Annotated in this window: 53 protein-coding genes; 23 read left to right on the top strand and 30 right to left on the bottom strand. The window is 47.9% G+C overall.

Going from position 1 to position 57671, the window contains the following annotated elements:
- Nucleotides 1–111 precede the first annotated feature (111 nt).
- Nucleotides 112–1074, top strand: a complete 963-nt coding sequence (gene trxB, locus EOO50_RS07230; RefSeq protein ID WP_290838925.1) for a thioredoxin-disulfide reductase — start codon at nucleotides 112–114, stop codon at nucleotides 1072–1074.
- Nucleotides 1075–1252: 178 nt separating this feature from the next.
- On the opposite strand, the gene EOO50_RS07225 is transcribed toward trxB, so the two are convergent.
- The 9 genes from EOO50_RS07225 to EOO50_RS07185 all read right to left on the bottom strand — a co-directional run bounded on the left by EOO50_RS07225 (nucleotide 1253) and on the right by EOO50_RS07185 (nucleotide 12183).
- Complete coding sequence (locus tag EOO50_RS07225; protein WP_290838924.1) at nucleotides 1253–2086, bottom strand: DUF2807 domain-containing protein; 834 nt, start codon at nucleotides 2084–2086, stop codon at nucleotides 1253–1255.
- A gap of 61 nt (nucleotides 2087–2147) precedes the next feature.
- Nucleotides 2148–5729, bottom strand: a complete 3582-nt coding sequence (locus EOO50_RS07220; protein WP_290838922.1) for a M1 family aminopeptidase — start codon at nucleotides 5727–5729, stop codon at nucleotides 2148–2150.
- Nucleotides 5730–5732: 3 nt separating this feature from the next.
- Nucleotides 5733–6605, bottom strand: a complete 873-nt coding sequence (locus EOO50_RS07215) for an ABC transporter ATP-binding protein (protein WP_290838921.1) — start codon at nucleotides 6603–6605, stop codon at nucleotides 5733–5735.
- A 114-nt stretch (nucleotides 6606–6719) separates the two neighbouring features.
- A complete protein-coding gene (locus tag EOO50_RS07210) occupies nucleotides 6720–7493 on the bottom strand; it encodes a nuclear transport factor 2 family protein (RefSeq protein WP_290838919.1) in 774 nt (257 codons plus the stop codon).
- Nucleotides 7494–7868: 375 nt separating this feature from the next.
- Entirely contained in the window at nucleotides 7869–8609 is a 741-nt protein-coding gene (locus EOO50_RS07205) for a head GIN domain-containing protein (protein WP_290838918.1), read from the bottom strand.
- Between the two features lies 1 nt (nucleotide 8610).
- The gene (locus EOO50_RS07200) at nucleotides 8611–10356 is read right to left on the bottom strand and encodes a PspC domain-containing protein (protein ID WP_290838917.1); all 1746 of its coding nucleotides are present in this window, start codon (nucleotides 10354–10356) and stop codon (nucleotides 8611–8613) included.
- Complete coding sequence (locus EOO50_RS07195; protein WP_290838916.1) at nucleotides 10353–10691, bottom strand: PadR family transcriptional regulator; 339 nt, start codon at nucleotides 10689–10691, stop codon at nucleotides 10353–10355. The genes EOO50_RS07200 and EOO50_RS07195 overlap by 4 nt, the downstream gene beginning before the upstream one ends.
- Nucleotides 10692–10766: 75 nt before the next feature.
- On the bottom strand, nucleotides 10767–11516 hold the full coding sequence (locus EOO50_RS07190) for a DUF2807 domain-containing protein (RefSeq protein ID WP_290838915.1): 750 nt from the start codon (nucleotides 11514–11516) through the stop codon (nucleotides 10767–10769).
- A 124-nt stretch (nucleotides 11517–11640) separates the two neighbouring features.
- On the bottom strand, nucleotides 11641–12183 hold the full coding sequence (locus EOO50_RS07185; RefSeq protein ID WP_290838914.1) for a DUF4870 domain-containing protein: 543 nt from the start codon (nucleotides 12181–12183) through the stop codon (nucleotides 11641–11643).
- 317 nt (nucleotides 12184–12500) lie between these two features.
- On the opposite strand from EOO50_RS07185, the gene EOO50_RS07180 reads away from it, so the two are divergent.
- From EOO50_RS07180 to EOO50_RS07130, 11 genes are all read left to right on the top strand, one after another.
- On the top strand, nucleotides 12501–12953 hold the full coding sequence (locus EOO50_RS07180; protein ID WP_290838913.1) for a DUF4442 domain-containing protein: 453 nt from the start codon (nucleotides 12501–12503) through the stop codon (nucleotides 12951–12953).
- An 80-nt stretch (nucleotides 12954–13033) separates the two neighbouring features.
- Entirely contained in the window at nucleotides 13034–13939 is a 906-nt protein-coding gene (locus tag EOO50_RS07175; protein ID WP_290838912.1) for a TIGR01777 family oxidoreductase, read from the top strand.
- A 362-nt stretch (nucleotides 13940–14301) separates the two neighbouring features.
- The gene (locus tag EOO50_RS07170; RefSeq protein WP_290838910.1) at nucleotides 14302–14850 is read left to right on the top strand and encodes a nucleotide exchange factor GrpE; all 549 of its coding nucleotides are present in this window, start codon (nucleotides 14302–14304) and stop codon (nucleotides 14848–14850) included.
- A gap of 38 nt (nucleotides 14851–14888) precedes the next feature.
- A complete protein-coding gene (gene dnaJ / locus EOO50_RS07165) occupies nucleotides 14889–16013 on the top strand; it encodes a molecular chaperone DnaJ (RefSeq protein ID WP_290838909.1) in 1125 nt (374 codons plus the stop codon).
- 281 nt (nucleotides 16014–16294) lie between these two features.
- Nucleotides 16295–17218: an ATP-binding cassette domain-containing protein gene (locus EOO50_RS07160; protein ID WP_290838908.1), complete on the top strand. Its 924-nt coding sequence runs from the start codon at nucleotides 16295–16297 to the stop codon at nucleotides 17216–17218.
- 160 nt (nucleotides 17219–17378) lie between these two features.
- Nucleotides 17379–18677 carry an ABC transporter permease gene (locus tag EOO50_RS07155; protein WP_290838907.1) on the top strand — a complete coding sequence of 433 codons (1299 nt, stop codon included), beginning with the start codon at nucleotides 17379–17381 and terminating at the stop codon, nucleotides 18675–18677.
- Nucleotides 18678–19134: 457 nt separating this feature from the next.
- The gene (locus EOO50_RS07150) at nucleotides 19135–20298 is read left to right on the top strand and encodes a sigma-54 dependent transcriptional regulator (RefSeq protein ID WP_290838906.1); all 1164 of its coding nucleotides are present in this window, start codon (nucleotides 19135–19137) and stop codon (nucleotides 20296–20298) included.
- A gap of 7 nt (nucleotides 20299–20305) precedes the next feature.
- Nucleotides 20306–21400 carry a DUF695 domain-containing protein gene (locus EOO50_RS07145; RefSeq protein ID WP_290838904.1) on the top strand — a complete coding sequence of 365 codons (1095 nt, stop codon included), beginning with the start codon at nucleotides 20306–20308 and terminating at the stop codon, nucleotides 21398–21400.
- Between the two features lie 61 nt (nucleotides 21401–21461).
- Nucleotides 21462–22109 (top strand): DEAD/DEAH box helicase, encoded by a 648-nt coding sequence (locus tag EOO50_RS07140; protein ID WP_290838903.1) that lies wholly within the window; start codon nucleotides 21462–21464, stop codon nucleotides 22107–22109.
- The gene (locus tag EOO50_RS07135; RefSeq protein WP_290838902.1) at nucleotides 22096–23058 is read left to right on the top strand and encodes a tetratricopeptide repeat protein; all 963 of its coding nucleotides are present in this window, start codon (nucleotides 22096–22098) and stop codon (nucleotides 23056–23058) included. The genes EOO50_RS07140 and EOO50_RS07135 overlap by 14 nt, the downstream gene beginning before the upstream one ends.
- On the top strand, nucleotides 23055–23861 hold the full coding sequence (locus EOO50_RS07130; RefSeq protein ID WP_290838900.1) for an alpha/beta hydrolase: 807 nt from the start codon (nucleotides 23055–23057) through the stop codon (nucleotides 23859–23861). Before EOO50_RS07135 ends, EOO50_RS07130 begins: the two co-directional genes overlap by 4 nt.
- A 1-nt stretch (nucleotide 23862) precedes the next feature.
- On the opposite strand, the gene EOO50_RS07125 is transcribed toward EOO50_RS07130, so the two are convergent.
- The 3 genes from EOO50_RS07125 to EOO50_RS07115 all read right to left on the bottom strand — a co-directional run bounded on the left by EOO50_RS07125 (nucleotide 23863) and on the right by EOO50_RS07115 (nucleotide 26763).
- Entirely contained in the window at nucleotides 23863–24579 is a 717-nt protein-coding gene (locus EOO50_RS07125) for a hypothetical protein (RefSeq protein WP_290838899.1), read from the bottom strand.
- A 68-nt stretch (nucleotides 24580–24647) separates the two neighbouring features.
- Nucleotides 24648–25535 (bottom strand): archaemetzincin, encoded by an 888-nt coding sequence (locus tag EOO50_RS07120; protein WP_290838898.1) that lies wholly within the window; start codon nucleotides 25533–25535, stop codon nucleotides 24648–24650.
- Nucleotides 25536–25542: 7 nt separating this feature from the next.
- The gene (locus EOO50_RS07115; RefSeq protein WP_290838897.1) at nucleotides 25543–26763 is read right to left on the bottom strand and encodes an MFS transporter; all 1221 of its coding nucleotides are present in this window, start codon (nucleotides 26761–26763) and stop codon (nucleotides 25543–25545) included.
- A gap of 216 nt (nucleotides 26764–26979) precedes the next feature.
- Between EOO50_RS07115 and EOO50_RS07110 the strand changes: the two genes are divergently transcribed.
- The 3 genes from EOO50_RS07110 (at nucleotide 26980) to EOO50_RS07100 (ending at nucleotide 29058) form a co-directional block, all read left to right on the top strand.
- Nucleotides 26980–27507 carry a GNAT family N-acetyltransferase gene (locus EOO50_RS07110; RefSeq protein ID WP_290838896.1) on the top strand — a complete coding sequence of 176 codons (528 nt, stop codon included), beginning with the start codon at nucleotides 26980–26982 and terminating at the stop codon, nucleotides 27505–27507.
- 88 nt (nucleotides 27508–27595) lie between these two features.
- Nucleotides 27596–28165 carry a Crp/Fnr family transcriptional regulator gene (locus tag EOO50_RS07105; protein ID WP_290838894.1) on the top strand — a complete coding sequence of 190 codons (570 nt, stop codon included), beginning with the start codon at nucleotides 27596–27598 and terminating at the stop codon, nucleotides 28163–28165.
- Nucleotides 28166–28317: 152 nt separating this feature from the next.
- Nucleotides 28318–29058, top strand: a complete 741-nt coding sequence (locus tag EOO50_RS07100) for a 3-oxoacyl-ACP reductase family protein (RefSeq protein WP_290838893.1) — start codon at nucleotides 28318–28320, stop codon at nucleotides 29056–29058.
- Nucleotides 29059–29199: 141 nt separating this feature from the next.
- On the opposite strand, the gene EOO50_RS07095 is transcribed toward EOO50_RS07100, so the two are convergent.
- Nucleotides 29200–32433, bottom strand: coding sequence for a reprolysin-like metallopeptidase (locus EOO50_RS07095; RefSeq protein WP_290838891.1), 3234 nt, complete (start codon nucleotides 32431–32433; stop codon nucleotides 29200–29202).
- A gap of 505 nt (nucleotides 32434–32938) precedes the next feature.
- On the opposite strand from EOO50_RS07095, the gene EOO50_RS07090 reads away from it, so the two are divergent.
- Nucleotides 32939–34573, top strand: coding sequence for an ABC-F family ATP-binding cassette domain-containing protein (locus EOO50_RS07090; RefSeq protein WP_290838890.1), 1635 nt, complete (start codon nucleotides 32939–32941; stop codon nucleotides 34571–34573).
- A gap of 225 nt (nucleotides 34574–34798) precedes the next feature.
- On the opposite strand, the gene EOO50_RS07085 is transcribed toward EOO50_RS07090, so the two are convergent.
- The 4 genes from EOO50_RS07085 to EOO50_RS07070 are packed head-to-tail and all read right to left on the bottom strand — an operon-like array spanning nucleotide 34799 to nucleotide 38927.
- Nucleotides 34799–35305: a hypothetical protein gene (locus EOO50_RS07085; RefSeq protein ID WP_290838889.1), complete on the bottom strand. Its 507-nt coding sequence runs from the start codon at nucleotides 35303–35305 to the stop codon at nucleotides 34799–34801.
- Complete coding sequence (locus EOO50_RS07080; protein WP_290838888.1) at nucleotides 35292–37433, bottom strand: von Willebrand factor type A domain-containing protein; 2142 nt, start codon at nucleotides 37431–37433, stop codon at nucleotides 35292–35294. The genes EOO50_RS07085 and EOO50_RS07080 overlap by 14 nt, the downstream gene beginning before the upstream one ends.
- Nucleotides 37434–37458: 25 nt before the next feature.
- Nucleotides 37459–38424 carry a hypothetical protein gene (locus tag EOO50_RS07075; RefSeq protein WP_290838887.1) on the bottom strand — a complete coding sequence of 322 codons (966 nt, stop codon included), beginning with the start codon at nucleotides 38422–38424 and terminating at the stop codon, nucleotides 37459–37461.
- Between the two features lie 2 nt (nucleotides 38425–38426).
- The gene (locus EOO50_RS07070) at nucleotides 38427–38927 is read right to left on the bottom strand and encodes a sigma-70 family RNA polymerase sigma factor (RefSeq protein ID WP_290839024.1); all 501 of its coding nucleotides are present in this window, start codon (nucleotides 38925–38927) and stop codon (nucleotides 38427–38429) included.
- Nucleotides 38928–39110: 183 nt separating this feature from the next.
- Here EOO50_RS07070 and EOO50_RS07065 point away from each other — a divergent pair, with 183 nt between their 5' ends.
- Nucleotides 39111–39794 carry a hypothetical protein gene (locus EOO50_RS07065; protein WP_290838885.1) on the top strand — a complete coding sequence of 228 codons (684 nt, stop codon included), beginning with the start codon at nucleotides 39111–39113 and terminating at the stop codon, nucleotides 39792–39794.
- Here the strand turns inward: EOO50_RS07065 and EOO50_RS07060 are convergent.
- Nucleotides 39752–40585 carry a hypothetical protein gene (locus tag EOO50_RS07060; RefSeq protein WP_290838884.1) on the bottom strand — a complete coding sequence of 278 codons (834 nt, stop codon included), beginning with the start codon at nucleotides 40583–40585 and terminating at the stop codon, nucleotides 39752–39754. The two genes, EOO50_RS07065 and EOO50_RS07060, sit on opposite strands and share 43 nt — an antisense overlap.
- 140 nt (nucleotides 40586–40725) lie before the next feature.
- Here EOO50_RS07060 and EOO50_RS07055 point away from each other — a divergent pair, with 140 nt between their 5' ends.
- The gene (locus EOO50_RS07055) at nucleotides 40726–41607 is read left to right on the top strand and encodes a PPK2 family polyphosphate kinase (RefSeq protein WP_290838883.1); all 882 of its coding nucleotides are present in this window, start codon (nucleotides 40726–40728) and stop codon (nucleotides 41605–41607) included.
- Between the two features lie 56 nt (nucleotides 41608–41663).
- Here the strand turns inward: EOO50_RS07055 and EOO50_RS07050 are convergent, their stop codons facing one another.
- A complete protein-coding gene (locus EOO50_RS07050) occupies nucleotides 41664–42230 on the bottom strand; it encodes a hypothetical protein (RefSeq protein WP_290838882.1) in 567 nt (188 codons plus the stop codon).
- A 293-nt stretch (nucleotides 42231–42523) separates the two neighbouring features.
- Between EOO50_RS07050 and EOO50_RS07045 the strand changes: the two genes are divergently transcribed.
- Together EOO50_RS07045 and EOO50_RS07040 are read left to right on the top strand one after the other, a co-directional pair.
- Entirely contained in the window at nucleotides 42524–43918 is a 1395-nt protein-coding gene (locus EOO50_RS07045; protein ID WP_290838880.1) for an MATE family efflux transporter, read from the top strand.
- 8 nt (nucleotides 43919–43926) lie between these two features.
- A complete protein-coding gene (locus EOO50_RS07040) occupies nucleotides 43927–44154 on the top strand; it encodes a hypothetical protein (protein ID WP_290838879.1) in 228 nt (75 codons plus the stop codon).
- A gap of 34 nt (nucleotides 44155–44188) precedes the next feature.
- Here EOO50_RS07040 and meaB read toward each other — a convergent pair whose 3' ends face one another.
- The 3 genes from meaB to EOO50_RS07025 form a co-directional block, all read right to left on the bottom strand.
- Entirely contained in the window at nucleotides 44189–45118 is a 930-nt protein-coding gene (meaB, locus tag EOO50_RS07035) for a methylmalonyl Co-A mutase-associated GTPase MeaB (RefSeq protein WP_290838878.1), read from the bottom strand.
- Nucleotides 45119–45191: 73 nt separating this feature from the next.
- The gene (locus EOO50_RS07030; protein WP_290838877.1) at nucleotides 45192–45839 is read right to left on the bottom strand and encodes an NAD(P)-dependent oxidoreductase; all 648 of its coding nucleotides are present in this window, start codon (nucleotides 45837–45839) and stop codon (nucleotides 45192–45194) included.
- Between the two features lie 39 nt (nucleotides 45840–45878).
- The gene (locus EOO50_RS07025; protein ID WP_290838875.1) at nucleotides 45879–46286 is read right to left on the bottom strand and encodes an Rrf2 family transcriptional regulator; all 408 of its coding nucleotides are present in this window, start codon (nucleotides 46284–46286) and stop codon (nucleotides 45879–45881) included.
- A gap of 81 nt (nucleotides 46287–46367) precedes the next feature.
- On the opposite strand from EOO50_RS07025, the gene EOO50_RS07020 reads away from it, so the two are divergent.
- The 3 genes from EOO50_RS07020 to EOO50_RS07010 all read left to right on the top strand — a co-directional run bounded on the left by EOO50_RS07020 (nucleotide 46368) and on the right by EOO50_RS07010 (nucleotide 49706).
- A complete protein-coding gene (locus EOO50_RS07020; protein WP_290838874.1) occupies nucleotides 46368–47318 on the top strand; it encodes an AEC family transporter in 951 nt (316 codons plus the stop codon).
- Nucleotides 47319–47618: 300 nt separating this feature from the next.
- Nucleotides 47619–48257 carry a peroxiredoxin gene (locus EOO50_RS07015; RefSeq protein ID WP_290838872.1) on the top strand — a complete coding sequence of 213 codons (639 nt, stop codon included), beginning with the start codon at nucleotides 47619–47621 and terminating at the stop codon, nucleotides 48255–48257.
- Between the two features lie 36 nt (nucleotides 48258–48293).
- On the top strand, nucleotides 48294–49706 hold the full coding sequence (locus tag EOO50_RS07010; protein WP_290838871.1) for an FAD-linked oxidase C-terminal domain-containing protein: 1413 nt from the start codon (nucleotides 48294–48296) through the stop codon (nucleotides 49704–49706).
- Here EOO50_RS07010 and EOO50_RS07005 read toward each other — a convergent pair.
- The 8 genes from EOO50_RS07005 to EOO50_RS06970 all read right to left on the bottom strand — a co-directional run bounded on the left by EOO50_RS07005 (nucleotide 49703) and on the right by EOO50_RS06970 (nucleotide 57581).
- A complete protein-coding gene (locus EOO50_RS07005) occupies nucleotides 49703–50416 on the bottom strand; it encodes a VIT family protein (RefSeq protein WP_290838870.1) in 714 nt (237 codons plus the stop codon). The two genes, EOO50_RS07010 and EOO50_RS07005, sit on opposite strands and share 4 nt — an antisense overlap.
- The gene (locus tag EOO50_RS07000; protein ID WP_290838869.1) at nucleotides 50406–50576 is read right to left on the bottom strand and encodes a hypothetical protein; all 171 of its coding nucleotides are present in this window, start codon (nucleotides 50574–50576) and stop codon (nucleotides 50406–50408) included. Before EOO50_RS07000 ends, EOO50_RS07005 begins: the two co-directional genes overlap by 11 nt.
- A gap of 431 nt (nucleotides 50577–51007) precedes the next feature.
- Entirely contained in the window at nucleotides 51008–51586 is a 579-nt protein-coding gene (locus tag EOO50_RS06995) for a hypothetical protein (protein WP_290838867.1), read from the bottom strand.
- A gap of 100 nt (nucleotides 51587–51686) precedes the next feature.
- Nucleotides 51687–52259 (bottom strand): hypothetical protein, encoded by a 573-nt coding sequence (locus EOO50_RS06990; protein ID WP_290838866.1) that lies wholly within the window; start codon nucleotides 52257–52259, stop codon nucleotides 51687–51689.
- Between the two features lie 74 nt (nucleotides 52260–52333).
- Entirely contained in the window at nucleotides 52334–55690 is a 3357-nt protein-coding gene (secA, locus tag EOO50_RS06985) for a preprotein translocase subunit SecA (RefSeq protein ID WP_290838865.1), read from the bottom strand.
- Between the two features lie 88 nt (nucleotides 55691–55778).
- Nucleotides 55779–56000, bottom strand: coding sequence for a DUF2795 domain-containing protein (locus EOO50_RS06980; protein WP_022828503.1), 222 nt, complete (start codon nucleotides 55998–56000; stop codon nucleotides 55779–55781).
- Between the two features lie 151 nt (nucleotides 56001–56151).
- Nucleotides 56152–56721 carry a cob(I)yrinic acid a,c-diamide adenosyltransferase gene (locus tag EOO50_RS06975; RefSeq protein ID WP_290838864.1) on the bottom strand — a complete coding sequence of 190 codons (570 nt, stop codon included), beginning with the start codon at nucleotides 56719–56721 and terminating at the stop codon, nucleotides 56152–56154.
- A 170-nt stretch (nucleotides 56722–56891) separates the two neighbouring features.
- On the bottom strand, nucleotides 56892–57581 hold the full coding sequence (locus EOO50_RS06970; RefSeq protein ID WP_290838863.1) for an ABC transporter ATP-binding protein: 690 nt from the start codon (nucleotides 57579–57581) through the stop codon (nucleotides 56892–56894).
- Between the last annotated feature and the right edge of the window lie 90 nt (nucleotides 57582–57671).

Raw genomic sequence — 57671 nt, 5'->3', positions numbered from 1 at the left:
TGTCGACACTTGGGCGTAAACTTATTCACATATAGCCAAAAGTAATCTACAACCCAATGTTTTAAAGGGTAAAAAATCTAAATTTGCAGTCGAAAATCCAACTACAATATCATGTCTGACACAATCGAAAAAATAAAATGTCTGATCATCGGTTCGGGGCCTGCGGGCTACACGGCCGCAATTTACGCAGCTCGCGCCGATATGCATCCCGTACTTTACACGGGAATGGAACCGGGCGGACAGCTCACCACGACAACTGAAGTCGACAACTTCCCGGGTTATCCTGAAGGAATCGACGGTCCATCGATGATGGTACAATTGCAGCAACAAGCCGAGCGTTTCGGAACACAAGTACGTTTCGGGATGGCGACGATGGTGCAATTCCACAAAGAAGTCGGCGGCTGGCACAAAGTGATCATCGACAGCACGACCGAGGTCCACGCGCAAACCGTGATCATCTCAACGGGAGCGACCGCGAAATATCTCGGTTTGCCAAGCGAGCAAAAATTGCGCGGAGGCGGCGTTTCAGCCTGTGCTGTCTGCGACGGATTCTTCTTTAAAGGGCAGGACGTGGCGATCGTCGGGGCCGGGGATACGGCTGCCGAGGAAGCGACGTATTTGGCGAACATCTGTAAAAACGTAACCATGTTGGTACGCAAGGACCAGATGCGCGCGTCGAAAGCGATGCAACACCGCGTGAACAACACGCCGAACATCACCGTTTTGTACAACAGCGAAGTCGATGAGGTTCTGGGCGACACGGTTGTCGAAGGAATCCGCGTGTACAACAACGCGACGGCCCAAAAAACTGAAGTTCCGGTCACGGGATTGTTCATAGCAATCGGACATAAACCAAACACCGATATCTTCCAGGGACAGCTTGAAATGGACGAAACGGGTTATCTCGTCACTCACGGCAAGTCAACAAAAACCAACCTTCCCGGAGTTTTCGCATGCGGAGACGTTCAGGATAACGTATATCGCCAGGCCGTAACCGCAGCCGGAACGGGTTGTATGGCGGCGTTGGATGCGGAACGTTATTTGGTTTCGATTGAAGAACACGCGGTTGTTTGATTTGTTTAGGGTTTAGCGTTTAAAGTTCTCTTTTATACCGAAACAATTCGTTTACAATACGAAATAAAAAATCCCGGCATTTCGACCGGGATTTTTCATTTTTGCACTCAGGCACTCAGGCACTCAGGCACTCAGGCACTCAGGCACTCAGGCACTCAGGCACTCAGGCACTCAGGCACTACTTTACCTTATTATTCTTCTTCGAAATCAACGCATTATCACTAAACTTATTAATCTCGATTTTCTGCTCTCCATGCAAATCGATTTCGGATTTCCCCGATGCCGAAATTACTGCCTTCTCGATCACTTCGATACTGCAATTGCTGCTGCCTTCGGTCGTGATGTTCGCGTTTTTGGTCGTGAGGTTTTTGCCCGTGAACGTGGTGTTGTTGTCGAGTCGCAGTTTCAACGTGTTCACGTCGCCCTCGATCGAGGCCGATGCTTTCTGATACATGTCGAACGTAATCTTGTCTGACGAGATCAGCGCTTTCAAACTCGCGTTGTTGTTCATTTCGACCGTGGTTTCGGTCGCCGTCACATTGAGTTCGGTTTTGGATTTGTCGTTCGCCATGAGCGTGAATTTCTTGCCTTTCACGGTCGCGAAAATCTTGGCCGACTCGAACGTCTTGAACGTGAAATCGGCGAGTTGAAGATCGGTGAGCGCGGTGACGTTGCTCGAGCCTTTCGCAGTAAGCATCTTGAAATCGTCGGTGTATGTGATTTTGACGCTGAGTTTTTTGAACGTCGTTACTTTTTCGGTGGCTGAAATCCGCAAAGTTCCCGTGCTTTCCGAGATCGAAATGACTTCGTGCAAATTGTCGTCGGCCTCGATCTCAATTTCTGATTTGTCGCCTTTCGAAAGGAAAACCTCGATGTTGTCACTTACTTCGATCGACTCGAAATTCCCGATTTCCTTAGACGACGTCGTCACGTTTTTCGTGCCTTTGAGCTTTTGTCCAAACGCGGTCATCACTGAAAAACAGACGATCAGCAACAGTATATTTTTCCTCATGATTGTTGTTGGTTGAGCCACAAATATAAAAAACATCCCGATAGTTTATCGGGACGTTATCTTATTCTTCAAATTTCCTCAGATTGTCGTTCGGAAGCCTGTCAATCAAATAATTGTAAGGGTCGATTCCCGCATTGTACGGCTGTTCTTTCACGATAAACGAAAACGTGTTGTCCTTCTTGGTGATCTTTAGTCGGCGTTTGATCAAGATTTTTCCGGTTTCTTCATCGTCGGTCGGCTTGGCAAAAACGGCGATGTCGATATAATCCTTGATCGGGATTTTCGTTTCCTTTCCGAGTGAATCCGCCCTGAATTTCTGCGATTGCGTTTTCAAAGTCACGACGAAATCCTTTCCTTTTTTCTGGAATTTCGCTTCGGACATGCGGTTGTCGAACAACGTGATTTTTTCGAACATGTCGTTTATGAGATATTGCAGGGAATCGGGCGTCACTTTCTTGAATTCGCGCACCGCCTCATTCGATGTCGCATACGGCGGATTTTTGTACGCGTATTTGCCCACGAGATTGCGCAACGCGAGATTCGTTTTATCCTCGCCGATCATTTCCTTTAAATAATACATCACGACGCTCGCCTTGTTGTAATGGATGTATTGCTGGTTCTCGGTCTTCATCAGCGGACGTTCGGCCTCAGGCTCGTTGCTGCGCGCGTTGAGATAATTGTCCATCTCATAACTCAGGAATTTCTTCATTTTGTCTTTTCCATATTCCTTTTCCATGACCATAAGCGCCGAATATTGCGCGAAACCTTCACTCATCATTTCGCTGCCCTGCATCGGAGGCCCAATCACCTGATGCGCCCAATACTGATGCGCCATTTCGTGGGCCACGACATAATAGACCTGATCGATGTCGTCTTTCGTGACATCGCGCAAATCGAGAATGAATCCGATCCCTTCGCTGAACGGCATCGTTCCAGGGAATGCCTGCGCGAACGACTGGTAACGCGGGAATTCGATGATGCGGCACTGCTTGTGGTAATACGGCCCGAAATTTTTGGTGTAGTATTCAAGCGATTTCTGCATGGCGCTCATCATGTTGGGCACGTTGTACGCGTGATTTTTGTCGTAATAGACTTCGAGGTCGATGCCGTTCCATTTTTTGCGAGCGACTTCATATCGCGCCGATAGGAACGAGTAGAAATTCAGCGACTTCTGGTCGAGCCTGTATTGGAAATACTTTTTACCGTCGGCTTCCCAGGATTTCAAAAGCGAACCTGGCGCAATGGCGATCTGGTCGGGCGAAGTGCTCATCGTAGTGGTGACGCTCACCCAATCCGAATCGTTGCTGATGTAGGTGTTTTTGCGCGTCGCGACGTCATTGTCATTGAGTTTTGCCATTCGTTTTCTGAGCGGCAGTTTCAATTCCTTGCGCTTGTTACGGTCAGAAATCTCGTAGTCGCTGTTGTATCCGAAGTTCGGGAAAATATCGGCATTGTTGAAGAACGAACCATTTTCAGTAACCGACAAGAAGCTGATGTCGTTCTCAAAACCTCTCGTGAAATTCTTATAATTGACGACGACTTTGAGCGAATCGTTCGGTTGCAATGGTTTTGCCAACGCATAGATTCGGTAGAAATGATCGTTATCGCGCAATTTTTGTCTCGCGCCCGGAATCACGACCTCGACGCTGTCCGATGAAGACGGCATCGTGAAATGCAATTCGCCGATCGGTTGCGCCGACGTGTTTTTCGCCCAGGCGGTGATCGTCGCGCTGAGGTTGCGATGCGCCGGATCGAGATCGATCTTGTAGTCGAGTGCCGTCCATCGGGGCTGCGTGACGGTTTCGTATTTCTTGTACAATTTCTCGTATTGCACCTGCATATCTTCCTGCTGGTCCGACGTCGTGTAGCGATTCAGGACATTCGTGTTGTAAAAGATGAATCCGCCGCAGATGAAGAAGGCGAGAACGCTCACGAAGATCGCGATTTTGCTTCGGCCGAGTTGGACTTTGGCCCGTTTCCATCGCGCTCCGAAACGTTCTTCCTTGCCGCGTGCGTAAAACGCGTTGGTCACGAAACTCAAGATTATGCAGAACAGGCTCCAATATAAAGTAAACCAAACCTGACCCGAAACGAAAGGCCCGAAACCGTTCATGTCGCTGTATTGCACGTTTTCACTTTGCCCGAACTGTACGAGATACGTGCTCACATCGAAGCCACTCCATATAAAGGTATTGAGGATCAGGAAAACGACGAACGCGAAATACGCGATGTACCGATTGTTTATCAAGTAATGGAAAAGCAGCGCCAGGATGATCGCGAACGAGAAGAACGACAGGCTGATGCCTAGGATCGATTCGATGTAAACGTCCACTTGATAACGATGGTAGCCGTAAAGCGACTGCGCGATGATGCCCACGAATATCGTCAAACTTAGGATCAACGCCGTCGCAAAAATCATCGCCAACGCTTTCGATGCGAACAACATTCCGGTTTTTATGGGCGTCGCATCCTGGATCTCGTTTATTTTGGCGTCGCGTTCTTTCCAGACCAGAACGCCCGAATAGAATATGATGAAACCCAAAAGAAACATGTAAAAAGCACCTTTGATCGAACTGATCATGTCGTCGGTCACGGGATATTGGTCCGAACCGTAAGAACCCGTAAAACTCGTGATGCTTGCGATCAGGTTGATCAGCCCGATCGACGTGATGATGATGAATGTCGGATTTCGAATCACGGCAAGCATTTCGAACTTGACCAGATGTATGAAGATTGAGAATGAAAAAACGTTGGCCTTGCGCGCCGTGTAAATCTTGTCGGTCAATATCGCAGGACTTTCCGATTTGATTTTTTTGGGCTTTTTGTGTTTCTCGTTTTTCGTGTTGAATGAGAATCGCGCGTAAACGATTACCAAAATCAGGAACGCGATCCCGACCCAAACCAATCGATTCGTTAGTAACGCACCTTCAAGTGCTACGGCGTGCGCGTTCTTTTCATCGACGGTCATGTATTTCGAGACGATGCCAAGCGGACGAAACCCGAATGGATCGAGCAGATTCGCGAGCCATTGTTTTTCAATATCGCGCGTGAATCCCGATGTAACCGAATATAAAACCAAAATCATCATCGAACCGATGAACGAAACGATGCTGCTCCTGAAATAGATCGCAAGCGAAAAAACCATCACGCCGATGATGAACACGTTCGGAATCGCGAACGTGAGAATTCCCATCAAATGACCTGACCAGATGACTTCGCCGTAACGTTCGGCAGGGCTCCAGTCGAATGCGGGAGCGACCAACGGAGCGATCAAGGTCCCGATCGTAACCCCGAAAAGCGGAATGATCGCAATCAGGCAAGCTCCGATGAACTTACCAAAAAAATAATCGCGTTTCTTAATAGGTGATGAAAAAACAAACTGCTGCATCCCGAACTGGAAGTCGCGGTTGGCCGTCGCGTTCATGAACGCCGTGATCATGAGCAGGCTCACAAGGCACATCGTCCCGTAGATCAATTGGATCGAAAAAGGTGAATTTTTGTGTTCGCTGCCCATTCCGCCGCCGATTTGGATGTTGTCGGTGCACATCGCGCCAAAAACCAAAAGCGAATTGATGGTCAGGAAAATCCAGGTCATCGGCGATTTAAGCCAATACCGCAACTCGTGTCGTATAAATTTCCACATGGCTTAGACGAGTTCGTTGAGTTTGGCGAAAAATACGTCTTCGAGATTTTCCTCGGCCTTGAAAAAACCATTGCCGGGCGCGTCATCGCTGTATACGTGGATCAGCGGGCTTCCGCCGACGAGCTTGTTCGAAATCACCTTGTAATCACTTTGATACTGCGGCAAGGCGTGTTTGTCGACTTTCTTTTCCCAGACTTTTCCCTTGATCTGGACAAGCGCATCATCAGTGTTTCCCGAATACAGCACGCGTCCTTTGTCCATGATCGCCATTTGTGTACACAGTTCGCGAACGTCCTGGACGATATGGGTCGACAGGATCACGATCACGTTTTCACCGATTTCACTTAAAATATTGTAGAAGCGATTGCGCTCTCCGGGATCGAGACCTGCCGTCGGTTCGTCGACGATCACTAATTTTGGATTTCCGATAAGGCTTTGCGCGATTCCGAAACGTTGGCGCATTCCGCCGCTATAACTGCTCACGGCATTTTTGCGCTGCTCCCAAAGATTGACTTTCACGAGCAACTGTTCGACGATTTCCTTGCGTTCCGATTTTTTATCGAAACCCTTCAAGAGCGCCAAGTGGTCGAGCAATTCAACAGCCGAAGTACGCGGGTAAACCCCAAATTCCTGGGGAAGGTAACCCAAGTTCCTTCGAACGGCTTCTTTGTCGTTCAAAACGTCGATGTCGCCCAGGAAAGCAGATCCGCTGTCTACGTCCTGCAACGTGGCAAGGGTTCGCATGAGCGATGATTTTCCGGCTCCGTTCGGACCTAAAAGCCCGAACATTCCCTTGTCGATCGTGAGTGAGACGTCGTTGAGCGCGTGCACGCCATTGCCGTATTTCTTGTCAATGTTTTTGATTACAAGTTGCATGATTGTGTTTGTTGATTAATGAATGTTGGTTGTGCGGAATTTACGAACTTTTACGCTACAAAAAGTCCCGCTGTTATACGGGACGTGATTTTTGCCGATACGGTTGCATCGTTTTTATTTTACGACCGGGCTTTCGCCGACGATTGCACCGTTTTCTCGGATGATTACTTTCGAAACCTTGTCGCCCGATTTTACGAATTCGAACGTCAAATCGCGTTCCTTGTAGAAAAACGTAGTCTGCGATTCGGGGAAAAGCACGTATTTGTTATTTCTGATGTAAAGCGTGAGACCGTTACTGGATTTCTCGAAAGTCAGTTCGCCTTGGTCGCTTTTGTATTTTCCGACGAATGGCGAAAGCGCTTTGTCTGACACGAAAATTTCGGTTCGCTTGTTTTCGTATTTCGGCGCGTCGTGATTGTAGCTTAAGATGCGCGACATTTTCCATTTGCCGTCAGTGAGCAGCCAAAGATGGGTGAATTTCGCGACGCCCGTCCAGTATTCGGGTTTGCCGTTCTCGGTCACGAAAAATTTATGATCGCCCGACAGGACCGCGCCGTAGAGTCGACCGTCCTTTTCCATCGGATAAATGCGGTAGCTTTCAGGATATGCTTCACGTCTTATTCGCCAATCAGCTCGTCCGCACAGGTTCTTTTTCGTAGTCTCCTGAAACGTCGCCCAGCCTTTTTGAATGCCGCCTTTGTCGTGGTAGAATTCCACGTCATCGGCTATGAATTCGTGCATTCCCGCGTCGTCGCACTTGTTGTAGGCGAGCCAGAACAGGCTGTCTTTTTCTCGGATCGTGCGCTCGAGATCCACATCTTGTGCGCTTATCGACAGGCTGCAAAAAAGCAATAGGGAAGTGGCTACGAGTTGTAGGGATTTTTTCATAGGACAATGGATAATGGACAATTGACGATTGATAATTGACAATTGACAATGGATAATGGACAATTGATAATGGACAATTGGCTTTGGGTAAGTTTGGAGGTTGGGTCAATTATCGGCGTTTTTGAATGGCCGGAATAATAATTTCTACAGATTAATGAACATTCAAGAAATAGGATGTAGGCGCTTTGACCTTGAAAATAAGGGAAAAATGTAGTTGCAACTTGAAATGATTTTTTGCTCCAAAGACATACTACGCGACTTTATAACCAGAAAAGCCGATACCTACCCAAAGAGTATATCACGGAAATCCGCACTATCAAATCGGAATCCTAAACGTCCAGCGCAAGAGCAACCCTAACTGTCAATTGTCAATTGTCAATTAGTTCTTTTCCCCACGCTTCCGCCTGAACTCTCATCTCTTTCCAAAGATTTCGGATCGTTATTGTACTCAACCGATCCGCCGCTCGAGGCCTTCCCGTCGAGTTTCACGATCGGGTGCACGACGATGTGACTGCCTGAACTTGCGTCGGCCGAAACATCGTTCGCAAGCAATTGTCCCGCTTCGACGCCGCTTCCGCTTGAGGAATTCGTGTCGAAATCGATGGCTTTCCCGCTGACTTCGAGCGTGCTTCCGCTTGACGATTCGGCGCTCAGGTCTTCGGCCTCCACGACGACTTTCATGTTCGCGCCGCTGTTCGTTTCGAGTGAAAGGTTTTCGCTGATTAAGTTATTGAGCGATCGGATGCTTGATCCCGCTTCGGCTGTCAAGCCTTCGATCTTGGGCATCTTCACGGTGACTTTTTTCGCGGTCACGTTCGTATAACCGTTGTAGTCGGACGAGATCACGAGCGTATTTCCTTCTAATTTCGTGGTAATGTGCGAGATCAGGTTATCATCGGCTTCAACCACCACCGACGTGACATCGGCCTGTTCAATTTCAACATCGAGACCGCGGCTCGCTTTGATTTTGGTGAAGTTGCCCTGAATATTCCGGGTTTCTGTTTTTACGTTTCCGCTGCCAACGATGGTTTTGACATCGAAATCCTGACATGAGGCGAAACAAATCGCAAGTAGCGCCGCAAGCGTGAATCTGGTGGTTGAAGTGATGATTGACATATTATTCGTTTTTGATTATTTCTCCGTTTTCGCCCGTTTTCAGGCCTTTGAAAGGTTTTCCGTTTTTCGATGTTCCCTTGATGGAAATCGTGTCGCCGTCGGTTACGATCGTACCCGAAACATTCACGCTGTCAACGTCGAACGTGCCTTCGATATCGTCCCAATCGTTCTCGTCGGCGGGACAATCGAGACATTTCACCTGATCTTTCCCGACCTTATATTTGTATTGCCCCGAGAAATGCAGGTTGAAGAACGAATCGTCGCTGTAATCGAAATGCTCGAAGTTTTTATCGGGTCTCAAATAAATTCCCTCGGGAACATACAAAAAGATCTGAACTTCCTGTTTGCGGTATTTGCTCGACATTTCGGTAAGCAAATAGTTGTCTAAAGTTACGGTATTTCCTTCGACGGTGAACCCGTATTTGATTTTTTCAGCGCGTTGCTTGGCTTCTGAAAGCGATTTTCCGCGAGCGATTTTCTCGATTTGGATGTAGGGCTGCTTTTCGTCGGTGCTCAGGATCTCGATATGGACCTCGTTCGAATAGATTACTTCATTGCCTTTGTCGTCCTGCACGAAAGCGAAATCGTGGTGGCGATAAATGTCTTTCGCGTAATAATCGTTGTAGCGGAACTTCACGAAAAGCGTATCGTTGGGCTGGATGTTGATGATTTGTTTTTCGACCATTTTTCCGTCCGAACCGATTTCCGTCGCCTGTTTCACGCCAAGCGTAATCAAGGTTCCGATCGAGATCAGCCACAAAGCCAGCAACGTATATTTTGCGATGTTCCCGATGGATTTCAAATTCGTCACGAGCAGTTTCAATCCCAGGATGAACAGGAAGAACATCGGAATTCCTACTGCCAGAAAACCAAGCGTGCCTACGAACCAAAGTGGGAAATCGGTGTAGTTCACCGCGTCGGCGTAATTGTGCCACGGCACGTCGACAAGCGTGGTCGAACCAAGCGTGAACAAAGCCACGACGCCCGCAGCGAGCATGAACGCCGAGAACACGACGATCAGCGCGCCCAACACTTTAGCGAACGCCTTGAAAATCTTTCCCAGGACTTCGAGGATGTTGTTCACGAAACGCTCGGCTCCGGTCTTGACTTCCTTTCCCATCTTGTCGTAGTTCGCGTTCTTGAACTTCTCGGAAACGTTCTCGAATTCCTCGCGGACTTTCTTTTCGATGTTCGAAATGTTTACGGGTTCGCCTGTCATTTCGAGTTTTTCAGCCGTAGTGAGCGCGGCGGGAGTTACGATCCAAAGTACGAAGTAGGCGATAATTCCGGTGCCGAAACCGGCGAATACGAATATCAAAAACAAAATCTTGATCCACACGGCATCGATCCCGAAGTAATGTCCGAGTCCTGTCGCGACGCCACCGATCATGCCTTTTTCAGTATCGCGATAGAGTTTTTTCATGCGTCGGCCCGCGTTTAGGTTTTCGTATGAAGCCGATGATGAAGCGGGTTGTCCGTCGTCTTCGATTCGGTAATCCTCAGGCTGGCCCATGATCGCGATCACTTCGTCGACTTCGCGTGAATTGATGACTTGTTTTTCGTGCGTGTGCTTTTCAGAAATGATCTCGGCGATGCGCATCTCGATGTCCTTGATGATCTCGTCCTGTCCGGTTGAGTTCGACAACGAGCGTTTGATCGCGTCGAAATAACGGGTGAGTTTTTGGTAGGCGTCCTCGTCTATGTGGAAGAACATGCCTCCCAGATTAATATTTACAGTCTTGTTCATGATTGCGATTTTTGGTTGGTGATTATGTTTACGGCATCGGATAACTCGGTCCAGGTGCTGTTCAATTCATTTAGGAAAGTCTTGCCGATCTCGGTGAGTCCGTAGTATTTGCGCGGCGGGCCCGAAGTCGATTCTTCCCAGCGATAGTTGAGAAGTCCGTCGTTTTTAAGCCTTGTGAGAAGCGGATAAACCGTGCCTTCAACCACAAGCAATTTAGCGTTTTTTAGCGTATCCAAAATCTCCGATGTGTAAGCGTCTTTCTCTTTAAGGACGCTCAAAATACAGAACTCGAGTACACCTTTACGCATCTGGGCTTTAGTGTTTTCAATATTCATAGTCGATTGTTATTAATAATTAGCGCCGGGTTTTCGCATCATTTTCATTTCGGTCCCGGCGTGTATCTTTTTTGATTAGAATCCCGTTATCGCCGATGTTGTTTTCGAAACGATTTTCGCGTCCTCGGGCATTGTCACCGTTTCAGGATAACCGGCCCAGCTGGCTTGTGATCCTTCAGTAATGTCGATGGTGACGTCGTCGTCGGCGTTCGCCATTACGTTCGAATTCGTCGTGGCCGTAATGTCGCTGCGATCGGTGTACAGACGTTTGGCGTCGCAGATCGAACCGTTGCTCGCCGAGAAACTCGATTGGTTGACGAAGCCCGATAATCTCGCCACCGACGAGCCGTTCAAGTCCACTTTCAATTTCTTGGACACGATGTTGCCGTTGAAATGCGAACCTGATTTGAGCGTGAGTTGCATGTTGTCGGCGTTGACCGATCCCGTAAAAATCGAACGTGCCGATAATTTCACTTTCAATTCGTTGGAAACGATGGCGTTCGTGACGCTTACCTTGGAACCGTCGAGAACTTCGATCGACGATAAGTCGGAAACCGACAACCTGATTTTTGCGGGCGAATCCAAAACGTCTTTCGTGTGGATGAACAGCGTGTTGCGTTTTACTTCGGTGATCAAATCGTTCAGGGAAAGCGCGTCGGCGGCTTCAGCTGTAAGGCTTGGCTGGGACTCGAGGGTGATTACGACCTCGACGCCGTCGCTGACAACTATTTTACTGAAGTTTTCCATTTGTCTGGTTTCCTGAACCTGAGCTTGTGCTAATGCCCCGACTAGGGACATGGTTAGCGAGATGATGATTTTGAACATGATTGATGATTTTTTGATTAATAAGGAACAATGAACAATGAATAATGAATAATTAGGTGCTGCTGATAAACAACTGGACATACAGATCTTGATTAGGATACCGACGTCAATTATTAATTATTCATTATTCATTATTAATTGAATTGATTGATGATTGAAACTCCGGTGATTGATTTATATCTTCTTTAACTGATTCGGTTTTTAATTCTTTAGGTTTTCCGATGAACGGAATGCAAAGCGGATACTCATACGCGATGCCGTCGATCGCTTTTACCGACGCGTTGATGACCAGGAAAAACTCGGCGACCTTCAAAAAGCAGAACAAAATGACGGCGATGATGGCGAGAATTACGATTCCGGTTACGTTTTCAGGTGTGAGATCGGGGTTGTAAACATGACCGTCGGCCATTTCACGGAACGGAACGTGTTTGAAGATCGTGAAAACCAAAATCGGGATGGCGATCAGGCACAAAACCAACGTGTACAAAAAGATGCTGAGTTGGAAATTGATGGCCTGGCGTCCGTGGTGGTCGGTGAACGACGAATCTTTTCGCGTCGTACTCCAAATTACCAACGGGAAAATAAAGTTCCCAAAAGGGAAGAACCATTGGGTCAGCGTGCTCAAGTGCGCCAACATTGCTTTGCTTTTCGTAGAGGTTGTTTCCATGAGATAGTAATTTCTTATGCAAATATATATACGAAAGACAGTATCTTGTTTTGCATAGTACTAATAATTAACAAAAAGTTAACATTTTGGTTTTTAGTTGGATTTTTTAGCAAGTCGTGTAATTTGTTGATTATTAGCGTGCTAATCTATAGTATCGCGGATTCATGGATTTATTTACGGATTGTTTCTTTATTTATACTCATATGAAAATCAGCGAATCCACGGCAAAAAAATCACTACGTAAGCCCGACGGTTAAACTTTACGCTGTCCCAAACTCTTATAAAAATCATTACCTTAGCCCGAAATCACCGCGATCATGGGCGTTTCAAAAAGCCAGTTGAATAAATTCCTTTTCTTCAAATTGCCGTCGGCGTTTCTTTGCGGCGTGCGCGTAAAGCATATCGATTCCGGTAAATGCGTGACGTCGGCGAAACATCGATGGATCAATCAAAATCCATTCAACTCCATGTATTTCGCCGTTCAAGCAATGGCTGCCGAACTTTCCACGGGCGCGCTCGTCATCAATGAAATAAAGGAAAACGGCCAAAATATCTCGATGCTTGTCGCGACCAATAAGGCCGTGTTCACCAAAAAAGCAACGGGACGAATCACGTTCACGTGCAACGATGGCGAGAAAATCCGTCAGGCGATCCAACAAGCCGTCGAAACAAGGCAAGGCGTGACGTGTTGGATGCAATCGGTCGCGGTCAATGAAAAAGGCGAGCAGGTTTCGGTCATGGATTTCGAATGGACGCTCAAGGCGAAATAGCGCGTTAAACCCTTTACAATTAACGTTTCTTTTCAATCCAACGGCCGCATCGGGGCGTATCTTTACGTAAAACACGCAACATGAAAGTGCTCATTACCGGCGCAACTGGACTCATCGGAACACAACTTGTGGCCAAACTTGCGGCGCACAAGATTGAGGTGAATTATCTGACGACCACAAAATCCTCCATTAAAAGCGAACCCAGTTACCAGGGGTTTTTCTGGAATCCCGAGAAAGACTTCGTGGACGAAAATGCAATCGTCGGCGTAGATGCCATAATCCATCTGGCGGGCGCCAGTATTTCAAAACGCTGGACGCGCAAATACAAACAGGAAATAATCGAAAGTCGCGTGCTGTCGGCGAATCTGCTTTACAAATTGATAAAGGACAATCCGAATCAGGTGAAACAATTCATCTCAGGTTCGGCGATCGGACTATATAAAGACAGTTTGACCGAATATTACACGGAAGATAATAAGAATGTCGACGATTCATTCCTCGGAAACGTCGTGCTCAAGTGGGAACACGCCGCCGACCGTTTTTCCCAACTCGGCATAAAAGTCTGCAAAATCCGCACGGGATTGGTGCTCGCCAAAGAAGGCGGAATGTTACCGCAGATCGAAAAGCCCGTGAAAATGGGATTCGGAGCCGCATTCGGAAGCGGAAAACAATGGCAATCCTGGATCCACATCCACGATTTGGTGAATATGTATACGACAGCTTTGGAACAGCAATGGGAAGGTGCGTTCAATGCGACGGCGCCGAACCCTGTGACCAATGATCAAATGACGCGCGCCATCGCGAAAAAGCTTGGAAAGCCGTACTTCATGCCGAAAATTCCCGAGTTCGTGATGAAGCTGATCCTCGGCGAAATGTCGATGTTGCTGTTCGCGAGCCAAAAGGTCAAATCCGAACGGCCGCTTGAAAAGGGTTTCAAATTCCAATACGAGACTCTCGAACCCGCACTTGAAAACCTACTCAAATAAAAAAAGCTCCGAGATTGTCGGAGCTTTTTCTATTAACGAGTGAATTAATAATGTCTTGTTGCCCGAAGGCATAACCTTGTATTTTTCTTTGAAACAAACATAGAGAAACGAAATCGAAATAGTGCCAAAAAAATATTAAAATTTTTGTGGATTAGTGAATTAGCGAATTTCGATTGGTTATGGATTCAAGTAGGTTGTTCGATACAATGTCTCGCCGTCCGTCGGATCATTCGCAATCCGCTAATTCTCAAATTTACTAATTTTCCAATGACAATTTGACATTTTACCCAAATTGGAACTACTTTTGCCGCCTCGCAACCGCGAATAAAAAATATCAATAAACATTCACAACACTTTCAGCCATGATTACTGAAGATACCAACGATATCAACGAAAACGTAAACGAAATAGACGAGGCGACACTTGAGGCGAATGCCAACGGAGAGCAATTGATTGTTGACGAAAAGTCAGTCGAAGAACAACTTCGTGACGATTTGGCCAAAGAGAAGGACAAATTTTTGCGCCTGTTCGCCGAATTCGAGAATTTCAAGAAACGCAATGCCAAAGAACGCATCGATTTGTTCAAGACCGCGAACCAGGAAGTGCTTTTGGCGCTTTTGCCGGTTCTTGACGATTTTGACCGCGCGATTATTGAAATCACGAAAGTAGGTGACGAAACCCTGTTGAAAGGCGTTTCGCTGATTCACGACAAATTCAAAAATACATTGACTGCCAAAGGATTGGAGCAGGTCGAAGTTAATAGCGGCGACGTTTTCAATGCCGATTTCGCCGAAGCCATCACGCAAATTCCAATGCCCGACATGAAAGGCAAGATCGTCGACGTGATTGAAAAAGGATATAAATTGGGCGACAAGATCATCCGTTTCCCCAAAGTAGTGACAGGCCAGTAAGCCGCGCCATAACCAAACTGTAATTCATTCTGAGCAAGATGAAAAAAGATTATTACGAAGTACTCGGCATTTCAAAAGGGGCCGATGCTGCCGAAATCAAGAAAGCCTACCGCAAGAAAGCCATAGAATTTCACCCTGACAAAAATCCGGGCGACAAGGCTGCCGAAGAGAATTTCAAGCTCGCGGCCGAAGCCTACGAAGTCCTGAGCGATCCGCAGAAACGCCAGCAGTACGACCAGTTCGGACACAACGCGTTCAACGGACAGGGCGGAGGCGGTTTCCAGGGCGGACACATGAACATGGACGACATCTTCAGCCAGTTCGGGGATATTTTCGGGTCGGCATTCGGCGGAGGCGGCGGTTTTGGAGGATTCGGCGGAGGCGCAGGCCAACGTCGCGTGAAAGGCAGCAATCTTCGCATCAAAGTAAAACTCACGCTTGAGGAAATCGCGAACGGCGTCGAGAAAAAAATAAAAGTAAAACGCAAGATCCAGGCGAAAGGCGTTACGTATAAAACATGTCCGACGTGCAACGGCCAAGGCCAGGTGATGCGCGTGACGAATACGATTTTGGGTCGCATGCAATCGGCGTCGACGTGTCCGCAATGCCAAGGCGTCGGACAAATCATCGACAACAAACCCAAAGATGCCGATGCGCACGGCATGATCATGGAAGACGAAACGGTATCGATCAAGATTCCTGCAGGTGTTTCCGACGGCATGCAACTAAAGGTTTCCAATAAAGGGAACGACGCTCCGGGCAATGGAATTCCGGGCGATTTGATTGTCGCGATCGAAGAACTCGAGCATGAATTCCTGAAGCGCGAAGGCGAAAACCTGCATTACGATCTGTATATCAGTTTCCCTGAAGCCGTTTTGGGCGTTTCCAAAGACATCGACGCCGTGAACGGAAAAGTCCGGATCAAACTCGAGGAAGGCATCCAATCGGGAAAAATCCTACGCTTGAAAGGCAAGGGAATTCCAAGCCTGAACAGCTACGGAAGCGGCGATCTGCTCGTTCACGTGAACGTTTGGACGCCACGCGAACTCAACAAAGAACAGAAGCAATTTTTCGAGAAATCACTCACCGAAAGCAATTTCACTCCGGCTCCTGAAAAGAGCGAGAAATCTTTTTTTGAAAAAGTCAAGGATATGTTTTCGTAATTGAAAAAACATTTTTACTTTTGGAATTGTTACTAGGTAACTAGTAATTTCTTTTTCATAGCAATTTTTCCCATCCTTGTGCAAATAAGGGTGGGTTTTTTTTTGAATTGTTGGATGCGCTACGCTTTGGACGCGGCTGCGCCTTTCGACCGATTTCGTCAAGGTTAACGATTCGAATCCAAGAACGAAGTGTGTCCAAAGGCGCAGCCGCGTCCAAAGCAACGCGTGTCTAAAGCGCAGCGTGTCTATTTTTACTACCTTTACCTCAATAATCAATACCAATGTCCAACATTCTCGAAGCCCGCAATGTCGTCAAGCAATACGGCGATTTTACGGCACTCAATTCCGTTTCTTTATCGGTTCCGAAAGGCAGCATCTACGGGCTATTAGGTCCGAACGGCGCCGGAAAGACCTCACTGATCCGCATCATCAACCAGATCACGTTGCCCGACAGCGGCGAAATCATTTTAGACGGCGAAAAACTCGGTCCGCAGCACATCGCGAATATCGGTTATCTGCCCGAAGAACGCGGCTTGTACAAATCGATGAAAGTCGGCGAACAATGCCTGTATCTCGCACAACTCAAGGGATTGTCGCACGCCGAAGCCAAAAAACAACTCGAATATTGGTTCGACCGATTGGAAATAAAAGGTTGGTGGAACAAGAAAATCCAGGAGCTATCAAAAGGAATGGCGCAAAAGATCCAGTTCGTCGTGACCGTCTTGCACAAACCCAAATTGCTCATTTTCGACGAGCCGTTTTCCGGTTTCGATCCCGTGAACGCGAACCTGATCAAAGACGAAATCCTCGAACTCAAAAAACAGGGCGCCACAATCATATTCTCGACGCATCGCATGGAATCGGTCGAAGAATTGTGCGACGACATCGCGCTGATCCACAAATCGAACAAATTGATCGAAGGCAAACTCATCGACGTCAAGCGCGCACATAGAACCAAAGATTTCGAAGTCGGAATTTTGACCGACAATGTCGAAGGCCTGATGTACGACCTTTCACAACGGTTCATGATTGCCCAAGCCGATTTTAAATCTTTAAACGACGAACTCAAACTCAGCATCCAGATCGGCGACTCCAAACCCAACGAACTGCTTTCGGTTCTCGTAAACCGCGGACAGGTGACGCATTTCGTGGAGAAGATTCCGAGTGTGAACGATATTTTTATTCAGACTGTGACGGAGAAGTAAAAAGTTTAGTGTTTAGAGTTTCGGGTTGGTTTTGGGTAGCCGAAAATTATCAGCTTCGAAACGATACGAGGTACCAAAGACCGAACGAAAAAACTCTAAACCCTAAACTCTAAACAAATAAAATAAACGCATAAACAAATCAACGCATCAACATCCAATCATGAGCGTACTAACCTTAATAATCAAACGCGAATTCACCGCCAAAGTCCGCAACAAATCCTTCATCGTCATGACGTTTTTGAGTCCGCTGTTATTCGCGGGAATCGCATTCTTCGTCGGATACCTAAGCTCGTTAAAAGCCGACGTAAAAAAAATCGCGATCCACGACGAAACCGGATTATTTGTTCCCGAATTCAAGTCGAACGATGAGTATTCCTATCTCGACAAGACGTCGGTTCCCATCCAGACGCTCAAAGACAGCGTGACCGCGGAACGTTATGAAGGCGTGCTCGTGATTCCAAAGTCCGATAACAAATCGCTCGAGAAAAACATCCAATACATTTCAAACGACAGTCCCGGCATGGGATTTTTGTCGGAACTTGAAGACGTGATCTCGACGCGCATCACGAAAGCCAACCTCGAAGTCGCGAAACTCGACACGCTCGCGATCAAAAACGCCCAATCGAAAGTCCAGATCGGCCTGTCCAAAGCAACCGGCGAGGAAAGCGTCAAGGGATTGAACGAGATCAAGATCGCGATCGGCGGCGCATTCGGCTACCTGATCATGATGTTCATCATCATTTACGGCAATATGGTCATGCGCTCGGTGATCGAGGAAAAAACGAACCGCATCATCGAGATCATCATCTCGTCGGTCAAGCCGTTCCAGCTCATGATGGGCAAAATCATCGGCACATCGCTCGCGGGCGTGCTGCAATTTTTGATCTGGGCGATAATCGGAATGTGCTTACTGTTCGGCGCGTCGGCATTTTTCGGCGTCGATGTCGCGAGCCACGCCGTTTCACCCGATGCAGTCGCCGCAGCCCAGCAAACCGCAGGAAACACGACCCAATTGTACATCAGCGAATTATGGAAATTGCCCATCGCAACGACGATAATCTCATTCGTCATCTATTTCATCGGAGGCTACTTTTTATACAGTTCATTCTACGCCGCGATCGGTGCCGCCGTCGACAACGAAACCGATTCCCAGCAATTCCTTTTCCCTATCATCATGCCGTTGATCCTGGGCGTTTACATCGGGTTCTTCACGGTAATAAACGATCCGCACGGAACGGTTGCCACGACATTTTCGATGATTCCGCTAACGTCACCGATCGTAATGCTCATGCGGATCCCCTTCGGCGTTCCGTTGTGGCAAATCGCGCTCTCGATCGTCATTTTGTTCGCGACATTCTTTGGCGTCGTGTGGTTTTCGGCCAAGATTTACCGCGTCGGAATTTTAATGTATGGGAAGAAACCGACTTGGAAGGAAATGATTCGGTGGGTGAGGTATTAATTAGATGATTAGATAATTAGAAAATTAGCGGATTAGCGAATGGAAATTGATCGCAGGGAAACGCTTCGTTGGGGATAAAATCGCAGTCGGAAGTGCGAAGCAACCTTAACTTCCTTAACTATCTCAACTGTTCAAAAATAAAAATTTTATTTGGAGCTATTCCGGCTGTCCGCTTCAAGCTTCCTAAAAAAATCCGGTTTTGCAACAACCCGCAACGAGCTTCCGATGGTCGCTGTCGCGGCTTGGCAAAACGGGGATTTTTTAAAGAAAGGCTTTCCGCTTCCATCCGGGCTATGAATTCGCGTTTTCCATGACATTTTGGGAAATTGTTAACGCGGTAATTCCCGTGAACTTTCGTAAATTCCGATTTTGAAGTTTAGAGTTTATCGTTGTAAAGTTCCCCAAACGTCCTCGGTAAACGAATGAACCCTAAACTCTAAACCCTAAACAAAAAAAAATGCCCAAAATCCTAGTCATCGAAGACGAAGCCGCCATCCGCCGCGTGCTCGGAAAAATACTCTCTGAAGAAAGCGACACTTACCAGGTCGAAGAAGCCGAAGACGGCGTCGCAGGCCTCGAAAAAATAAAAGCCACCGATTACGACCTCGTGTTGTGCGACATCAAAATGCCAAAAATGGACGGAGTGGAACTTCTCGAAGCCGTCAAGAAAATCAAACCCGAAATCCCTATGGTCATGATTTCCGGCCACGGCGACATGGAAACCGCGATCCAGGCGATGCGTCTCGGCGCGTTCGACTACATCTCGAAACCACCCGACCTGAACCGATTGCTCAACACGGTGCGTAACGCGCTCGACAAGAAACAACTCGTCGTCGAGAACAAGATCCTCAAGAAGAAAGTTAGCCGCCATTACGAAATGATCGGGCATAGCGACGCGATCAATCACATAAAAGACATCATCGAGAAAGTCGCCCCGACCGAGGCGCGCGTACTCGTAACCGGCCCGAACGGAACCGGGAAAGAACTCGTCGCGCACTGGCTGCACGAAAAAAGCGAACGTGCGAATGCGCCGCTCATCGAGGTGAACTGCGCCGCGATTCCGAGTGAACTCATCGAAAGCGAGTTGTTCGGCCACGTGAAAGGCGCGTTTACATCGGCCGTGAAAGACCGCGCAGGCAAGTTCGAAGCCGCTGACAAAGGCACGATATTTTTGGACGAGATCGGCGACATGAGTCTTTCGGCCCAAGCCAAAGTATTGCGTGCGCTTCAGGAAAGCAAAATTTCACGCGTCGGGGATGAAAAGGAAATAAAGGTTGATGTTCGTGTCGTTGCCGCGACCAATAAAGACCTTAAAAAAGAAATAGCCGAAGGTCGGTTTCGCGAGGATTTATACCACCGACTGGCCGTCATTCTCGTCAAAGTTCCCGCGCTGAACGATCGCCGCGACGACATTCCGCTGCTCATTGAACATTTCGCGTCGAAAATAGGCGAGGAGCAAGGCAAGGAAGCCAAGAAGTTTTCGGCCTCGGCGATCAAATTGCTGCAGGAATACGATTGGACGGGAAACATCCGTGAACTTCGGAACGTGGTCGAACGCCTGATCATTCTCGGCGGAAGCGAAATATCTGAAGCCGACGTTAAAATGTTCGCAAGCAAGTAACCCGCCTATGAATTTTCTGCAACATCTCTTCGGCAAACAGCACTTGCCCGATGACGAAATCGCGCAATTCTGGAAGTGGTTCGCCGCGAACGAGAAGCGTTTCTATAAAGCGATCGCGGGAGGCGAAAACCTGCACGCGACTTTTTTCGACGAACTTTCATCGAGGCTTGAAGCATTGCGTCCCGACATTTATTTGTTGACGGGAATGCGCGACGCGAAAATCGCCGAACTCATCTTCACGCCCGATGGCATCATCAAGAACATAGCGTTCACCGAGGATCTGGTCGCCGCGTCTCCGTCGCTAAAGAATTGGAAATTCACGGCATTGAAACCCAAAACCGACATCACGGAACTGCAGATTGACATGGGCGAATACGTATTCAACGACTCGAACATTTGGTTTTATCCGAATACAAGCGCCCAATATCCTGACGAGATCGACATCACCATCGTCTTTGAAAAGTATACCGAGGACGAAAAACCGCAGATTACGAACGGGATTTATCTGTTCCTCGACAATTATCTGGGCGAACTCAATTCAGTGACGAGCATTGACAATTTGTGGATCAAGGCCGAACCGTCAGAAAATGAGGACCTGATCCCGATTTCCAAACTCCAGGATTATCTGATCTGGCGCGAAAAGGAATTCGTGGAAAAGTACGAAGGCACGCGCCGCGACACCGAGGACGACGAGTACACGAGCCTCGAAGCCACGCTTGAAAACGACTTGCCGCTGATCGCGATCGTGAATTCGTCTTTGCTCGATTGGGAAGCGAAAGGTTCTCATCCGTGGATTCTAAAAATAGAAATCGCATATGACGGAACCGACCTCAACGGCATGCCCGACGATGCGACGTATGCGCTCATGGACAAGTTCGAACTCGAGATCATGGACGAGCTCAAAGACGCCGACGGTTATCTCAACGTCGCGCGTGAAACCGCTGACAGCCTGCGTTGCATTTATTTCGCGTGCAAGGATTTCAGGAAACCGTCAGAGATTTTGTACGCGCTTATACTAAGTTATCGCGATCTTCTCAACGTGAGTTACGACATGTACAAAGACAAATATTGGCAATCGCTTGAACGTTTCCGCGCCGACTGACACGAAACCCTGCAAATTCCGATTAGCAAAACCGATACAAAAAGCTGACCTTTGCACCGATATGCAATTAAAGAAAATACATCCGAATCTCGAGAAAGCCTTATCAGAACAAGGCCTGTCACATGCCACGACGCTACAGATCGACACCTGGTCGTCCATAAAAAGCGGCGCCGACTGCGTGATCGCTTCTCCGGGCGGCTCGGGCAAAACCACGGCTCTCGTCGTAAATACGATCCAAAAACTTCAAAAACCTGAAGGCGAAAGTACGCGCGCGTTGCTTTTGACACAGGACAAGGAAAGCGTTCTCGAACTCGTCGAGCAATTCGAAAAGTACGGGCAATACACGGGTTTGCGCGTCATCGGGTCGCACGACAAAGGCGATATCGATTACGACAAGAACATGATTTCACTTGGAATGGATGTGATCGTGGGAACGCCGACGCGAGTGAACGCGTTGTTCGCTTCTGCAGGATTCAACCTGACGACGATCCGTTTCTTCGCGGTCGATGACGCCGACGTCTTATTCAAGAATCGTCAGGACGCGATAATCTTGCGACTTGCCGAAAGCGTTTCCAAAACCCAATTCATCTTCACGTGCCGCGAAATCACCGAGCGCGTCGAGATCATCGCCGATAAAGTGATGACCGAACCAATGTTCTTTGAACCCGACGATGATCAGGATGACGACGCTACTGATGAGGAAGAATAAGGCGCTCATCTTCATATTGATCGTTATGGTCAGCATCGCGTCGGCTCAAAAAGTCAAGAAAACCAACGTTTTTACTGAAGGTGAAACGCCGTTTTCAAGCAACATGTCGAGTGAACTCGATGTGAATGAATATATCGACAGCACGAAAATATCGCCAGCGACTTACGACCGGCTCAAGAAAATAAAAGTACTTGTCGAAAAAGAATCTTTCCAACAGATTTTCGATGAACTGGAAGCCGTTCCCAAAAAGGAAATGGACGAAAATCCGATGATTTATGCGTTAAAGGCATTAGCCGCGATGAATGTGAAAAATTATCCCGCGGCGACCACGGCACTTGAGCAGGCGATCGCCAATGTCAAGGACGATGCGTTGAACAGCGGGCTGTACAATATGCTGGGATATGTCGATATGCAGGGCGATTACAGGATCAGCGCGGTCCAAAATTTCAAATTTTCGCACAAACTTGACCCCGGAAATGTCGCTCCGATAGTGATGTTGGGTGCGGTGAGCATGGAAAACGGGAACACCGACGACGCTATTTCGTATTATGAAAAGGCAGTCAAGCTCGTGCCGCCCAGCAATAGCGTCTGGAACAATCTTGGATTTTTATATCAGGGAAAAGGCAGGCATACTGAGGCTATTGCGATTTTCGACAAGACCATCATCGCGATTCCCGACAAAGCCGCGTTCAGTTTCAACAACCGGGCATATTCCAAATTACAGATCGGGCAGGCCAAGGAAGCGCTTGCCGACGTGGAGCGGTCGATTGAAATTTATCCTGAAAATCCGTATGCGTTCCGCAATCGCGCGTTGATTTATATCGCAATGTCCAAAACAGATTTGGCTTGCGCCGACCTGAAAAAAGCGCAGGCGTTAGGTTTCGAACAAAAATTCGGAACTGAAGTCAAAGAGTTGATTAGTAAATATTGCCTGAAAAATACGAAATGAAGTTTGTCCGCAGATTACTCAGGGTTTTGGGCGTTTTGGTTTTGATCCACATCGCGGCACTCACGTTTTTGTATTTCTTCCAGGAGAAACTTATTTTCCATGCGCCTCCAAAATTGGCCGCCGATTATAAATTCAATTACGCGGCATCGTTCGAGGAAATCAACATTCCGTCAACCGGCGACATTACGCTGAACGGCCTGCTCTTCAAGACCGAAAAACCATCGAAAGGACTTATTTTTTACCTGCATGGAAACGGCGGATCGCTCGAAGGCTGGGGATATATGAGCGACGTGTACACGAAACTCGGTTACGATTTGTTCATCCTCGATTATCGCAGTTACGGCAAAAGCGGTGGCGAAATTACCGATAAGGACGAATTTCTCGAGGACATCCGCACGGCTTATCGCTATATGATGAAATCGTACCCTGAAGACAAAATCGTCGTCACGGGCTTCTCGATCGGCACCGGTCCGGCCGCCTGGCTCGCGGGCAAAGAACATCCGAAAACCTTGATTTTACAGGCGCCGTATTACGATTTGGCATCGATCGCAACGAAGCGTTTCCCAATGGTCCCGATGTCGTTGTTGCGGTACAATTTTACGACTTCGGAATACCTGAAGTCAGTGGATTGCCCGATCTACATGTTTCACGGCACCGAGGATAAGGTCGTTCCGTATGAAAATTCAATTCAAATAATGGCCGAAAACCCAAAAATCAAATTCTTCACGATAAAAGGTTTGGGACACGCGAAGTTCAACGACGATGTTGAATTCCAGAGAGAACTCGCGTCGATCTTAAACTGATTCAGTTCTTTCCGGATTTTTTCGTATCGTCACAGACATCGATTCTTTTGTGCGAAACTTGTTTCCAACCGTTTCCGATTTTCTCGTATTTATGTTCGCCGACCCAACATACTCCCGCGTGGACGTACGTGACGAGTTGTTGTTTTTGTTTATCTATTTTCGTCGGAAAGTATGTCATCGAATCCTGTAAAAATCTGTCCGATGAAAAAGTCTTGTCCTGCTGTTGGATGTAAAAACTATAAAACGGACCGCCGTTCCCGCCCATATCGTTGAGGATCGCAAAATCGTTTTTAGCATCGAAGTTAAAATCGGCCACGACAAAATCACCGTAATAATTGTCAGGCGCCTGCATGTTTTCGTTGATTCCCGTGGCGTATGACCGCACATTATTTAAGTCGACCATAGACGACAATAAAACGTAAACGGGCTGCACGATCGAATCGAGACGCTTCATTTTTTTATCGTAAATCACGATCGTCCAAAAATGTTGCAAAGGTTTTTTGCCGTCGGACTTTTCAAAATACGTGAGCTTGAAATTCTGCGTTTTCGAGAGATTGTCATAAAGTCGCTCCTTGCTCACGACACTGTCTTTGACGTAAACCGTATCGATCCGCTGTTTTGGCGTAGGCGATTTTTGGACCGCGACATATTTCGGTTTCGCATCAGAACATGCAAAAAACAAAACCAAAACCGCCAAAAACCCAAATGCTATTTTCATATATTTCCCTGTGAAAAACAATTAACCCAATCCCTTAACTTCTCTCAACTATCTTAACTGTTCAAAAATCACCGTCCTACAACCGCCATATCTTTCTCGAGTTCACCAACGTCACCAACCAAATGTTTTCTCGAAAACCCAAGCAAGTCTTTTAACCGATCACTATTGTCATAACCCAAATTCCACTTTAATTTCTTCTGGCAATCGCTGCACAAACGCATTGGGCCCGCGTCGGTTTCCTGAAGATTATTGCTGCCGTTCATTACGCATTTCGCGAACAGGCAATGATGTATCGTGAGCATATGCCCGATTTCATGCACCGAAACGTTCGCCAATCGCCTCACGCAGACATCGAAATTCGAACCGCCCAAATATTCATCCTGCAACCTGAAAATCGACGTCACGCCAACGCGTTTCGAATACGAAGCCTGCCCGAAAACGTAATTCCAATCCTCATTCGGATACAAATCCTTCTGTGAAATCGCCATGATCGCCATCGCGTCGTCGGGAATGTCAGGTGCTAAAATTTTGTGTAAGATATAACCCGTTTTCAGTTGTTCATGTCCGAAATTTTGACGTCTGGAACCTGCCGGAATTCCCGCGTCCGGAATCGCGTCGAGCACAACCGTCTTGCGCTGGAAGAAAATTTCCACATATTCGCGCGTCAATTCGATGGCCTTGACCTGCAATGAATCGAATTTTCCGATGGGCTGCAAGTAAATGACTTTTTGATCGTCGTCGGGAATAAAAGGATTGTCCGAAACGTAGTCCTCGAACGTCTGTTTCTTTTCGATGTGCTGTTGGCGCCAGTCTCCAAATTGCGGCTGGCTCAAAGCCACGTCATTCGCTGAAATCGCGGTGAAGTATTTCGAGTCGGACGTAGAAAATGAAACGGATTTCGACTTCTCGTCGGCGCAGGAAACCAAAATCAGTAACAGAAAAACGACTTTTTTCATGGTTGTCTCATCGGATTTCCTTCACCGACTTCACCAATAACGAAATTACGAGGCCGAATATTCCAACGAACGCGAAAGAATAACGCAAACTCGATTGCTCGGCTATGTAACCGATTACAGGCGGCCCGGTCAAGAATCCCAGGAAACTGATGCTCGTGATCACCGTCAACGCCGCGCTCGTGGGCACATTCGGGTTCGATCCCGCAATGCTGAACACGATCGGGAAAATCATCGAAACCCCAATCCCGACAAGCATGAACGACAATGTCGCAGGAATCAGGACCGGAAATGCGACCGCCGCATAAAGCCCGATCGAAACCGTGATCCCGCTTGCGATCAATATATTTCGCCGTCCGAATCTTCCCACGAGCTTATCACTCAAAAACCGTCCGAACGTCATCGTGATCATAAACGCCGAGTATCCGATCATCGACATCGCACCCTCGGCATGCACGACTTCCCTGAAATACACGCCGCTCCAATCGTACATCACGCCTTCACTCGTCCGGCAGCAGAACGCGATCACGCCGAGCCAGATCAAAATGCCTCCGAAACCGGCCCAGAATCCCATTTTTTCGCCTTCCTTAACCGGTTTCGCCTTGACCAAAAAATTTCGGTTCGTAAGAATGATCAATGAAATCACGATCGCCGTGAACACGAAATGCACCGCGGGCGAATAACCCAACGCGTTCATGCCCATTCCCGTGAGCGCGCCGCCAAATCCCGCCAAACTCCATGAGCCGTGGAACGAGCCCATGATGGGTTTCGGGAACAGGCCTTCAGCGTAAACTCCTTGCGTATTGACGGCGATATTGCAGAAATTCCCCGTAACTCCGAACAATACCAGCGACAGCGCCAACTGCCACGAGACTTCTGAGAATCCCAAGCAGACCAAGCTCAGCGCATACAGGAACAACGAGATCAAAAGCACTTTCGGGCTACCGTATTTCGTGACGGTCTTGCCTGAAATCGGCAGCGCGATCAATTGCCCGATCGGGATCGCGAACAGGATCGTTCCCAGGTCGGCCTCGCTCAAATCGAGATTCGCCTTGATGTCGGGAATCCGGCTTGCCCACGACGCGAACGTATAACCCATTCCAAAATAAAACAGCGTCACGGCAAGGCGCACGCGGTTCAGGTACGACTGCTTGGCGTTGCGGAACGACTTTTTATACTTCGGCTTGGGCAGGATCTTGTCGAGAAAATTGCTGTAATCGATTAGCGGCATGTGTCGTTTTTTGCAAAATTAGGCATTCCGATTCGAACTTGGGCTGTTTTTTGGGCGTTGCCGCGACAGCCCGTTTTGACTAAATTCGCGTTTTTTGAGTCGCGGCCGGGCTGCCCGTTCCAATTCCTCGGCTCTCGTGCCTCAAGCCTGTGGGATTTCCACTTGCATCCCTAACGCGCGCACGTTCCGGGAATCACAAAAAGTTTATATTTGACTATGCAAACAACCATAGAAACCGAACGTTTATTGCTTCGGCCACTACAAGATTCCGACGCCGCGGGCATGTTCGCGCTCGATTCGAATCCGAACGTGCATATTTTCTTAGGTAACAGAACCGTGAGTTCCATCGAGGAATCGCTGTCGTGGATCGCCAACATCAAGCAACAATATATCGACAACGGCATCGGGCGCTGGGCGGCCATTGAAAAATCATCGGGCGAATTCATCGGCTGGGTCGGCTTGAAACTTGAACGCAACGTGAACGGGCGCGAAACGTTTTACGATCTCGGTTATCGTCTGCGGGAAGAATTCTGGGGAAAAGGTTACGCGACCGAGGCGTCGTCGGCGTTCATCGATTTCGGTTTCAACGAAATGAAATTGCCCGTCATAAATGCTTACGTAAGCGCCGCACACAAGGCATCGCGCAACGCGCTTGAAAAATGCGGCCTCAAACACACCGAGGACTTCCTGTATGAAGGCGAACCCGAATGTTGGTATGAAATCAAGAATCCGTTGTTTTCATAGTCAGTTCTGAAGACTAAGCATTAATTTTAACGAACACAATCAAAAGCCGCAGGCGAGTCCAAAGCCAACGTGTCCAACAGTCCAAAAAATGCTCGAAGTATTCAAAAGATACCTGAACTCAAAAACCTCGATCTCCGACGAAGAATTCGAACTCATCCGCGAAGTCGCCATCGAACGAAAACTGCGCAAGCGTCAATATTTACTACAAGAAGGCGACATTTGGAAATACGATGCGTTCGTGTGCAAAGGCCTCATGCGAACGTATAAAGTCGACGATAAAGGGCAGGAGCACGTGTTGCAGTTCTGCCCTGAAAACTGGTGGACGGGCGATCGCCAAAGTTACATTTCGGGCGAACCCGCGCGCTACAACATCGAAGCTTACGAAGATTCAGAGGTAATCCTGATCCCGAAACAAGACACGGCCAAACTGCGCATCCAGATCCCAAAGCTCAACGAGATGATGTACGACCTGCTCGAGCGAAGTTTCATCTCGCTTCAAAACCGCGTCCAATCGAACATCACGCACACGGCCGAGGAAAAGTACGGGCAGTTCCTCAAAATCTATCCTGACATGAGCAATCGCGTGCCTTTGCATATGATCGCGTCGTTCCTCGGCATTTCGCCCGAAACCCTGAGCCGTATAAGGGCCAAGAAATAATCGGGCGTTCAAAACATCAGTTTCCTTGACAAATGTCAAGGTTTTTTTTTGCCTTTTGTCAGCGGAAACAACTTGCCTGTGGGTGCAACTTTGTACCTGTAAATCACAGCGATTTGCAAATCACAAATCACAAATCATAATTTAAAAAGATCATGAAAAATTTATCGAATAAAGTAGCATTGGTAACAAGAGGCTCACGCGGCATCGGGGCAGGAATCGTACGCAGGTTGTCAAATGAAGGCGCAATCGTCGCGTTCACGTTCGCCGGAAATCCAGAAAAAGCAAACGGACTCATAGCCGAACTCGAATCGCAAGGCGGCAAGGTGATCGCCATTTTAGCCGACAGCGCGAGCGAAACCGCACTTTCACATGCCGTAAAAAAGACAATCTCCGAATTCGGGAAACTCGACATTCTCGTCAACAATGCGGGAATCGGAACATTCGCTCCGTTGGAGGATTTCAGCATCGAAGACTTCGACAAGATTTTCGCGATCAACGTACGTGCTCCGTTCATCGCGATTAAAGAAGCGGCGAAACACTTGCAACGCGGCGGCCGGATCATCAACATCGGCAGCATCAACGCCGACCGTATGCCGTTCGCAGGCGGCGGAGTTTACGCGATGAGCAAAGCCGCGGTCCAAGGTTTGACGAGAGGTTTGGCGCGAGATTTCGGCCCGCTTGGGATTACGATCAACAATGTACAGCCCGGACCTATCGATACCGACATGAATCCCGCGAGCGGTCCGTTTGCTGAAATGCTGATGCCGCATATTTCGGTCGGACGGTATGGAACGGCGAGTGAAGTCGGGGCGATGGTCGCGTTTTTGGCGGGAGATGAATCGGGTTACATTAATGGCGCGAGTTTAGACATTGACGGCGGTTTTGGGAACTAACTTCCGGCAATCGTAATTACAATCAGCTTATAAATCGTATGGTATTTTACAATTAAGAAGTTAAGAATAGTTAAGCAATTGAAAAAAATAAAACAGCCGAGCGATTTGCCCGGCTGTTCTTGTTTTTCGTGGAATCATTTTTTATTTCACGACGAATTTCTTGACCATGCGTCGGCCCTGGCTTGACATCTCGATCATGTAAATTCCGGCCTGTGCGTTAAGCGAGACGTTTTGCAGGAAAACACCTCCATTGGATACGGTTTTCTTTTCGAAGATGCGGCGTCCGCGCATGTCGTACACGTTCATTTCAAAATCGCCGCTGAATCCGTTCATTTGGATCGTGAAACTTCCATTGTTGGGATTTGGATACAATACGAAGTCGATCATCTGATTTTCAGGCAAGGCCAAAGCAGGTTCGATGCTGCACAAGTTCAGGCTCCAGGAATTGATGAAACCTCCATCTTCAGCGAACTCGTCATAGACTTGCAATGCCCATTCGCCTGTGCTCGTTTCGCCGGCCAATGCACTTAGCGGCGTTTCAGGCCTGAACGTTCCCGAGATTACAGGAGTTCCGCCCGAACAGTTCAACGTCGCGCCTGAATCGGTGAACGTTGCCACGACATCGTCGGCATCACCGCAAACGTTTGTGAACAGATCGACCTCGGTTCCTGACGGGCTGATGAGTTTCACGGCCATATCGGTTACCCAAGTATGCGAAATGTCCAAGGAAACCGTCGCGCTTTGGATGTCGAAAGCGTCGGCGATCGTCATGTAACCTGCAACCGTAATGGCTGAATCCGACGGAATCTCGACCGGAACGTCGGTCGCTGCGAAATCATCGCAAACCAATTGTCCCGTCGTAAATTGGAATGCACTGCTAACCGTGCCCGCGCAACCCGCGTTTGAAGCGATCACTCTCCAGTAATACGTCGTCGCTTCGGCAAGCCCAGTGAGCTCAAATGAATTCGTATTGGACGAAGCCGTTATGAAACCGTTCGTAAACGCCGCATCGGTTGCGACGAAAATCGTGTAATCGGAGGCATTCGGGTCAGCCGACCATTGAAGTGTTTGCGTCAAACCTGTTCCGTTGGTAAGGTTCGCAGGCGAATTCAGTGTAAGTGTCGCAAAATTCGGACTGAACAATGACACGAACACCGACTCTGTCTTGGTGATTGCGCCCGAAACGGCCGTGAACAAAAGTTCATATACGCCCGGAGCCGCCGTGCCGCTAGAAATATTCATGAGAATCTCACCGTTTGAAGAAGTCGATGCAGGGCTGAAATTCGCTGTCGCGCCAGCAGGAAGCCCGCTTACCGAGAAATTCGTAGTGCCTGAAAATCCTGAAACGGCCTGATACAGGAACGAATATGTATTGCTCGATCCCTGACAGAAGTTTACGTTCTGCTGGCTGTTCAAATGCAGCAAAAATGTAGCTGCGGGCGATGTGATCGCGAAATTCTGATTCGAGACGTCATAGAAAATATTGCCGTTGCCGCGCACCATGATGCGATTTGCGGTTCCCGGAAGATTCGGTACGGTGATGGTCTGTGAGCCGTCGTTCGGGACATTTTCGGCCAATACGTAGTTGAAATTCAAACCTCCGTTCGTCGAAAGAAGGATGTCGACGTTCGCCGTATTTACGCCGTTCGCCGTGGTTCCAGCAACGTTCCATGTGACGGTTTGGTTCGAGGTTGCCTGCCAGCTCACTAAAGAACTCGGGTATGTCACGACGAAAGGTCCGGCCGTTCCATTTACGGTAATCTTCATGAAATCGGTTGTGGATTCGCCTCCGTTGGGGTTGTTGTCGCGCACGGTAAACGCAAAATTGTATTCACGTGCGACGTTTGAAATGACTTCCCACATCGGCGCAAGATTGTTCGCCAAAACGTCGGCAAGTCGCGGTAGGTAACGAACCGGTACATCGGTAAGGATTTGCGGTTTGAAGTTCGGGCCGTTCGTAGCCAAAGCTGTCGGTGGCTGTGTCGAGATTTCGCGGTCGTATTGTTCCCACGTATAGGTAAGCGCATCGCCGTCGGCATCGCTGGCGGAACCGGTCAGGATAAAAGCAGTGCCTTTTGGGATCGTATAATCGATTCCTGCGTCAGATGTCGGACGGGAATTGTTGTTCGATGTGTTCACGGTGCAACTTCCGCCGCCTCCGTTGATCGTGTTGCGGATCTGGGCGATGCTTCCCGCGAAGAATTGCGCATCGGAATTGTTCTGGATGTTCGGCGCGCAAATCCCGGCGTACGCCATGATCGAGCTTCCGCTTCCGGGTTCGTACGACCAGTTGTTGTCGCGGTTGCCGCCGCATGAATTGTTGAACGTGTGAGCCGCTCCGAATTGATGGCCCATTTCATGTGCGACGTAATCAATGTCAAACGGATCGCCGACCGGTGCGCCAAGTCCTGTAGCTCCGAATGCTTTCGCACCTTCAGCACAAGGTTGACCGCCGCCGAGCCCGCCGCCCGAAGTCCCGACACCGTGGCCGAAATCGTAATTGGCGGTTCCGATGATATCGTCGAGCGTTTCCTGTGTTTCTCCGATGAGTGCTCCGACGTCGTTGTCGGTCAAGTTGTCGGTATCGACGAAAATTACGTCTTCTTCATTCGGGATAAGTTGCAAGAACACCGACAAATCGCGTTCGAACATAGAGTTCACGCGAGTGATCGTAATGGTTACGGCTGCCAAAACAGCGGCTTTCTTCTGGGCCAATGTTCCCGAGTTCAGGCCTGCGGCGTTGATATGGAAAGCCGAAAATTCCACAGTCGTTACGATTCCGGTTCGGTACGTGCGATACACGCCGTTGTCCTGCGGTTGTGCCGAAATGTCCTGTAGGCGCATTTCAGGTTCGGTGTCAGACGTGAGGCAATTGAAACCGTTTGGCGTCGTCAGGCCTTTGCGCGCATAAACCGAATAGTAATTTCCGTCGATTGAAAATGGATCGATGTAAAACGTGCCTTCATTTGCCGCTAAAGTCATCGCATGCAAACCAAACATCGTGACGCTGAAACGCAAGATCGACGAGCGATTCTCGATGCCTTGCCCGACGTAGGATTTATTGTCGGGATGTTTCGCGGCGAGTTCGGGATGCATCACGGGCGCTTCCCAAATTCGGAAATGCTGGATGTTACCGTCGCTGTCGGGAAATGGAAGGACGAGATTCGAAACTGAACCGCGCATCGGGGCATTCGCCAACGATTGTTTGAAGGCGTCGAGGTCGAGTCGGAAAAATTCCTGTTTTGCGGGAATGGAAACGCGTGGTTTCTTGCCCGATTTAGAAGCTTCGGTCTCAGATGCTTTTTGCCAAACGCCTTGCGCCAACGCGGGAAGGAATGACAAACACAATAATAGGATAAGTAGTTGTTTTTTCAAGAGTTGTGATTTTTTAGTTGGACGTTTACGAATGTAGGTTTTATTGGTCAATTAGAAAATTAGAAAATTAGAAAATTAGCGGATTAGCGAATTTGACTCGTTGTTGTAGGTTAACATGGGAGTAGGTAGGCGATGCATTTTTTTTGAGTTCAATTCTTTGAGGAATCAATTGTATAATCGTAAATGGAGATTGGCATCGATACATTATTGCAAGGTTTTTTTAGTCTGATTTTTTTTGCCGAAATGACTTCAAACAAAAGTTTTTTTTGCACGAAGGCGTACGATTTACAGATTTCAGTTCAGTATAATTTCGCGTCGACGCACTTCCACGCTGTCAAAATCTAACGTTCCTGAAAAGAGAAGTGTAAATTTGACCTCACGCCCATTCGCTAATCCGCTAATTTTCACATTCGATAATTGTCAATTGTCAATTATCCATTACTTTTGCGCGCTTAAAACCACTCGGCCCTAACCAACTAAACGGTTAACCGATTAAACAAAAAAAATGATTACAGTCAACGACATAGCCGTACATTTTGGCGGCACGACACTTTTCAGCGACATTACATTTTCGATCAACGAGAATGACAAGATTGCGTTGATGGGCAAGAACGGCGCGGGAAAATCGACGCTGTTGAAGATTATCGCAGGTGCGAGCAAGCCGAGCTCGGGCAATATTTCGGCCCCGAAAGAAGCCGTGATCGCGTATTTGCCGCAACATCTTTTGACGCAGGACGACGCGACCGTGATGGAAGAAGCTTCAAAAGCGTTCGCCGAAGTGTTCAAGATGAAAAAGGAAATCGACGATTTGAACGAGCAGCTTACGATCCGAACGGACTACGAAAGCGACGCGTATATGAAGCTTATCGAGCGCGTATCGGAACTTTCAGAGAAATTCTATTCGATCGAGGAAGTGAATTATGAAGCCGAAGTCGAAAAGGTCTTGAAAGGTCTCGGTTTCGAGCGCGAGGATTTCACGCGCCCGACGTCGGAATTTTCAGGCGGTTGGAGAATGCGCATCGAACTCGCGAAAATCCTGTTGCGCAAACCCGATCTGATCTTGCTCGATGAGCCGACGAACCACATGGATATCGAGTCGATCCAATGGCTTGAGGAGTTTTTGGTGAATTCGGCCAAAGCGGTGATCGTGATTTCGCACGACAGGGCTTTCGTCGACAACATCACGAACCGCACGATCGAGGTGACGATGGGCCGCATTTACGACTACAAGGCGAAATATTCGCACTACCTCGAACTGCGTAAAGACCGACGCGCACACCAGCAAAAAGCATACGAGGAACAGCAGAAGATGATTGCCGAAAACACGGAATTCATCGAGCGTTTCAAAGGAACGTTCTCAAAAACACTTTCAGTACAATCGCGAGTGAAAATGCTTGAGAAGCTCGTGATCGTTGAGGTGGATGAGGTCGATAATTCGGCGTTGAAATTGAAGTTCCCGCCATCGCCACGTTCGGGACAATATCCCGTCATCGTGAACGAATTGTCAAAAAGCTACGGCGACCACGTGGTTTTCAAAGACGCGAACATGGTTATCGAACGCGGACAGAAAGTCGCTTTCGTCGGGAAAAACGGAGAAGGAAAATCGACGATGATCAAAGCGATCATGGGCGAGATCGGGTATGAAGGTGGAAAACTCGAAGTCGGGCACAACGCGCAAATCGGTTATTTCGCGCAGAACCAAGCGTCATTGCTCGATGGCGATCTGACGGTTTTCGATACGATCGACCGCATTGCAGTCGGAGACGTTCGCACGCAAATCAAAAACTTATTGGGCGCGTTCATGTTCCAGGGCGACGACATCCAAAAGAAGGTAAAAGTGCTTTCAGGCGGAGAAAAAACGCGTCTCGCGATGATCAAATTATTGCTCGAACCTGTGAATGTGCTGATTCTCGATGAGCCGACGAATCACCTCGACATGAAAACCAAAGACATCATCAAGGACGCGTTGCGCGATTTCGACGGCACGCTGATCCTGGTTTCCCACGACCGTGACTTCTTGGACGGATTGGCGACGAAGGTGTTTGAATTCGGGCATAAGCGCGTGAAGGAACACTTTGAGGATATCAAAGGATTTTTGGCGATGAAGAAGATGGAGAATTTGAGGGAGATTGAGAAGTAGTGATGAAGTGCTGGAGTGCTGAGGTGCTAAAGTGCTGAAGTTGTCGAAGTTGATGTCGAATAAATAATGCGGCGTATCAAATCCGTCAAAATCCGTGCATCCGTGGCAAAAAAAAAGCGCGAAGCGACAAAATCGAAATTTTTTCATCACTCAAAAAATAAAAAGGGACGCTGAGCAAGCGTCCCTTTTGCATTCAAACCAACTTTTAACCCAGTAACTAAAAAATTAAATTCGGTATTTGTCGAGCCGGGAAACGACTCGGAGTAAGGTATTCCGATCGATATTTTCAAACGTCAATCGAAAAAGTGAAACTTCCTTTGGATCATTTTCGGTTGTAAAGTAGAGCAACAAATCAGAGTCCGACGCATAAGTGATTAGTTCAAACCAAATGTGGGAAAGTTTTCGAAGATCGATTTGCAGCGATTTCTTCTTGACGGTCAGCGAATCGTTCTGCTCAAGCAATTGCCATGGAAATGATCTCATGATCTTATCGGAACCTTGCACGTGTAATTCTCCGCCACCGCCGCCTTTGATAAAACACGAAGGCATGATTTTCAATGTTTTGGCGGGAACGTGCACTTCGAGAAAATCAATAAATAAGGTGTTGCCGAGAATTTTAGTATTCGCATACAGGTTTTGATTTAAAAAGGCGTTCAATCCGGCTTGCGAATCAATTTCCTGACCGTAAGCCGAACCGAATGCCAAAATCAACATCAACTTAATTCTTCGCATAACCCGTAATGTTCACCGCGCTTTCCACCAATCGCACAAACTCAGCCTTATAACCATCGTCGTCTTTTCCGACACTTGCCTTCGCGAGTTTGCGGATGTCTTCGAGGGAATTGTCGGTGATCAGTTTCGACTCCCGTAAACGCAGTCCGAACCAGGCGACCGACGCGCTGAATCGCATGTCGTTCGACGCCGCTTTCAAATCTTCGCCCTTGTTCGCGATTACGTGGATCATCTCAGTGCTTTTATCGCCGTCGGGTTTTTTGTAGCGGAATTTCACCGTGGCCAGTTCTTCCTTGAATTTTGGGTCGACGTTTTTGGTTTCGGTGTATTTCAGGTTCGTCGATTCGGTGAAAAACGAACTCGTAACGCCTTGCGGAATTATTTCATACAATGCCGTGACCGTATGGTTGCTGCCCAATTCGCCCGCATCTATGGCGTCGTTCGTAAAATCCTCGGGACGCAGCTTGCGGTTTTCATATCCGATGAGACGATAACTTTGCACGTGTTTCGGATTGAATTCGATCTGGATCTTCACGTCTTTCGCGATCGCGAACATAGAGGCTTTGAACTCTTTGCCAAGAAAACGATTCGCTTCCTGTATGTTGTCGATATAGGCGTAATTGCCGTTGCCTTTGTCGGCCAGAATTTCCATTTTCGAATCCTTGTAATTGCCCATCCCGTAACCCAGAACGGTTAGGAAAACGCCTGATTTACGTTTGTTTTCTATGAGTTTTTCCATGTCGTTGTTCGACGATGCGCCCACGTTGAAATCACCGTCGGTCGCGAGAATCACGCGATTGTTTCCGCCTTTCACGAAGTTTTCCATTGCGGTTTTGTAAGCGAGTTCAATGCCTGCGCCTCCGGCCGTGCTTCCGCCTGATTCTAGTTTGTCGAGAGCGTCGATGATCTTCGCTTTTTCAGAACCTGATGTCGGAGGCAAGACCAATCCCGCCGCACCCGCATAAACAACCATCGCGACTTTGTCCTTATCGCGTAATTGGTTGACGAGCACTTTCATCGATTCCTTCAAGAGCGGCAGTTTGTTGTCGTCACTCATCGATCCTGAAACGTCGATCAGAAACACGAAATTCGACGCGGCCAGATCGTCGGTCGGGAGGTTTTTTCCCTGCAGCCCGATACGCAACAGTTTGTTGTTCGCATTCCACGGGCAGTCGGCGACTTCAGTATTGATCGAAAACGGATCGTTGCCTTTTGGCTGCGGATAGTCGTATTTGAAGAAGTTGACCATTTCCTCGACACGGATCGCATCCTTGGGAACCTTTTGGCCGTTGTTCAGAAAGCGTCGGACATTGGTATACGACGCATTGTCGACATCGATCGAAAATGTGGAAAGCGGTTCGTTTTTGGGGCTTGTGAATGCGTTTTCAGTGAATGATTCGTAATCTTCGTCATTCGGTTCGATCATCGTTGGGCTGAACGTTCCGGTTTTGGTCGTCACGACTATTGCGCCGTTTATGGCTTGAGAACCGAACAAACTCGTGGCTTGTGCATCTTTCAACACATTTACCGAACTTACTTCCTCAGGTTTTAATTTTTTGAATTCTTCAGACGAAGTCACCTTTCCGTCAATTACATACAGAGCGTCATTTTTTGCAGCGGGACGGTTTCCGCGTAAAATCGCGACGTCTTCATAGGATTTGTCGGACTCATAACCAATTTGCACACCTGAAACTTTTCCCTGCAGTGTTGGGGAAGCCGGTTTCGATTTCGCATCTCTTACAATCGAGTTGCTGCTCGTGGTTGCAACATGGCGCTTCCTGCTGCCCAAAGTCGCAGTGACCACGACCTCTCCGAGTAACGCGCCGCCGGTTGCCATTTTTACGTTTATGGTATTCGACTTCCCGACTTTCACCTCTTGATCCTGCATGCCTACAAAACTGAAGACCAACGTTTGTCCTTCTTTAGTCTTTATGTCATATTTCCCGTTGATGTCGGTTTGTACGCCGTGTTTCGTTTCCTTTACGACGACATTCGCGCCCGGCAGCGGCCCGGCTTCATCGTATACTTTTCCCGTGATTGTTTTCTCGAACGTGTTCGAATTTTGCGCGAACGATACGAAAGTTATGAGCATGGCTACGCCCAACGAAACGGTTTTGAATAGTTTCATGATAGATTTCTTTAAAGGTTATTGCTTATTTTTTTGGTGCCGGACGTCCGTTTTTAGTGGTAATGATCACGACTCCGTTTCGGCCTTTCGCACCGTAGGCACTCTCGGCTTCACGCCCCGTGAGAATTGTCGTCGTCATGCCTTCTTCCTGCAGGTTCAAAGGCGCGTACGGGCTCGTCGGGTTCGGGCCAAATAGGGATTCCTCTGAATATTCGACTCCATTTATCACGTACAACGGTTTCTCGAGATGGATTATCGTATCGCGTTTGGTTCGTCCGTATTCAAGGTCTTCGAGTTTTTTATCGTATTCGGCGTCCGATTTCGCGACTACGGGTTTGCCGTCGACGATAAGCAGCGGTTTTGATTTCTTTTCAGGTTGTGTGTTTTTATCTTTCTTCAAGTCTTCAATCGAAACTTCGACTCCATCGCGCCTGACCGATCGCGCCGGAAAAACATTTCCTTTCCTGAATGTTCCCTTTTCGCGGTTTGGTCTCAACGATAACATGCCGGAATCATCATTTTCGATATCATCAGACAAAGGAATCGATGGTTCCATGGCTTCGGCGGCACTGTTACTCATCGGGGCGGCCGCATTTGGAGATACGACTACTTCACTCGCATTCGCAATGTTGCCCGACTGGATTTCCTTTTTGAGGATTTGCGGGGCGTCCTTGCGGATTACCGTCGTATCGGCAACCGCATTTGCAACGGCGTCATCAGCTTCAATTTCGGGAAGGACAGTTTGGTTTTTTACGATCTTTATTTTTGTTTCGGGAGTCGTTTCGGTGCGATATACCTGATATCCCAGCGAAGCCACCAAAAGTACCGACGCCGCGACCGCCCATTGTTTCCACTTCTTATTCTGCTTCACCAAAACCCTGTTGTCGAGTTTGTCCTCGACTCGCGACCAGACCGACTCGATTCCCGGAAATTCCTGGCTTTCGGCGTTGGTTTCGGCATTTTTTATCTGTTCGAACAAATTATTCTCCATGATCATCTTGCTTGTTGGTAATAGTGGCTGTTCACCAAATCCTTGAGTTTGGTCTTGGCCGCGTTTAGTTGTGATTTCGACGTGCCTTCCGATATCGAAAGCATGTCGGCGATTTCCTTATGTGCGTAACCTTCGATCACGAAAAGATTGAAAATAGTTCGGCATCCTTCAGGAATCAGCGTGAGCAACTTGAGTAGATCCTGTTCCTCGAGCGCGGTTTGATGCACGCTCGCCGCGGCCGGAATCGTTTTGGTGTCCTCGAGATAGAGGTTGAAATTCACATTTCGTCTTAATTGCTGCAGACACAGATTCACAGTTATACGGCGCGCCCAAGCCTCGAATGCCCCGTTTTCCTTGAGTTGGTCGAGCTTCGTGAAAATGGTGTAGAAAGCGTCGGCAACAGTTTCCTCGATTTCTTCCTCCTTTTTCAGGTAGCGTTTACAAGTCCGGTAAAGTTTTGGAGCCATCGCATCGTAAACCTGGCGCTGGGCATCGCGTTGCAATTTGCGGCAGGCTGATATTAAAGTATCGTTGATCACGTTGGTGTTTTTTAGTAAGATGGGAAAGGTTGGGAAAAGGTTGGATTGGTATTGAAAAAATGTTGATTTATTCCGCTGCGCTCCATCAGTTCGGCTTCGCCTCGGGTGTTGATTTGTTGATTTGTTGATTTGAATCGTTGCCTTCCGATGGGATTATGGGTTTTATCGCGGTTGGATATTTGGGCGTTCCGGCGGCAGGGAAGATTCCTTTTCGCAAAAATGTTGTTGAATGCCGCCGTCGGGCTGTCGGCACTCGCTGTTTTTTCGTTGCACTTCAAAACGAGCTCAGACAAAGCCGCCATCCCTAACGCAATCCGGCGTCAACCAAGAATCGATATGTCCGTCAAAGACACAACCGCAAGTCAAATCAACAAATCAACAAGTCAACAAATCAACAACTCAACACATCAACAATCCAAAAGTCCCGTCATAGACACAACCGCAAGTCAAATCAACAAATCAACAAATCAACGCATCAACAATCCAAAAGTTCCGTCAAAGACACAACCGCAAGTCAAATCAACAAATCAACAATCCAAAAGTCCCGTCAACGACACAACCGCAAGTCAAATCAACAAATCAACAATCCAAAAGTCCCGTCAAAGACACAACCGCAAGTCAAATCAACAAGTCAACAAATCAACGCATCAACAATCTAAACTTCCCGTCAAAGACACAACCGCAAGTCAAATCAACACATCAACAATCCAAAAGTCCCGTCAAAGACACAACCGCAAGTCAAATCAACAAATCAACAAATCAACACATCAACAATCCAAAGACACAACTCAATCTTCCACTTCCAACAAAAACACATCCGACTCCAAATAATTGCTGTCATTATCCTCGCACAACAAAAACCTGATCGTTTCTTTTGAGTCTGAATGATACGCGATGCCTTCAAATTTATGCGTGTCTGAAATTTGTTCGGAATAGGAAACCGTCATCGTCTTCAAATCCATTTTTCCGACGACGCTGCCCACGACTTCTCCGTCGTCATAGGTCGATTTCGTATCTTCGGCGGAACCTAGGAACCAAACGTCTTTTCCTACCAAAACTGCGTCGGTGAACGAAACCGTCACGCCTTTGATCTCGGGCAAAATCACTTCGCTGAACGTAACCGATTTCGGATGGTCGAGTTTCCCGTTTACCGTGAACACGCCGTTTTTGCCTTCGCCACCGTTTCCGCGTTGGAAGAAATACCAGACATCCTTGCTGCAAATCGCGCCTTCGAGGTTGAAATTGTCATCAGAAATCGATGACTCGCGTTTCATTTGTTCGTAAAGGTTTGTAAGGTCGGTCGTCGCACCGACTTTTTTCGTCTCGCAATCGACTTCGACCATGCGGTTGCGCGCACCGGTAGAACCCGATCCGAAAATGTAGAGTTTGCCATCGTCTTCAGCCATGGCCTCAAAATCCGGTTTGATGCTTTTGGGCATATTTTCGAGCACGTTCCCTTCTATCAGCGCTGTTTTCTCGATTCTTTCGGTTTTCGCTTCGTATGAATAAAGGTAACCGCCGTTGTCGGACACGATAAATACGATGCCAGGTTTAAAGAAAATGCCCGACGCCGAGCCAATGCCGACAATATGATACAATACTTCGAGTGAAAAACGTTTCATGGATATCCTGTTTGCGTCCGTAAATCTGAAATCTGAAATCTGAAATCTGTAAATCCGTAAATCTGAAATCTGTTAATCTAAAATCCAAAATCCAAATCCCAAAGACGACTAATTTACTTATATTTAAGCAAACAACTCTCATGAAAAGCATTACGCCCGAAGATTATAAAATTACGTCCGCGATAGAACTCAAAAGATTGCCGACGCTCGACACGCTCAAGTCTAACGAAGAAGAGCTCGAGGAAGCGCTCGCAGAAGTACGCGAAGATCTCGCAAAACTCCAGGACAAAATGTACGCGCACAACAAGTACGGCGTGTTGATTTGCCTGCAGGGAATGGATACGTCGGGCAAAGACAGTTTGATTCGCGAGGTTTTTAAGGAGATGAATCCACGAGGCGTCGTCGTCCACAGTTTTAAGACACCGAACTCGACCGAACTCGAACACGACTATTTATGGCGGCATTACATCGCGTTGCCCGAACGCGGGAAGTTGGCGGTTTTCAATCGGACGCATTATGAAAACGTACTCGTCACGCGCGTCCATCCCGAATATATTTTGAACGAGAACATTCCCGGCATCGGAAGCGTCGGAGATATCAAGGACAAATTTTGGACAAACCGCATGAAACAGATCAACAACTTCGAGAAACATATCGTTCAGAATGGAGTGATCGTGTTGAAGTTTTTCCTGAACCTGTCCAAAGAGGAACAACGCCAACGATTGCTGCGCAGGCTCGAAGAAGACAAACACAATTGGAAATTTTCGCCCGGTGATCTCAAGGAACGCGCGTTGTGGGACGAATACCAGAAGTGTTACGAACTCGCCATAAACGCAACGTCGAAAGACAAGGCACCGTGGTTCGTGGTTCCCGCCGACGATAAGGCCGCGACTCGCTATATCGTTGGGAAAATCATCCTTGAAGAACTCAAAAAATACAAGGACATCAAAAATCCTGAACTCGAGGCTGACGTCCAGGAGCACGTTGCGGCGTTCAGGGCGCAACTTGAAAGTGAAGCATAAAAAAACGCCCTGCAAATACAGGGCGTTTCTCGTTGTTGTGTTGTAATTGGAAAGGTTTATAGACGAAATCCGTATGCGAAACGCAATGCGATCTGGTGGTTGCCGTCTTTGAATTCGTTGTTGCTGATGCCTGGGAAATCAGAGAAGTAGTCGTAACGAACGCTGATATCAAGATAGTCGTTCGCCCATCCGATGCTTGGTGACAAGATTGCAGTCGTCTTATTGATTTCGCTCGTAACGGCGAATCCGGCACCTGCTTCACCCATGGCATAGAATTGATCTTCCCACCAGAAAGCCTTAAAACCCGCTTTCACTGGAATGAACCCAAGGTCGTGCGCTTCAAAGCCTACAACGTCCACATCTTTTGCGAACAAATGCGTATAACCCGATGTCAACGTTACCGAGTAGCGTTTTGAAAAGTCATATTGCAGGCGGACGTCTCCACCAAGTGAAAATCCGTAAGGTTCGCGGAGTACATAACCAGGAGTTACACCGAAGCCGAGTCGGAATCCGTTGTCGTAGTTTGCGTCAGAATTTGCATCGGCGCTTTGGGCCGAAAGTGTCATGGTTGACAATGCCGTCAAGGCAAAGAACACTGCTGATTTGAAATTAAGAGTTTTCATGATAAGAATGTTTAGGTTACAATTTGGTGGCATGACGCCGGTTAGATTTGTGTCAAAGATATATTTGGCATTTTTTTGGGGTTTTACATAGTTTTAGGAATATTTTACATGGCGATTCTGACGAAAACCGCGAGCCCTTGTATTTGAACGGATTAACCAGTAAGTTTGGCCTTGGCATTTATGCAACATTTGGTAAATCCTTTAACAGACTTTAACAAAAAATGGCGATTTCGGTTGCATTTTACGCACGATTATGCGCAAAAGCCGATTACCTTTGCGGCTCAAAAATTGCCATGTCGCTTACCGCTTACACGAAAGAATTCGCTTACAACATGAAGTTGGCGTATCCCGTCATTTTAGGAATGATCGGGCATACGTTGATCGGGATCGTGGACAAGTTGATGGTCGGCCGATTGGGTTCGGCGGAACTCGCCGCGGTTTCATTGGGCAATAGTTTCATCTTCATCGCGATGTCGGTCGGGATCGGATTTTCGACGGCAATCACTCCGATCGTAGCCGAAGCTGACGCCGCGAAGGAGTACGGGCAAGTTCGGTCGGCATTTCATCATGGGCTGTTCTTATGTACGATTCTGGGCATCTCGATGTTCGCGATCATTTACTTTTCGAAACCGCTCATGCAGTTCATGGGCCAGCCCGACGAAGTGATCGTTTTGGCACGACCGTATCTCGATTGGGTCGCGTTTTCATTGATTCCGATGATCATCTATCAAGCCTACAAGCAATTCGCCGACGGTTTGTCGATGACCAAATTTTCGATGTATGCGATCGTCGCAGCGAACATCGTACACGTCCCGCTAAATTTTTTGCTTATTTACGGCGTTTGGATTTTCCCCAAAATGGGAATCGTGGGCGCCGCCGTCGGAACCGTGATTTCACGTATTATCATGGTCGTTTTCATGCATTTCATGTTGACGCGCCAAAAGCAATTGACGCCATATTTTCACGGTTTTTCGTTTCACGAGATCAAGAAAAGCGTGATCAGGAAAATCGTTGCGATCGGATTTCCGTCGTCGATGCAGATGTTGTTCGAAGTCGCGTTGTTCACTTCGGCGGTCTGGATATGCGGAAACCTCGGAAAAACAAGCCAAGCCGCTAACGAAATCGCGCTGAGTCTGGCGACGTTGACGTATATGTTCGCGACGGGCTTGAGCGTCACGGCGATGGTTCGCGTGAGCAACCAAAAGGGATTCAACGACTTTAAGAATCTGATAGTGGTGGCGCGTTCGGTGTTTTTGCTTACGATTCTGGTCGAGGCGATCTTTGCGATATTCTTTATCGTGTTCCATCAATATTTGCCGCATTTTTTCCTCGATATGGACAACGGATTACAGACGCACGACAATGTCGAAGTGATTGCGATCGCGTCGGAACTATTGATCATCGCGGCACTTTTCCAGATTTTCGATGGCGTTCAAGTCGCGGTATTGGGCGCGTTGCGAGGCGTTCAGGATGTGAAGATCCCAATGTATATCACGTTTCTTTCCTATTGGATGATCGGATTCCCGCTGTCGTTTTATTTTGGACTGTACACTGACTTGGGCGCGTTCGGCGTCTGGATCGGCTTGCTCGGCGGATTGGGGTCGGCCGCATTATTTTTGTATCTTCGTTTTAATAAAGTCACGCATAAATTATTGGTCGAAAATAGCAGAGCGGCCGTCAACACTTAAAATTACTTATGGAGCTTCCTAAATTCCTTCTTGGCGACAACACCGATTTTCCGGACGATATTTTCATCATCCATCTTGATTATCCACGTTTTATCATCAACCTGAAAGACGATGAGGTTGAGATCATTGATGAAGTCGAGGAAGATGAAGAGGCGGAACTTCAGGAAGAAATGGAGACTTTGATCAAGCTTGCGAATGAATTTTACGACCGAGAAGTGGAGCGGTACGAGGAATAGGTTGGTTGGAAGTTGTTTTTTTTGAACCAACCCTTTAAGAGTTTTGTTCGCGGCGTCGGTTCTCGAAAAAACCATTTTCTTTCGTAAGCGACACATATTCCGACACGATTTCCCAAATCTCAGGAATTCCTTCCTTCGTCACCGCGCTGCAAGTCGCCGCTTTGGGCATCCAGCCTGAACTTTTAGCCGGAAAGAAATGCAACGCGCGACCGAATTCCGTTTTCGCCAACTTCGCTTTCTTGATGTTGTCGCCATCGGCCTTGTTGATTGCGATCGCGTCGGCCATTTCCATGATGCCGCGTTTTATTCCCTGGAGTTCGTCGCCCGCGCCCGAAATTTTGAGCAACAAGAAGAAATCCGTCATGCCATGCACGGCGGTTTCCGATTGTCCGACGCCAACCGTCTCAATGATGATCGTATCAAACCCGAACGCCTCGCAAAGCGTAATCGTTTCACGCGTTTTACGTGCCACGCCACCCAAAGTTTCGCCCGAAGCTGACGGCCGTATATACGCGTTTTTATCCTTCACGAGTTCCTCCATGCGCGTCTTGTCGCCCAAAATACTGCCATGCGACAATGTACTGCTGGGATCGACGGCGAGCACGGCGACTTTCTTGCCGATTCCAGTCAAATAGGTTCCGAAAGCCTCGATAAATGTGCTTTTCCCGACGCCTGGAACGCCCGTAATTCCAATTCGGATTGAATTATTGGCTTTGGGCAAACAAGCTGAAATCACCTCGGACGCTTTCGCCTGGTGGTTCGGGTTCGTACTTTCGACCAGCGTGATTGCGCGGCTTAAAGCGGTAATATTGCCCGAAAAAATCCCATCGACGAGTTCTTGTGCCGATGGTTGTCTCTGCCGTTTCGAAACGACATTCCCGGCAACCGAAGCGCTTACGGTCTCAGGCGGTTCGATGCCGTCTTTCTCACGAAGTGCTGAAGTATTTGCTGTTGGTTTTTCCACAGCCATAAATGTACAAAACAAAAACAGTTTCAAGATTGCTCGAGAAACTGCCAATGTAAAAATGTGGTTCCGATTAATAGGCGGCCGTAAAACGCTCGCGGTGGTGAGCCGGCTTTTCGGTTTCGTCGGCGATCACGACGGCCAGATCCTGAACCGATAAAATGCTGCGTTTGTTCTCATCGAACACCGGATTTTCAAGGCCGAGGCGGTATTTGCCGGTTCGTCCCGTTTCGATTCCGGGATGCATTTCAAAAGCCGGACTGAAGAACGCCCAATCCAATTCCTTTTCCTCGCGGATGATGTTCAGGTAATCACGTGCAGCCGAAGCTCCCGCGTAGTATTCTTTAGGAAAGTCGGGCGTATCGACGGCCTGGACTCCGGGCGCGACGAACAGGCTTCCGCCGCCTCCGATGACGATAAATCTTTCGACACCTGATTGCTTCACCGCTTTCTGAATCGCCTGAGATCCAGAAATGAAATCGTCGTAGATGTTCGGATTCGTCCAACCCGGATTATATGCGCTGATCACCGCGTCGTGACCTGACAAAGCGCTCGCGAGTTCGTCGATATTGGTGACGTCGGCTTTGACCGAAGTTATACTTTCTGTTTCGTCCGACTTCGGATTTCTCGAAATCGCCGTGACATCGTTTCCACGTTGGGCGAGTTCGTTCGCAATGGCGGTTCCCACAAATCCGGTCGCACCGATAATAGCTATCTTCATATTTGCAATAAATTAAGTTACAGTTTAGGGTAAAAAATTTTAGAATGTATCGGCAAAATTACGCAAAGAAACCTCGCTTAGCTGTTTGCTGATGTTATCGTTTAGGTCATCATAAAGGTTTTGAAGGTTCTTGTTGATGCTTTTTCCGACGGGACAATTCGGGTTCGGGTTGTTCTTCGAAAAGCCAAGCGTCACGTTCTCGAACGTCATCCTAAAGATATCCTCGAGCGTAATTCCGGCAGCAGGTTGCAACAAACGCGTACCTCCATTTTTACCTTCTCGGCTCTCTACGATGTTGTTTCTCTTGAGGTTGGCGATTTCCTTTCGCACCAAAACAGGATTCATGTTCAGGCTTCCGGCAATGTACTCGCTAGACAAAAATTCCTCAGGATGCTTGGAAAGCAAAGTGAGAATGTGAAGCGTGATTGCGAATTTACCTGAGATCATTACTGTAATATTTATGTTTACGAAAGTAGGGCTAACGTGTTACCGTTCATCGAGTGCCTATCTAAAATTTCGTTAAAATCGATGAAATGCGTTAAAATCAAACCGCGTACCTTTACGGCGATGGACAGCATTTTTCTTTTATTTATCTGCCTTGGCATAGGCGTCGCGCTCCAATATGTGAAAGCGTTTCCTGCAAACAGCCATGTCGCGCTCAACCAATTCGTAATTTACATCTCGCTTCCGGCATTGGCGCTTTTTTATATCCCGAAGATCGAGATTTCGACCGAATTACTGTTTCCGCTCGGTATTGCGTGGGTCGGATTTTTATTGTCTTGGGCATTTTTCGCGACACTCGCCAAGATTTTCAGGTGGTCGAAAAAACTCACGGGCTGCCTGATCTTACTCGGCGGACTGGGAAACACATCGTTCGTCGGTTTCCCGATAATCGAGGCGCTTTATGGAAAACAAGGTCTGCAGACGGCCATCATCGTTGATCAACCCGGTTCGTTCATGGTCATGGCGACGCTTGGGATCATCGTCGCGGCCCTATATTCGCGCGGCACTCCGAACGCCTCCGACATCGTACGCAAAATCGCGTTTTTCCCACCGTTTGCGGCTTTTGTCGTTGCGATTGGGATGAACATCCTCAAATTCGATTTTTCCGAAATATTGCAGCCCGTGTTCCAAAAACTCGGCGCTACGGTTTCTCCGATCGCGTTGGTCGCCGTCGGACTGCAATTGAAAATCGGAGAACGCAGCCGGCACTGGAGTTTTCTCACGCTCGGTCTTTTCTTCAAGCTTTTCCTGACGCCTTTATTTTTCTTCGTGCTTTATAAATTAGCCTTCGCCGCCGATGGCCAGACCGTCGATGTTTCGATATTGGAATCGGGGATGGCGCCCATGATTACCGCATCGGTTCTCGCGTCGAGCCACGGTTTGAAACCGAAATTGAGCAATATGATGATCGGCATCGGGATTCCGTTGTCATTCGTGACATTGGGATTTTGGTATTGGATTTTAGGCGGATTTTGATTTGGAAACTATATGCGTTAGGGATAGTGGCAATTGTTTGAGCTCTTTTTGCCAAACGTTTCGCCGACATTGTCCATATTTTCCCGCAAAAAAGCGAGTGCCACCAGCCCGGCGCCGGCGTTCAACTGATTTTGCGTTTGCACGATTCGTCCCGCCGGCGCAACGCCCAATAAAAAAAAATAGCAATAGGAATAACTACATCGTTTTCGCTTCCCAATTCCAATAAATTTAACACACTCAGCCACTTACGCGCTTTCCAAAAATTCCTACTTTTAGAGATAACCTCTAAAATATTTACTCATGGCATCATTACGTTTGGGCGACATAGCCCCTGATTTTACTGCGAAAAGCACGCAAGGCACGATTAATTTCCACGAATGGCTCGGCGATTCCTGGGCGGTTTTGTTCTCGCATCCGGCCGATTTCACGCCAGTCTGTACGACCGAACTCGGAACCGTCGCAAAATATATTCCCGAATTCGAAAAACGCAACACGAAAGTCATTGCGCTCTCGGTCGATAATATCGATTCGCACTACCAATGGGTGAAGGACATCAACGAAACCCAAGGCACGACGGTGAATTACCCGATCATCGCCGACGAATCGAAACAGGTCGCGCTGTTGTACGACATGTTGCATCCGAACGCGAGCGAGAACTTCACGGTGCGTTCGGTATTCATCATCGGGCCCGATAAAAAAATCAAGTTGACGATGACGTATCCAAGTTCGACGGGAAGGAATTTCGACGAATTGTTGCGCGTGATCGACAGCCTGCAATTGACGGCTTATCACCAGGTCGCGACGCCCGCAAACTGGAAAGACGGCGAAGATGTCGTAATCGTTCCCGCGGTCTCTGACGAAGATGCGCTCCAGAAATTCCCGAAAGGATTCGAAACCGTAAAACCGTATTTGCGCGTCACGCCGCAACCGAATAAATAAAAACAATCAGTATTTTTGGGACTCAAAACGATTTCCATGAAATTCACCGATATAACGCCAGAAATGATTTCCCAACTCGAAGCTGTAGTTGGGAAATCATTTCTGTTTTTGGACGATGAGACGCGCCGCGATTACGGACACGATGAGACCGAGGATTACAATTTTCCCCCGTCGGTCGTGGTAAAACCTGCAACGCCCGAGGAGATCTCGACCATCTTGAAATTCGCCAACCAATGGAACGTAGCCGTAACTCCGATCGGCGGACGAACCGGTTTGAGCGGAGGCGCATTGCCGATCTACGGCGGCATCGCGTTGTCGATGGAACGCTTCAACAAAATCATCCACATCGACGAGCAGAACTTGCAGGTGATGACCGAACCAGGCGTGATTACGCATACTTTACGCGAAGCGGTGGCCGAGAAAGGCTTGTTTTATCCGCCCGATCCGAGTTCGCTCGGAAGTTGTTTCATCGGCGGAAACGTGTCCGAGAATGCTGGTGGTGCGAGAGCAGTTAAGTACGGCGTCACGAAAGATTATGTGCTCAATCTCGAAGTCGTGCTCCCGAATGGCGAAATCATCTGGACGGGCGCGAACACACTCAAGAATTCGACTGGCTATAATTTGACGCAGCTCATGGTCGGGAGTGAAGGAACGCTCGGCATCATCACCAAAATCGTCATGAAATTGCTGCCCGAAAACAAACACAATATTCTGATGCTCGTTCCTTTTTATGACGGAACACAGGCGTGCGAAGCGGTTTCCAAGATCTTCAAGGCCGGAATCGTCCCAAGCGCGCTCGAGTTCATGGAACGCGACGCGATCGAATGGACGATGAAATTCGTCGACGGCGTGAACGTTCCGCTCAAAGATGGCCTCGAAGCGCATCTTTTGATCGAGGTCGATGGGAATTATCCGGACGTTCTGTTCTCGGAAGCCGAAAAAATCACCGAAGTCGTCGAGCAATTCAACATCGACGAAATCCTGTTCGCCGACACTGAAGATTACAAAAACGCGTTGTGGAAATTGCGTCGCGCGGTAGGCGAGGCCGTAAAGTCGAATTCGATTTACAAGGAAGAAGATACGGTCGTGCCGAGATATGAACTTCCGAAATTGCTCAAAGGCATAAAGTCGATCGGAGACAAGTACGGTTTCAAATCAGTTTGTTACGGGCACGCCGGCGATGGGAACCTGCACGTGAACATCGTAAAAGGCGAGATGCCCGACGAAGCGTGGAAGACTGAAGTTCCAAAAGGAATCCGCGAAATCTTCGAATTGACGGTCGCTTTGAAAGGAACGTTGTCGGGTGAACACGGCATCGGCTATGTCCAGAAAAATTATATGGACATCGCATTCAGCAAAACGTCTTTGTTGCTCATGAAAGGAATCAAGCAGGTTTTCGATCCGAACGGAATATTGAATCCCGGAAAAATATTACCCGACGCGATCTAAGCGACATTCACGCCGAATAGATAGCCGACGAACGCCGACATCAGCATCGCGAAAGTTCCCCAAATGCAAATGCGAAGTACTGACTTGATGATATCCGACCCGCCGACACTCGCGGCGACGAAACCTGAAACGGCCAAAAACACCATCGAAAATCCATATTGGAACCAAATCATATTATTGACGGGTGCGAAAAGGGCAATCAGGAACGGCAACATTCCACCCACAATAAACGATGCAGCCGATGCTCCGGCCGCCAATAGTGGACGCGCTTGGGTGATTTCGTTAATGCCAAGTTCGTCTCGGGCGTGGGCTTCGAGCGCATCGTGTTCGGTAAGTTGCACAGCGACCTCTTTCGCAAGTTCAGGCGTTAGGCCACGTCGCTCGTAAATTTTAGCAAGTTCGTGGAGTTCTACCTCGGGCATCGTCTCGAGTTCTTTTTTCTCGCGTATCAGGTCGGCGGTTTCGACATCGCTTTGTGAACTGACCGAAACATATTCTCCGGCAGCCATCGAGAGCGCGCCGGCTACCAATCCGGCCAAAGTCGCCAATATGATGGGCTCGCGCGTCGTGCTTGCGGCCGCGACACCTATCGCGAGGCTCGTAGTTGACAATATGCCGTCGTTCGCGCCTAACACCGCGGCGCGCAACCAACCGCTTCTGTTAACGTAGTGTTTTTCTAACTCCATAAGCGCGTTGCGGTTATTTTTCATTGTTGGGTTCGTCTTCCTCGATGTCGGCCTCGACGCTTCCCTGCTTGTTTAGAAATTCTTCGTATCGGCGCCCATCTTCGCGGTTCTGTCGCACGAGATATACGATCAATACGATTGCGACTATGCTAAATCCTGCAATGATTATCCAACTTGTTGCCATTGTTTTTTTATAAAGATAAATGTGATTTGACAAAAACGAGCTGATATTTATCATGCCAGGCAAACTGTCGACCAAAAAAATACGTCAAATGCCGTATTGCGAACTCTTGGTGAAACCGATATTTTTGGTTTAGACAATAATGTAGTGGAAAAACGCAGTTCATGGAAGAAATGACGTTTATCTTTTGTTTTAGTTTTTTTTTAAAGAAAAACCACCGTGTAGTTGCGGTGGTTTTTACTTTTAATCTTTCTTGTTTTTTTTCTTTTCCTGCTTTTCGGCTCTCTTTTCCTTGATGGTTTTTGCAGGCTCTTTCTTTTGCTCTTTGCGGGCGTCGGTTCCTTTTGCCATAACTTTTGTATTTAGGTTAACGGATTGAAAACGGATTGGTTTCCTGTTTTCGTATGCTAAAAATATAAAAATGCTTTCACATTTTAAAGGCCGAGCTGTTTTTTGGTTTCGGCCGAAATTACATTGTCGAAAACCGCGAGCTGGTCAAGGTCGTCTAGGTTGAAGAACTTCCAGTTTCCACCGGTCGTTTCGTCTTTTACGGCCACGATGAACGAGACGCGTTTCACGTTGATGCTGTTGCGGTTGGGTTCTCCGTAGACTTCCTTCGTGGCCGCGATGTTCTTCCAGTTCGCGACCTCTTTTGCCATCGCATCGGTGTCGAGTTTATCCTCGTAAAAATAACGCGTCGGATTGCGAAACGAGACCACGCAAAAACTTTTTCCGCCGATCGTCTTTTCAGGCCCGACCTGAAAAACAGGAGACGTGAGCTGCAAACGCTTCCTGAACTTCTCGTTCTGATAATCGTTGTCGAGTTTGGCCAGGAACTTTTCGCGCCCGCCGACCTGTTCCACGACTTTCGGATACGTAATTTCAGCGATCGGCTCGAAATCCATGTTGTAATTCGAATCGTAAAGCGTCGAGGCGCCTTTAAGTATTTCCGGATTTTGAGCGCCCGATGTGAATCCGGCCAACATTAAAAATAAGATCAAGAATCGTTTCATTCGTCGTTTGTCGTTTGTCGTTCGTCTTTAGTTATTCGTCTTTCGTCTTTCGTCATTCGTCATTCGTCATTCGTCTTTCGTCTTTCGTCTTTCGTCAAAATTAAAGCCCTAAACTTTTTTTAATATTTGCGTTGAACACCATCGCGAACAATTCCTCGCTATCGTAATTCACAAATTCCCATTCGTTTTTGGTCGACGCGTCCGACACCGCAATCAATGTCGCGTCCCCATCGATGTTCAGGCTATTCGTCGCCTCGTCATACGTGACAGTCGAATACTTGCCCGTGCTTTTCAATCCGTCGATCATATTTTGCACGGCTGCGGCTTCAGGTTTTTGCGCGAGTGTCATCTTCATCGCGCTCTTGTATTTGATCACGCTGAATTTCTTGCCTTCGATTTCTTTGATCGGACCGTACGTGAACACCGGTTTTTGGCTCGGGAAACTTATCGTCATGAATTCGTTCCTGAACATGTTTTCCATAGCCGATGTAAGCGTCGCCTTGTCTACCGACTCGAATACTTTATTGTATGTCAGGTCCATGATGGTTTTGAAATCGGTGCCGGAAGTCGCGGCGTACATTTTCTCGGTGCGCGATTTGAGCGATTCGATCGTTTGTGAGAAACCCGCGGTCACCGCGAGCAGGAAAGCAAAAAGGATTAATTTCTTCTTCATTTGAAAAGGTTTCCATAAATGTAAAAAAAATCCCCGGCTGTTTGGACCGGGGATATTTTTATCGGGAATAAAATCTATTCGTTGACCAAAACCCATTCGCCTGAACCGATCATGGTTTCAGCCTTCTTGAATTTCATGGTTTCGGTTTTTCCGCTCATTACATGTTTGATCGTAACGGTGTCGTTGCGGTTGATTTTCGGCATTTCACGAACGATCGTTTCCGTCACGTTGCGCTGTTGCGTCTGTCCGATTTCACGGCTTGCGGCTGCAGCTTCGTCCGAGTTCGGGATCTCATCTTTCGACGTCGTATAGTTTTCTTTCGGGCGTTGCACTTCGCTCGCTTCCTGGATGTTAGGTTGGTTCTGCTGTGGCAGATCGCCTTTGAAGAGGAACGAAATCACTTCCTTGTTCACGTTGTTGAGCATCGTACTGAACAATTTGAACGCCTCGAATTTGTAGATAAGCAACGGATCTTTCTGCTCGTGGACGGCAAGTTGCACCGATTGTTTCAACTCGTCCATCTTGCGCAAATGCTTTTTCCAGGCTTCGTCGACGATCGCAAGCGTGATGTTCTTTTCGAAATCGGCGATGAGCGCACGGCCTTCGGTCTCGAACGCTTTCTTGAGATCGGTTACGACGTTGAGCGTCTTCACGCCGTCGGTGAACGGAACCACGATACGCTCGAATTGGTTGTTCGGCTGTGTGAATACGTTGCTGATGATCGGGAAAGCTTCGCGGGCGCTGCGTTCCGTTTTCTCAGTATAATAGGCCAAAGCGGCTTTGTAGATTTTTCCGGCGAGCTCTATTTCAGTCGATCTCGAGAATTCGGCCTCGGTAACCGGAGACGTGATTGAAAAATATCGGATCAATTCGAATTCGAAATTCTTGAAATCGCCTGTCTGTTTGTTTTCGGTGGCGATCAATTCGCTCGTGTCGTACATCATATTCGCGATGTCGAGTTTGAGGCGTTCTCCGTGCAACGCGTGACGGCGGCGTTTGTAAACCACTTCACGTTGGGCGTTCATCACGTCGTCATATTCGAGCAAACGCTTACGGATCCCGAAGTTGTTTTCCTCGACTTTTTTCTGCGCCCTTTCGATCGATTTGGTCATCATCGAGTGTTGGATGACTTCGCCTTCCTTCAAGCCCATTCTGTCCATGATTTTCGCGACTCTGTCTGAACCGAACAAACGCATCAGGTTATCCTCGAGCGACACGTAAAACTGTGAACTTCCCGGATCTCCCTGACGACCTGAACGACCTCTAAGCTGACGGTCGACGCGACGTGAATCATGACGTTCCGTACCGATGATCGCCAAACCACCTGCGGCTTTCACTTCGGGCGACAATTTGATGTCGGTACCACGACCTGCCATGTTCGTTGCGATCGTGACGACTCCGGGTTTGCCCGCTTCTTCGACGATCTGGGCTTCCTGTTTGTGGAGTTTAGCGTTCAGGACGTTGTGTGCGACGTTGCGCATCTTGAGCATTCGGCTTAGCAATTCCGAGATTTCGACCGACGTCGTTCCGATCAATACCGGACGACCTTCTGCCGACAATTTCGAAACGTCATCAATCACCGCATTAAATTTCTCACGAACCGAACGATAGATCAAATCCTGGTGATCTTTACGTGCCATTCCGCGATTGGTCGGGATTTCGACGACATCGAGTTTATAGATTTCCCAGAATTCGCCAGCTTCGGTTACGGCCGTTCCCGTCATTCCCGAAAGTTTGCTGTACATCCTGAAGTAATTCTGTAGCGTGATCGTCGCGAACGTCTGTGTCGCCGCTTCGATTTTTACGTTTTCCTTGGCTTCGATCGCTTGGTGCAGTCCGTCCGAATAACGACGTCCGTCCATGATACGGCCGGTTTGCTCGTCTACGATCATGATCTTGTTTTCCATGATCACGTACTCGACGTCTTTCTCGAAAAGCGCGTAGGCTTTCAAAAGTTGCGTGAGCGTGTGGATACGCTCGCTCTTGATGCTGAAATCCTGGAATAGTTTTTCTTTTTCCTCAGCTTCCGAATCCTTGTCGAGGCCGAGTCTCTCGATGCGTGCGATTTCAGTTCCGATGTCTGGAAGCACGAAGAAACTGTCGTCGGTATCGGCTGAAAGATATTTGATTCCGTTGTCGGACAATTCGACCTGGTTGTTTTTCTCTTCGATCACGAAATACAACGCTTCGTCAACCAAGTGCATGTCGCGGTTGTTGTCGGCCATGTAGGTATTTTCAGTCTTCTGGAGCAATTGTTTCACGCCTTCTTCCGAAAGGAATTTGATGAGTGCCTTGTTCTTCGGCAATGCACGGTGAGCGCGCAAAAGATTGAAACCGCCTTCTTTGGTATTTCCTTCAGCAATCAGTCTTTTCGCGTTCGTCAGGAAACTGTTTGCGAGTTGGCGTTGTTCTCCGACCAATTTCTCGATTTTCGGCTTCAATTCGTTGAATTCGTGACGGTCGCCTTGCGGAACAGGGCCTGAGATGATCAATGGCGTTCTCGCGTCGTCAATCAAAACCGAATCGACCTCATCGACGATCGCGTAATTGTGTTTGCGCTGTACCAGATCGGTAGGCGTGTGCGCCATGTTGTCGCGCAGGTAATCGAAACCGAATTCGTTGTTGGTTCCGTAGGTGATGTCGGCTTCGTATGCTTTTCGTCGGGCGTCGGAATTCGGCTGGTGGTTGTCGATACAATCAACGGTCAAACCATGGAATTCGAACAAAGGCGCTTTCCACGTGCTGTCACGCTTGGCCAAATAGTCGTTCACGGTTACAAGGTGGACACCGTTTCCGGTAAGCGCGTTCAAGTAGAGTGGAAGCGTCGCGACGAGCGTCTTTCCTTCACCCGTCTGCATCTCTGCGATTTTACCTGAGTGCAAAACCATACCACCGATAAGCTGCACATCGTAATGGATCATGTCCCAAGTAATGGCTTTTCCGGCAGCGCTCCATGAATTGGCCCAAACAGCCGTGTCTCCTTCGAGTTCTATATATGTTTTTGTAGCCGAAAGTTCGCGGTCGAGCGGTGTCGCCGAAACGCGCAATTCGGTGTTTTCCTTGAAGCGGCGCGCGGTTTCCTTTACGACGGCGAATGCTTCGGGAAGGATTTCATTCAATACTTTTTCCGACAATTCGTAGGCTTCCTTCTCGAGCGTGTCGATCGCCAAATAAATGTCTTCTTTCTTATCTACGTCCTCAATGGTTTCGGCTTCAAGTTTCAATGACGCGATCTTGGCGTCCTTCTCGGCACGCGCATCGTTGATCTTGGCCTTGAACTTGGTTGTGCGAGCGCGGAGTTCATCGTGGGAAAGCGCAGCAAGCTCTGACTCGAACCCTTTTATCTTGGTGATGTTTCCTTGCAAGGCTTTGACGTCCTTCTCTGATTTGTCGCCTACGAAAACCTTAAGTATGCTATTGATGAAACTCATGATGGATGGTTATATTCTGTTATAAAAGTGTGCAAATTTAAGCAAAAAAAAAGCCTCAAATGAGACTTTTTATGATAGTTTTATTTTCTTAGTATTCGTCCTCGTTCCACAAATAATCCTCGTCTGTGGGATAGTCTGGCCAGATTTCCTCCATTGATTCGTAGATTTCCCCTTCGTCTTCTATCGACTGTAGGTTCTCTACTACCTCAAGCGGCGCACCTGCTCGAATGGCATAATCAATAAGTTCGTCTTTTGTTGCAGGCCATGGCGCATCGCTTAGATACGATGCCAATTCTAATGTCCAATACATCTTATGTCGGATTTAATTTTATGCAAAAATAAATTTTATACTCAAAAAGTCAAGTAAAAATGGATTTATTTTAAAAAAAGTCAAGAACGTCGATTTAAAAACCTGATTTACAAATAGTTAAAATCGTTTGACGCTTAAAAATAAACAAATCCTATTTTCCGGGAATCCACTTTACTTCGTCGGCGTGCAAATCGGCAGACAACTTTCTTGCCAACACGAAAAGATAGTCAGAAAGTCGGTTCAGGTACTTGATCACGAGCTCATCGATGTCTTCGTTGTGCGATAAGTGGACAGAAAGTCGTTCCGCACGCCTGCAGACGCAACGAGCGATATGACAATATGACACGGTGGTGTGTCCGCCGGGGAGTACGAAATGCGTCATCGGGGGCAATTCGGTTTCCATCGCGTCGATTTCATTTTCGAGCAATTCGATGTCCGACTCGGTAATCCTCGGGATGTCGAGGCGCAGTTTTCCATTCTTGAGCACTTCCTTATCGGGCGGCGTCGCGAGAATTGCTCCGGCCGTGAACAATCTGTCTTGAACCCGAACCAGGATTTCCTTATAATGCTCGTTCATCTCCTGGTCTCGGATCAGTCCGATGTGCGAATTTAGTTCATCGACCGTGCCGTAGCTTTCGATTCGGATATGATCTTTTGGGACGCGCGTGCCGCCGAAGAGTGCGGTGGTTCCTTTGTCGCCGGTTTTTGTGTAGACTTTCATTTGTTGTTTAAGCGTTGATTCGTTGATTTGTTTATTTGAAAAAAGGTTGGGATTCACGATTTGGTTTTGCCTTTGGCGGAAGACAATGAATTTACGCGATTTAAAAACTAATCCTTACACCCGAAGACACGCACTCAAATCAACGCATAAACAAATAAACAAATCAACAACTAACCGTTTTTGGTATCGCTCTCAATAACCCCATCGCGCAAACGGATCACGCGATGCGCATACGCCGCGATGTCTTCCTCATGCGTGACCAGAATTACGGTGTTTCCGTTTTTGTGGATCTCGCCGAACAGGTTCATAATTTCGACCGAGGTTTTACTGTCAAGGTTTCCCGTCGGTTCATCGGCAAGGATGATCGAAGGTTTGTTCACCAAAGCGCGCGCGATCGCGACACGTTGGCGTTGTCCGCCTGAAAGCTGGTTGGGCTGGTGATCCATCCTGTCAGAAAGATTTACCTGCGTCAAGACTTCAGTGGCACGGGTGTTTCGTTCGCTTTTGGAGTAGCCTGCGTAGACCATCGGTAAGGCGACGTTATCCAATGCGGTCGTTCGCGGTAAAAGATTAAACGTTTGGAAGACGAATCCGATTTCCTTGTTTCGGATGTCGGCCAATTCATCGTCGTGCATCTTGCTCACGTCCTTTCCGTTCAATATGTAGGAACCTGACGTCGGCGTGTCCAAACAGCCAAGCAAGTTCATCAATGTCGATTTCCCGGAACCCGACGGTCCCATAAGCGCGACATATTCACCTTTTTTTATTTCAAGGTCGATTCCTTTTAAGACGTAAACAATCTCGTTTCCTAAAACGAAATCCCTCTTGATGTCGGTGATTTGGATAAGCGATTCTGCCATGTTGCTGATTTGTGGCCTAAAAGTAGAAAAATTACGGCAACATCAGATTTAAAATTCTTTTGAAATACGGATATCCCAACAATATAGCTA

Source organism: Flavobacterium sp. (genome assembly GCF_004211145.1).
In the GTDB taxonomy this organism is placed as follows: Bacteria; Bacteroidota; Bacteroidia; order Flavobacteriales; family Flavobacteriaceae; genus Flavobacterium.
This window is presented reverse-complemented; position numbering and strand designations above follow the sequence as displayed.

Excerpts from the sequence above, each read along its gene's own strand:
- trxB (WP_290838925.1), top strand. The coding sequence starts at position 112 with ATGTCTGACACAATCGAAAAAATAAAATGTCTGATCATCGGTTCGGGG.
- EOO50_RS07225 (WP_290838924.1), bottom strand. The coding sequence starts at position 2,086 with ATGAGGAAAAATATACTGTTGCTGATCGTCTGTTTTTCAGTGATGACC.
- EOO50_RS07220 (WP_290838922.1), bottom strand. The coding sequence starts at position 5,729 with ATGTGGAAATTTATACGACACGAGTTGCGGTATTGGCTTAAATCGCCG.
- EOO50_RS07215 (WP_290838921.1), bottom strand. The coding sequence starts at position 6,605 with ATGCAACTTGTAATCAAAAACATTGACAAGAAATACGGCAATGGCGTG.
- EOO50_RS07210 (WP_290838919.1), bottom strand. The coding sequence starts at position 7,493 with ATGAAAAAATCCCTACAACTCGTAGCCACTTCCCTATTGCTTTTTTGC.
- EOO50_RS07205 (WP_290838918.1), bottom strand. The coding sequence starts at position 8,609 with ATGTCAATCATCACTTCAACCACCAGATTCACGCTTGCGGCGCTACTT.
- EOO50_RS07200 (WP_290838917.1), bottom strand. The coding sequence starts at position 10,356 with ATGAACAAGACTGTAAATATTAATCTGGGAGGCATGTTCTTCCACATA.
- EOO50_RS07195 (WP_290838916.1), bottom strand. The coding sequence starts at position 10,691 with ATGAATATTGAAAACACTAAAGCCCAGATGCGTAAAGGTGTACTCGAG.
- EOO50_RS07190 (WP_290838915.1), bottom strand. The coding sequence starts at position 11,516 with ATGTTCAAAATCATCATCTCGCTAACCATGTCCCTAGTCGGGGCATTA.
- EOO50_RS07185 (WP_290838914.1), bottom strand. The coding sequence starts at position 12,183 with ATGGAAACAACCTCTACGAAAAGCAAAGCAATGTTGGCGCACTTGAGC.
- EOO50_RS07180 (WP_290838913.1), top strand. The coding sequence starts at position 12,501 with ATGGGCGTTTCAAAAAGCCAGTTGAATAAATTCCTTTTCTTCAAATTG.
- EOO50_RS07175 (WP_290838912.1), top strand. The coding sequence starts at position 13,034 with ATGAAAGTGCTCATTACCGGCGCAACTGGACTCATCGGAACACAACTT.
- EOO50_RS07170 (WP_290838910.1), top strand. The coding sequence starts at position 14,302 with ATGATTACTGAAGATACCAACGATATCAACGAAAACGTAAACGAAATA.
- dnaJ (WP_290838909.1), top strand. The coding sequence starts at position 14,889 with ATGAAAAAAGATTATTACGAAGTACTCGGCATTTCAAAAGGGGCCGAT.
- EOO50_RS07160 (WP_290838908.1), top strand. The coding sequence starts at position 16,295 with ATGTCCAACATTCTCGAAGCCCGCAATGTCGTCAAGCAATACGGCGAT.
- EOO50_RS07155 (WP_290838907.1), top strand. The coding sequence starts at position 17,379 with ATGAGCGTACTAACCTTAATAATCAAACGCGAATTCACCGCCAAAGTC.
- EOO50_RS07150 (WP_290838906.1), top strand. The coding sequence starts at position 19,135 with ATGCCCAAAATCCTAGTCATCGAAGACGAAGCCGCCATCCGCCGCGTG.
- EOO50_RS07145 (WP_290838904.1), top strand. The coding sequence starts at position 20,306 with ATGAATTTTCTGCAACATCTCTTCGGCAAACAGCACTTGCCCGATGAC.
- EOO50_RS07140 (WP_290838903.1), top strand. The coding sequence starts at position 21,462 with ATGCAATTAAAGAAAATACATCCGAATCTCGAGAAAGCCTTATCAGAA.
- EOO50_RS07135 (WP_290838902.1), top strand. The coding sequence starts at position 22,096 with ATGAGGAAGAATAAGGCGCTCATCTTCATATTGATCGTTATGGTCAGC.
- EOO50_RS07130 (WP_290838900.1), top strand. The coding sequence starts at position 23,055 with ATGAAGTTTGTCCGCAGATTACTCAGGGTTTTGGGCGTTTTGGTTTTG.
- EOO50_RS07125 (WP_290838899.1), bottom strand. The coding sequence starts at position 24,579 with ATGAAAATAGCATTTGGGTTTTTGGCGGTTTTGGTTTTGTTTTTTGCA.
- EOO50_RS07120 (WP_290838898.1), bottom strand. The coding sequence starts at position 25,535 with ATGAAAAAAGTCGTTTTTCTGTTACTGATTTTGGTTTCCTGCGCCGAC.
- EOO50_RS07115 (WP_290838897.1), bottom strand. The coding sequence starts at position 26,763 with ATGCCGCTAATCGATTACAGCAATTTTCTCGACAAGATCCTGCCCAAG.
- EOO50_RS07110 (WP_290838896.1), top strand. The coding sequence starts at position 26,980 with ATGCAAACAACCATAGAAACCGAACGTTTATTGCTTCGGCCACTACAA.
- EOO50_RS07105 (WP_290838894.1), top strand. The coding sequence starts at position 27,596 with ATGCTCGAAGTATTCAAAAGATACCTGAACTCAAAAACCTCGATCTCC.
- EOO50_RS07100 (WP_290838893.1), top strand. The coding sequence starts at position 28,318 with ATGAAAAATTTATCGAATAAAGTAGCATTGGTAACAAGAGGCTCACGC.
- EOO50_RS07090 (WP_290838890.1), top strand. The coding sequence starts at position 32,939 with ATGATTACAGTCAACGACATAGCCGTACATTTTGGCGGCACGACACTT.
- EOO50_RS07085 (WP_290838889.1), bottom strand. The coding sequence starts at position 35,305 with ATGCGAAGAATTAAGTTGATGTTGATTTTGGCATTCGGTTCGGCTTAC.
- EOO50_RS07080 (WP_290838888.1), bottom strand. The coding sequence starts at position 37,433 with ATGAAACTATTCAAAACCGTTTCGTTGGGCGTAGCCATGCTCATAACT.
- EOO50_RS07075 (WP_290838887.1), bottom strand. The coding sequence starts at position 38,424 with ATGGAGAATAATTTGTTCGAACAGATAAAAAATGCCGAAACCAACGCC.
- EOO50_RS07065 (WP_290838885.1), top strand. The coding sequence starts at position 39,111 with ATGGGATTATGGGTTTTATCGCGGTTGGATATTTGGGCGTTCCGGCGG.
- EOO50_RS07060 (WP_290838884.1), bottom strand. The coding sequence starts at position 40,585 with ATGAAACGTTTTTCACTCGAAGTATTGTATCATATTGTCGGCATTGGC.
- EOO50_RS07055 (WP_290838883.1), top strand. The coding sequence starts at position 40,726 with ATGAAAAGCATTACGCCCGAAGATTATAAAATTACGTCCGCGATAGAA.
- EOO50_RS07050 (WP_290838882.1), bottom strand. The coding sequence starts at position 42,230 with ATGAAAACTCTTAATTTCAAATCAGCAGTGTTCTTTGCCTTGACGGCA.
- EOO50_RS07045 (WP_290838880.1), top strand. The coding sequence starts at position 42,524 with ATGTCGCTTACCGCTTACACGAAAGAATTCGCTTACAACATGAAGTTG.
- EOO50_RS07040 (WP_290838879.1), top strand. The coding sequence starts at position 43,927 with ATGGAGCTTCCTAAATTCCTTCTTGGCGACAACACCGATTTTCCGGAC.
- EOO50_RS07030 (WP_290838877.1), bottom strand. The coding sequence starts at position 45,839 with ATGAAGATAGCTATTATCGGTGCGACCGGATTTGTGGGAACCGCCATT.
- EOO50_RS07025 (WP_290838875.1), bottom strand. The coding sequence starts at position 46,286 with ATGATCTCAGGTAAATTCGCAATCACGCTTCACATTCTCACTTTGCTT.
- EOO50_RS07020 (WP_290838874.1), top strand. The coding sequence starts at position 46,368 with ATGAAATGCGTTAAAATCAAACCGCGTACCTTTACGGCGATGGACAGC.
- EOO50_RS07015 (WP_290838872.1), top strand. The coding sequence starts at position 47,619 with ATGGCATCATTACGTTTGGGCGACATAGCCCCTGATTTTACTGCGAAA.
- EOO50_RS07010 (WP_290838871.1), top strand. The coding sequence starts at position 48,294 with ATGAAATTCACCGATATAACGCCAGAAATGATTTCCCAACTCGAAGCT.
- EOO50_RS07005 (WP_290838870.1), bottom strand. The coding sequence starts at position 50,416 with ATGAAAAATAACCGCAACGCGCTTATGGAGTTAGAAAAACACTACGTT.
- EOO50_RS07000 (WP_290838869.1), bottom strand. The coding sequence starts at position 50,576 with ATGGCAACAAGTTGGATAATCATTGCAGGATTTAGCATAGTCGCAATC.
- EOO50_RS06995 (WP_290838867.1), bottom strand. The coding sequence starts at position 51,586 with ATGAAACGATTCTTGATCTTATTTTTAATGTTGGCCGGATTCACATCG.
- EOO50_RS06990 (WP_290838866.1), bottom strand. The coding sequence starts at position 52,259 with ATGAAGAAGAAATTAATCCTTTTTGCTTTCCTGCTCGCGGTGACCGCG.
- secA (WP_290838865.1), bottom strand. The coding sequence starts at position 55,690 with ATGAGTTTCATCAATAGCATACTTAAGGTTTTCGTAGGCGACAAATCA.
- EOO50_RS06980 (WP_022828503.1), bottom strand. The coding sequence starts at position 56,000 with ATGTATTGGACATTAGAATTGGCATCGTATCTAAGCGATGCGCCATGG.
- EOO50_RS06975 (WP_290838864.1), bottom strand. The coding sequence starts at position 56,721 with ATGAAAGTCTACACAAAAACCGGCGACAAAGGAACCACCGCACTCTTC.
- EOO50_RS06970 (WP_290838863.1), bottom strand. The coding sequence starts at position 57,581 with ATGGCAGAATCGCTTATCCAAATCACCGACATCAAGAGGGATTTCGTT.